Origin of the sequence: Methylobacterium iners, from assembly GCF_022179305.1 — a bacterium.
In the GTDB taxonomy this organism is placed as follows: domain Bacteria; phylum Pseudomonadota; class Alphaproteobacteria; order Rhizobiales; family Beijerinckiaceae; genus Methylobacterium; species Methylobacterium iners.
The window spans coordinates 1-49033 of sequence record NZ_BPQP01000057.1 but is presented as its reverse complement, the minus strand read 5'-3'; the positions used below and the strand labels follow the sequence as shown (position 1 = coordinate 49033).

The 49033-nt window shown below is 63.6% G+C and carries 59 protein-coding genes and 1 pseudogene; 28 read left to right on the top strand and 32 right to left on the bottom strand.

Annotated features, from left to right (window positions below):
- Positions 1 to 447: 447 nt before the first annotated feature.
- Positions 448 to 930 carry an Hsp20 family protein gene (locus MFF55_RS17555; RefSeq protein ID WP_238245395.1) on the top strand — a complete coding sequence of 161 codons (483 nt, stop codon included), beginning with the start codon at positions 448 to 450 and terminating at the stop codon, positions 928 to 930.
- 1283 nt (positions 931 to 2213) lie between these two features.
- Here MFF55_RS17555 and MFF55_RS17545 read toward each other — a convergent pair.
- Positions 2214 to 3353 carry an HPP family protein gene (locus tag MFF55_RS17545; RefSeq protein WP_238245394.1) on the bottom strand — a complete coding sequence of 380 codons (1140 nt, stop codon included), beginning with the start codon at positions 3351 to 3353 and terminating at the stop codon, positions 2214 to 2216.
- A 128-nt stretch (positions 3354 to 3481) separates the two neighbouring features.
- On the opposite strand from MFF55_RS17545, the gene MFF55_RS17540 reads away from it, so the two are divergent.
- The 4 genes from MFF55_RS17540 to MFF55_RS17525 all read left to right on the top strand — a co-directional run bounded on the left by MFF55_RS17540 (position 3482) and on the right by MFF55_RS17525 (position 5768).
- Positions 3482 to 3850, top strand: a complete 369-nt coding sequence (locus MFF55_RS17540; protein ID WP_238245393.1) for a hypothetical protein — start codon at positions 3482 to 3484, stop codon at positions 3848 to 3850.
- A gap of 210 nt (positions 3851 to 4060) precedes the next feature.
- Complete coding sequence (locus tag MFF55_RS17535; RefSeq protein ID WP_238245392.1) at positions 4061 to 4318, top strand: hypothetical protein; 258 nt, start codon at positions 4061 to 4063, stop codon at positions 4316 to 4318.
- Between the two features lie 176 nt (positions 4319 to 4494).
- Positions 4495 to 5505 (top strand): phosphatase PAP2 family protein, encoded by a 1011-nt coding sequence (locus MFF55_RS17530; RefSeq protein ID WP_238245391.1) that lies wholly within the window; start codon positions 4495 to 4497, stop codon positions 5503 to 5505.
- A 119-nt stretch (positions 5506 to 5624) separates the two neighbouring features.
- Positions 5625 to 5768: a hypothetical protein gene (locus MFF55_RS17525; protein ID WP_238245390.1), complete on the top strand. Its 144-nt coding sequence runs from the start codon at positions 5625 to 5627 to the stop codon at positions 5766 to 5768.
- 26 nt (positions 5769 to 5794) lie between these two features.
- On the opposite strand, the gene MFF55_RS17520 is transcribed toward MFF55_RS17525, so the two are convergent.
- From MFF55_RS17520 to MFF55_RS17510, 3 genes are all read right to left on the bottom strand, one after another.
- Positions 5795 to 6061, bottom strand: a complete 267-nt coding sequence (locus tag MFF55_RS17520; RefSeq protein WP_238245389.1) for a hypothetical protein — start codon at positions 6059 to 6061, stop codon at positions 5795 to 5797.
- A 132-nt stretch (positions 6062 to 6193) separates the two neighbouring features.
- Positions 6194 to 6862, bottom strand: coding sequence for a recombinase family protein (locus MFF55_RS17515; RefSeq protein WP_238245388.1), 669 nt, complete (start codon positions 6860 to 6862; stop codon positions 6194 to 6196).
- 286 nt (positions 6863 to 7148) lie between these two features.
- Positions 7149 to 7361 (bottom strand): hypothetical protein, encoded by a 213-nt coding sequence (locus MFF55_RS17510; RefSeq protein ID WP_238208464.1) that lies wholly within the window; start codon positions 7359 to 7361, stop codon positions 7149 to 7151.
- Positions 7362 to 7462: 101 nt separating this feature from the next.
- On the opposite strand from MFF55_RS17510, the gene MFF55_RS17505 reads away from it, so the two are divergent.
- Positions 7463 to 8038 (top strand): YdeI/OmpD-associated family protein, encoded by a 576-nt coding sequence (locus tag MFF55_RS17505; RefSeq protein ID WP_238245387.1) that lies wholly within the window; start codon positions 7463 to 7465, stop codon positions 8036 to 8038.
- 122 nt (positions 8039 to 8160) lie between these two features.
- Here the strand turns inward: MFF55_RS17505 and MFF55_RS17500 are convergent, their stop codons facing one another.
- The gene (locus tag MFF55_RS17500; protein ID WP_238245386.1) at positions 8161 to 8496 is read right to left on the bottom strand and encodes a hypothetical protein; all 336 of its coding nucleotides are present in this window, start codon (positions 8494 to 8496) and stop codon (positions 8161 to 8163) included.
- A 337-nt stretch (positions 8497 to 8833) separates the two neighbouring features.
- Here MFF55_RS17500 and MFF55_RS17495 point away from each other — a divergent pair, with 337 nt between their 5' ends.
- Positions 8834 to 9433 carry a phasin family protein gene (locus MFF55_RS17495; RefSeq protein ID WP_238245385.1) on the top strand — a complete coding sequence of 200 codons (600 nt, stop codon included), beginning with the start codon at positions 8834 to 8836 and terminating at the stop codon, positions 9431 to 9433.
- A gap of 124 nt (positions 9434 to 9557) precedes the next feature.
- Complete coding sequence (locus MFF55_RS17490) at positions 9558 to 9803, top strand: hypothetical protein (protein WP_238245384.1); 246 nt, start codon at positions 9558 to 9560, stop codon at positions 9801 to 9803.
- A 103-nt stretch (positions 9804 to 9906) separates the two neighbouring features.
- On the opposite strand, the gene MFF55_RS17485 is transcribed toward MFF55_RS17490, so the two are convergent.
- Together MFF55_RS17485 and MFF55_RS27010 are read right to left on the bottom strand one after the other, a co-directional pair.
- Positions 9907 to 10239 (bottom strand): hypothetical protein, encoded by a 333-nt coding sequence (locus MFF55_RS17485; RefSeq protein ID WP_238245383.1) that lies wholly within the window; start codon positions 10237 to 10239, stop codon positions 9907 to 9909.
- A 671-nt stretch (positions 10240 to 10910) separates the two neighbouring features.
- A complete protein-coding gene (locus MFF55_RS27010) occupies positions 10911 to 11111 on the bottom strand; it encodes an Rmf/CrpP family protein (protein ID WP_306421455.1) in 201 nt (66 codons plus the stop codon).
- A gap of 521 nt (positions 11112 to 11632) precedes the next feature.
- On the opposite strand from MFF55_RS27010, the gene MFF55_RS17480 reads away from it, so the two are divergent.
- Both MFF55_RS17480 and MFF55_RS17475 read left to right on the top strand, forming a co-directional pair.
- A complete protein-coding gene (locus MFF55_RS17480; protein ID WP_238245382.1) occupies positions 11633 to 11935 on the top strand; it encodes a hypothetical protein in 303 nt (100 codons plus the stop codon).
- A gap of 98 nt (positions 11936 to 12033) precedes the next feature.
- The gene (locus MFF55_RS17475; protein WP_238245381.1) at positions 12034 to 12390 is read left to right on the top strand and encodes a hypothetical protein; all 357 of its coding nucleotides are present in this window, start codon (positions 12034 to 12036) and stop codon (positions 12388 to 12390) included.
- Between the two features lie 215 nt (positions 12391 to 12605).
- On the opposite strand, the gene MFF55_RS17470 is transcribed toward MFF55_RS17475, so the two are convergent.
- The gene (locus MFF55_RS17470) at positions 12606 to 12887 is read right to left on the bottom strand and encodes a hypothetical protein (RefSeq protein WP_238245398.1); all 282 of its coding nucleotides are present in this window, start codon (positions 12885 to 12887) and stop codon (positions 12606 to 12608) included.
- A 194-nt stretch (positions 12888 to 13081) separates the two neighbouring features.
- Positions 13082 to 14200, bottom strand: coding sequence for a site-2 protease family protein (locus tag MFF55_RS17465; RefSeq protein WP_238245380.1), 1119 nt, complete (start codon positions 14198 to 14200; stop codon positions 13082 to 13084).
- 248 nt (positions 14201 to 14448) lie between these two features.
- On the opposite strand from MFF55_RS17465, the gene MFF55_RS17460 reads away from it, so the two are divergent.
- Together MFF55_RS17460 and MFF55_RS17455 are read left to right on the top strand one after the other, a co-directional pair.
- Complete coding sequence (locus tag MFF55_RS17460) at positions 14449 to 14727, top strand: hypothetical protein (protein ID WP_238245379.1); 279 nt, start codon at positions 14449 to 14451, stop codon at positions 14725 to 14727.
- 9 nt (positions 14728 to 14736) lie between these two features.
- Positions 14737 to 15231, top strand: a complete 495-nt coding sequence (locus tag MFF55_RS17455) for an HD domain-containing protein (protein ID WP_238245378.1) — start codon at positions 14737 to 14739, stop codon at positions 15229 to 15231.
- Positions 15232 to 15418: 187 nt separating this feature from the next.
- On the opposite strand, the gene MFF55_RS17450 is transcribed toward MFF55_RS17455, so the two are convergent.
- Both MFF55_RS17450 and MFF55_RS17445 read right to left on the bottom strand, forming a co-directional pair.
- Complete coding sequence (locus MFF55_RS17450) at positions 15419 to 16072, bottom strand: SOS response-associated peptidase (RefSeq protein ID WP_238245377.1); 654 nt, start codon at positions 16070 to 16072, stop codon at positions 15419 to 15421.
- Between the two features lie 100 nt (positions 16073 to 16172).
- Positions 16173 to 17174: a zinc-dependent alcohol dehydrogenase family protein gene (locus MFF55_RS17445; protein WP_238245376.1), complete on the bottom strand. Its 1002-nt coding sequence runs from the start codon at positions 17172 to 17174 to the stop codon at positions 16173 to 16175.
- Positions 17175 to 17329: 155 nt separating this feature from the next.
- Here MFF55_RS17445 and MFF55_RS17440 point away from each other — a divergent pair, with 155 nt between their 5' ends.
- Positions 17330 to 17632, top strand: a complete 303-nt coding sequence (locus tag MFF55_RS17440) for a winged helix-turn-helix transcriptional regulator (protein ID WP_306421454.1) — start codon at positions 17330 to 17332, stop codon at positions 17630 to 17632.
- A gap of 48 nt (positions 17633 to 17680) precedes the next feature.
- Here the strand turns inward: MFF55_RS17440 and MFF55_RS17435 are convergent, their stop codons facing one another.
- Together MFF55_RS17435 and MFF55_RS26855 are read right to left on the bottom strand one after the other, a co-directional pair.
- Positions 17681 to 17947 (bottom strand): hypothetical protein, encoded by a 267-nt coding sequence (locus MFF55_RS17435; protein WP_238245374.1) that lies wholly within the window; start codon positions 17945 to 17947, stop codon positions 17681 to 17683.
- Positions 17947 to 18078: a hypothetical protein gene (locus MFF55_RS26855; protein WP_283206763.1), complete on the bottom strand. Its 132-nt coding sequence runs from the start codon at positions 18076 to 18078 to the stop codon at positions 17947 to 17949. Before MFF55_RS26855 ends, MFF55_RS17435 begins: the two co-directional genes overlap by 1 nt.
- Before the next feature lie 839 nt (positions 18079 to 18917).
- On the opposite strand from MFF55_RS26855, the gene MFF55_RS17430 reads away from it, so the two are divergent.
- Positions 18918 to 19118, top strand: a complete 201-nt coding sequence (locus MFF55_RS17430; RefSeq protein ID WP_238245373.1) for a hypothetical protein — start codon at positions 18918 to 18920, stop codon at positions 19116 to 19118.
- A gap of 160 nt (positions 19119 to 19278) precedes the next feature.
- Here MFF55_RS17430 and MFF55_RS17425 read toward each other — a convergent pair whose 3' ends face one another.
- Together MFF55_RS17425 and MFF55_RS17420 are read right to left on the bottom strand one after the other, a co-directional pair.
- The gene (locus tag MFF55_RS17425) at positions 19279 to 19716 is read right to left on the bottom strand and encodes a PilZ domain-containing protein (RefSeq protein ID WP_238245372.1); all 438 of its coding nucleotides are present in this window, start codon (positions 19714 to 19716) and stop codon (positions 19279 to 19281) included.
- Positions 19717 to 20246: 530 nt separating this feature from the next.
- Positions 20247 to 20600 carry a hypothetical protein gene (locus MFF55_RS17420; protein WP_238245371.1) on the bottom strand — a complete coding sequence of 118 codons (354 nt, stop codon included), beginning with the start codon at positions 20598 to 20600 and terminating at the stop codon, positions 20247 to 20249.
- Between the two features lie 703 nt (positions 20601 to 21303).
- On the opposite strand from MFF55_RS17420, the gene MFF55_RS17415 reads away from it, so the two are divergent.
- Complete coding sequence (locus MFF55_RS17415; RefSeq protein WP_238245370.1) at positions 21304 to 21567, top strand: hypothetical protein; 264 nt, start codon at positions 21304 to 21306, stop codon at positions 21565 to 21567.
- A 169-nt stretch (positions 21568 to 21736) separates the two neighbouring features.
- Positions 21737 to 21967, top strand: coding sequence for a hypothetical protein (locus MFF55_RS17410; protein WP_238245369.1), 231 nt, complete (start codon positions 21737 to 21739; stop codon positions 21965 to 21967).
- Between the two features lie 1178 nt (positions 21968 to 23145).
- Here the strand turns inward: MFF55_RS17410 and MFF55_RS17405 are convergent.
- From MFF55_RS17405 to MFF55_RS17390, 4 genes are all read right to left on the bottom strand, one after another.
- Complete coding sequence (locus MFF55_RS17405) at positions 23146 to 23859, bottom strand: TadE/TadG family type IV pilus assembly protein (RefSeq protein WP_238245368.1); 714 nt, start codon at positions 23857 to 23859, stop codon at positions 23146 to 23148.
- Positions 23860 to 23861: 2 nt separating this feature from the next.
- Positions 23862 to 24467, bottom strand: a complete 606-nt coding sequence (locus tag MFF55_RS17400) for a TadE/TadG family type IV pilus assembly protein (RefSeq protein ID WP_238245367.1) — start codon at positions 24465 to 24467, stop codon at positions 23862 to 23864.
- Between the two features lie 25 nt (positions 24468 to 24492).
- The gene (locus tag MFF55_RS17395) at positions 24493 to 25560 is read right to left on the bottom strand and encodes a TadE/TadG family type IV pilus assembly protein (RefSeq protein WP_238245366.1); all 1068 of its coding nucleotides are present in this window, start codon (positions 25558 to 25560) and stop codon (positions 24493 to 24495) included.
- Between the two features lie 326 nt (positions 25561 to 25886).
- Positions 25887 to 27248, bottom strand: a complete 1362-nt coding sequence (locus MFF55_RS17390) for a pilus assembly protein TadG-related protein (protein ID WP_238245365.1) — start codon at positions 27246 to 27248, stop codon at positions 25887 to 25889.
- A gap of 121 nt (positions 27249 to 27369) precedes the next feature.
- Between MFF55_RS17390 and MFF55_RS17385 the strand changes: the two genes are divergently transcribed.
- Positions 27370 to 27666, top strand: coding sequence for a hypothetical protein (locus tag MFF55_RS17385; RefSeq protein ID WP_238245364.1), 297 nt, complete (start codon positions 27370 to 27372; stop codon positions 27664 to 27666).
- 105 nt (positions 27667 to 27771) lie between these two features.
- Here MFF55_RS17385 and MFF55_RS17380 read toward each other — a convergent pair whose 3' ends face one another.
- Positions 27772 to 28029 (bottom strand): DUF6894 family protein, encoded by a 258-nt coding sequence (locus MFF55_RS17380; protein WP_238245363.1) that lies wholly within the window; start codon positions 28027 to 28029, stop codon positions 27772 to 27774.
- 30 nt (positions 28030 to 28059) lie between these two features.
- On the bottom strand, positions 28060 to 28245 hold the full coding sequence (locus MFF55_RS17375; RefSeq protein WP_238245362.1) for a hypothetical protein: 186 nt from the start codon (positions 28243 to 28245) through the stop codon (positions 28060 to 28062).
- A gap of 294 nt (positions 28246 to 28539) precedes the next feature.
- Here MFF55_RS17375 and MFF55_RS17370 point away from each other — a divergent pair, with 294 nt between their 5' ends.
- Positions 28540 to 28935, top strand: coding sequence for a helix-turn-helix domain-containing protein (locus MFF55_RS17370; RefSeq protein ID WP_238245361.1), 396 nt, complete (start codon positions 28540 to 28542; stop codon positions 28933 to 28935).
- A gap of 51 nt (positions 28936 to 28986) precedes the next feature.
- Here MFF55_RS17370 and MFF55_RS17365 read toward each other — a convergent pair whose 3' ends face one another.
- The gene (locus tag MFF55_RS17365) at positions 28987 to 29238 is read right to left on the bottom strand and encodes a pilus assembly protein PilZ (RefSeq protein WP_238245360.1); all 252 of its coding nucleotides are present in this window, start codon (positions 29236 to 29238) and stop codon (positions 28987 to 28989) included.
- A gap of 390 nt (positions 29239 to 29628) precedes the next feature.
- Here MFF55_RS17365 and MFF55_RS17360 point away from each other — a divergent pair, with 390 nt between their 5' ends.
- The gene (locus MFF55_RS17360) at positions 29629 to 31308 is read left to right on the top strand and encodes a methyl-accepting chemotaxis protein (protein WP_238245397.1); all 1680 of its coding nucleotides are present in this window, start codon (positions 29629 to 29631) and stop codon (positions 31306 to 31308) included.
- Between the two features lie 108 nt (positions 31309 to 31416).
- On the opposite strand, the pseudogene MFF55_RS17355 reads toward MFF55_RS17360, so the two are convergent.
- Positions 31417 to 31611: pseudogene (locus tag MFF55_RS17355) on the bottom strand (YdeI/OmpD-associated family protein); the annotation flags it as partial.
- A gap of 84 nt (positions 31612 to 31695) precedes the next feature.
- The gene (locus MFF55_RS17350; RefSeq protein ID WP_238245359.1) at positions 31696 to 32334 is read right to left on the bottom strand and encodes a recombinase family protein; all 639 of its coding nucleotides are present in this window, start codon (positions 32332 to 32334) and stop codon (positions 31696 to 31698) included.
- Between the two features lie 198 nt (positions 32335 to 32532).
- Here MFF55_RS17350 and MFF55_RS17345 point away from each other — a divergent pair, with 198 nt between their 5' ends.
- Positions 32533 to 33525, top strand: coding sequence for a hypothetical protein (locus tag MFF55_RS17345; protein WP_238245358.1), 993 nt, complete (start codon positions 32533 to 32535; stop codon positions 33523 to 33525).
- Between the two features lie 39 nt (positions 33526 to 33564).
- Here the strand turns inward: MFF55_RS17345 and MFF55_RS17340 are convergent, their stop codons facing one another.
- The 4 genes from MFF55_RS17340 to MFF55_RS17325 all read right to left on the bottom strand — a co-directional run bounded on the left by MFF55_RS17340 (position 33565) and on the right by MFF55_RS17325 (position 36019).
- The gene (locus MFF55_RS17340; protein ID WP_238245357.1) at positions 33565 to 34203 is read right to left on the bottom strand and encodes a hypothetical protein; all 639 of its coding nucleotides are present in this window, start codon (positions 34201 to 34203) and stop codon (positions 33565 to 33567) included.
- Between the two features lie 191 nt (positions 34204 to 34394).
- The gene (locus tag MFF55_RS17335) at positions 34395 to 34874 is read right to left on the bottom strand and encodes a DUF6508 domain-containing protein (RefSeq protein ID WP_238245356.1); all 480 of its coding nucleotides are present in this window, start codon (positions 34872 to 34874) and stop codon (positions 34395 to 34397) included.
- Between the two features lie 109 nt (positions 34875 to 34983).
- On the bottom strand, positions 34984 to 35403 hold the full coding sequence (locus MFF55_RS17330; protein ID WP_238245355.1) for a hypothetical protein: 420 nt from the start codon (positions 35401 to 35403) through the stop codon (positions 34984 to 34986).
- 217 nt (positions 35404 to 35620) lie between these two features.
- Positions 35621 to 36019 (bottom strand): hypothetical protein, encoded by a 399-nt coding sequence (locus tag MFF55_RS17325; protein WP_238245354.1) that lies wholly within the window; start codon positions 36017 to 36019, stop codon positions 35621 to 35623.
- Between the two features lie 139 nt (positions 36020 to 36158).
- On the opposite strand from MFF55_RS17325, the gene MFF55_RS17320 reads away from it, so the two are divergent.
- Complete coding sequence (locus MFF55_RS17320) at positions 36159 to 36422, top strand: helix-turn-helix domain-containing protein (protein ID WP_238245353.1); 264 nt, start codon at positions 36159 to 36161, stop codon at positions 36420 to 36422.
- Positions 36423 to 36463: 41 nt separating this feature from the next.
- Here MFF55_RS17320 and MFF55_RS17315 read toward each other — a convergent pair whose 3' ends face one another.
- The 3 genes from MFF55_RS17315 to MFF55_RS17305 all read right to left on the bottom strand — a co-directional run bounded on the left by MFF55_RS17315 (position 36464) and on the right by MFF55_RS17305 (position 38025).
- A complete protein-coding gene (locus MFF55_RS17315) occupies positions 36464 to 36853 on the bottom strand; it encodes an XkdD/Y8K6 family phage-associated protein (RefSeq protein ID WP_238245352.1) in 390 nt (129 codons plus the stop codon).
- A gap of 1 nt (position 36854) precedes the next feature.
- Entirely contained in the window at positions 36855 to 37193 is a 339-nt protein-coding gene (locus tag MFF55_RS17310; protein ID WP_238245351.1) for a DUF3768 domain-containing protein, read from the bottom strand.
- A 136-nt stretch (positions 37194 to 37329) separates the two neighbouring features.
- Positions 37330 to 38025, bottom strand: a complete 696-nt coding sequence (locus tag MFF55_RS17305; RefSeq protein WP_238245350.1) for an SH3 domain-containing protein — start codon at positions 38023 to 38025, stop codon at positions 37330 to 37332.
- A gap of 520 nt (positions 38026 to 38545) precedes the next feature.
- Here MFF55_RS17305 and MFF55_RS17300 point away from each other — a divergent pair.
- The 7 genes from MFF55_RS17300 (at position 38546) to MFF55_RS17270 (ending at position 47114) form a co-directional block, all read left to right on the top strand.
- Positions 38546 to 39052: a hypothetical protein gene (locus MFF55_RS17300; protein WP_238245349.1), complete on the top strand. Its 507-nt coding sequence runs from the start codon at positions 38546 to 38548 to the stop codon at positions 39050 to 39052.
- 421 nt (positions 39053 to 39473) lie between these two features.
- On the top strand, positions 39474 to 39695 hold the full coding sequence (locus MFF55_RS17295) for a hypothetical protein (RefSeq protein ID WP_238245348.1): 222 nt from the start codon (positions 39474 to 39476) through the stop codon (positions 39693 to 39695).
- A gap of 158 nt (positions 39696 to 39853) precedes the next feature.
- Positions 39854 to 41647, top strand: coding sequence for a thiamine pyrophosphate-requiring protein (locus tag MFF55_RS17290; protein WP_238245347.1), 1794 nt, complete (start codon positions 39854 to 39856; stop codon positions 41645 to 41647).
- 274 nt (positions 41648 to 41921) lie between these two features.
- Positions 41922 to 42923 carry an SDR family oxidoreductase gene (locus MFF55_RS17285; RefSeq protein WP_283206762.1) on the top strand — a complete coding sequence of 334 codons (1002 nt, stop codon included), beginning with the start codon at positions 41922 to 41924 and terminating at the stop codon, positions 42921 to 42923.
- 101 nt (positions 42924 to 43024) lie between these two features.
- Positions 43025 to 44362: a c-type cytochrome gene (locus MFF55_RS17280; protein ID WP_238245346.1), complete on the top strand. Its 1338-nt coding sequence runs from the start codon at positions 43025 to 43027 to the stop codon at positions 44360 to 44362.
- A gap of 11 nt (positions 44363 to 44373) precedes the next feature.
- Complete coding sequence (locus MFF55_RS17275) at positions 44374 to 44871, top strand: (2Fe-2S)-binding protein (RefSeq protein ID WP_238245345.1); 498 nt, start codon at positions 44374 to 44376, stop codon at positions 44869 to 44871.
- Positions 44868 to 47114 carry a xanthine dehydrogenase family protein molybdopterin-binding subunit gene (locus MFF55_RS17270; RefSeq protein WP_238245344.1) on the top strand — a complete coding sequence of 749 codons (2247 nt, stop codon included), beginning with the start codon at positions 44868 to 44870 and terminating at the stop codon, positions 47112 to 47114. The genes MFF55_RS17275 and MFF55_RS17270 overlap by 4 nt, the downstream gene beginning before the upstream one ends.
- Before the next feature lie 28 nt (positions 47115 to 47142).
- Here the strand turns inward: MFF55_RS17270 and MFF55_RS17265 are convergent, their stop codons facing one another.
- Entirely contained in the window at positions 47143 to 48327 is a 1185-nt protein-coding gene (locus tag MFF55_RS17265; RefSeq protein ID WP_238245343.1) for an OprO/OprP family phosphate-selective porin, read from the bottom strand.
- Positions 48328 to 49033 lie beyond the last annotated feature (706 nt).

The window sequence follows — 49033 nt, the reverse complement described above, 5'->3', positions numbered from 1 at the left end:
CGCCGGGCCTTTTTGCGTTCCAAGGCGGCGAAGCCGCCCATTGGCGTGGGCCACCTTGAGCTGCGTTCGGGGTGCCTGACGCCACTTAGCTCTGCTTCGCCTAAGCAATCGAAAGCTCTGGCAGGTGTGCCGTGCAGCTGCGCGAGGGTGAATCGAACGGGCAACCGCGATCGTGTAGGGGTCCAGCTCAAGGTCCTTATGGATGTCAGCGCCGGAAGCGCCACGGAGGGCTGAAGAGTTCGCTCTCCCAGACTGACATCCCATTGATCAGCAGGGTCAGCACTCTTCAGGCTGCCGCGTGTTCTCGCGGAAATCGGCACCCTTGCAGGAACCAAGGCCCGCTGTCGACGTTACGCGCGGGCGAGGCCCAATTGGGCTCGCATCATGGGCCCCGGACGTGGTGTCCGGCAGCTCTCGTCGTCACGTTGCTCCTAGGAGGATGTGGTCATGAGAACTTTCGATTTTGCCCCTCTTTATCGCTCCACGGTGGGCTTCGACCGCTTGGCCTCGCTTCTGGATCAGGCCGCGCAAATAGATTCTTCCGCCACCTGGCCGCCCTACAACATCGAGAAGGCGGCCACGGACGAGTACCGCATCACCATGGCGGTCGCAGGCTTCACGCCGGACGAGATTGAACTCACCCAGCACGACACCACGCTTCTGGTCACGGGTCAGAAGAAGGGTGGGGACGGCGAGCGTGAGTACCTCCATCGCGGCATTGCCACGCGCACCTTCCGCCAGACCTTCAACCTGGCCGACCATGTGAAGGTCACCGGCGCTGCCCTCGAGCACGGCCTGTTGACTGTCGATCTCAAGCGCGAAGTGCCGGAGGCGTTGAAGCCTCGTCGGATTGTCATCGGTGGCACTCAGGCCGCGGTCGGCCAGGACAACGCGCCGGTTCAGATCGAGGGTCAGGCCAAGGCCGCGTGAGCGATACGTGACCGGTCGCTGACAGTGATCCTCGCGCGCCTCAGCGCCCGCGAGGATCCAAGCTTTCCCGCATCCTGTTTCGTACTTCCAGGGAGAGTGACCCGTGTCGATGATGGAGACACCGTTTTCACGTTCCGGCCCCATGAACCCAGCCGCCGCTCAGTCAGACTCGTTCGAGGCGTGGCAGGCACTTGTCGCTCCCGGCGACGTGTTTCGCCACCCAGGGGAGGTGCTGACGCATCCTCAGCTATCCCGACAGGACAAGCGCGCGATCCTGGCGTCCTGGGCATCGGATGCCTGCGCCCTTGAGAACGCACCCGGCCTTCGTTGCCTCACGGGCAGTAGGGCCGAGCCGGTCTCTGTTGATGCCGTCCTGACCGCCCTCACCGAACTCGACGGGGGCTTCTCCTTAAAAGCAAGTTCATGCTCGCCTCCGCGAGCCTCGCCTCGGCGGCGGACACGTCGGCTCCTGAACTTGCGAGGATATCTGCGCGCCGGACGGCGGAACGATGATGACGATCCACCGCCGTGCCCGGCAGCGAGGATGCCGCGGCCGCGGACGCCGCCGAACACCGAAGCAACGGCCCTCTGCATTCCGGCTTAAGGACGCGTAGCGCCGCGGTTAGGAGGAGCACTGGCTGACACGCGCTGGGGAAACTCCGCCGAGGGTTTTCCCCGCCGCCGTTCGGCTTTGGCAGCGTAAGCGTTGACGCTGATCAGTCGCGGATGAAACATGGCTGCACCTCCTGGCTAGTTGGAACGTGCAGGTCCAAGTTGAAGGCCGATGAACCGTTTCGAGTGACGATCTGACGTTTACCCTAGTCACTCGGGCGCGGGTGTCCTGTCCCGCCCCGTTTGGGGCGCGGAGGGTTTCTCGTCCTGCGGCCGCCATAACACCTGCCCTTCGAGTTCGGCCAGGGCGGGGCTGGCCCTGAGGCTACGGCTTGCGAAGACGATGGACTTGCCACGTCACCATCATGCTCGCCAGCATAAGAGCGACATGCAGCATGTGAAGGAGAAGTGGCGTGTCTTGCATCGGCTCCATCCCGCAGGCGTCGCGGTTCGAGGCAGGCAAGAGGCCCTGCAACAAGCAGGCCAAAGGCTCACATAACGTGCTGCGTCGATCTCTCGTCTACGTGCCGTGCCTCGCATGACCGGCGCGGCTGGCGTGGGAACGAGGTGGATGCCGAGCCTTGCCGTCGGGTTGGCCCGTGGTGGTCACGCAAACTCCGCGCTCTTGCCGACGGATCAGGAGCGAGTCGACCGGAACGCCATGAGCTCGATCACGATGCCTGCGAAGTAGACGGCTCCAGGGACTTGGCCTGCACAAGGCGCATCAGGACCGCAAGAAGGTCGGTCTGAGTGATGATCCCAAGAACCCTTCGGTCCTCGCTCGTGACCACCACGGCGTGGGTGCGGCCGTCAGTCAGCGGCGCAACCAAGGTAAGAACCCGTTCATCCTGCCCGACCGTATGAGCCTTGGACATCACCTGCGCGATAGTCAGGTCGTCGCGAAGGGTCAGCTCGCGCAGACCCAGCGTGCCTGCAAGCCGGCCCTCCTCATCCAAGACGGGTAACGTCCGGATGTTGTGCTTGAGCAGCAGCTCGCGTGCCCGAGCCACCGGCTCATGTAGCCTGATGACGACGACGTCCTGCGACATGACCGAGCCGCATGTCAGCTCCCCGTGCGTCCGCACGAACGCTTGATGTTCCACCTCGCGCAGCAGCCGATCAAGGTCGGCTCGATCGATGTCCAGGGTTTCGTTTAGGGACTGTAGGGCCGCATCGACGTCGCCGACGCTGAAGCCGACCCGGATGGGAGCGGGCACGTCGGCGGTCCCGTGGACGTTGGCCGGCGGCGCTGGAGGAACATGCGGATACTTGCGCCCCGACACCCGATGGAAAGCGATGCCGAGGCCGACGAGAATGATGGAGTTTAGGCAGACCGGGACGAACGGAAAAAGAAAGCCGGATGCCGTGACGGCTGGTCCGCCGATGAGCGCGGTCAGCGCCGCTGCGCCACCGGGCGGGTGCAAGCACCGGGTGAACGACATAACGGCGATGGCCAGCGAGACGCCGACCCCGATGGCGATGACCGGGTCTGAAATAAAATGGGCAGCCGTCATACCCACGAGCGCCGAGATGGTGTTGCCGCCAATGATCGGCCAGGGCTGGGCAAGCGGACTGGCAGGCACGGCAAACAGCAGCACCGCCGTCGCCCCCATCGGCGCGACGATTAGCGGGATGTGTGGGCCCTCGCCCACAATCCAGCCGCTGACGAGCCCCGTCAGCGCGATGCCGATGAGCGCACCCAGACACGCGATCAGCCGCTCGCGAAGCGTTGCGCCGGCCAGGATCGGCCTGAAAGCTCGCGTTCCAAACGTAATGCCGTTGTGGCGTTTCGGGTCGACGATGTTGGACATCTCACCCGTCCTTCACGTGCTCAGCACACCCGATCGGCAGGCCGCAGCTGAATTTCTAGGCTAGCTCTCTTGGTATACCAGGTTCACATTTACAGCCTGCGTCCGGTTTTGCAACGAGGGTAGGCAGAATGCCGTTCTGCGAGGCACAGCCAGCCCAGACGCTTGACCAGGGAATCATGGGGAACGTTGGCGCCCTCGCTCTGCTCACGCTTGCGGCAGCGCTTAGCTGCCTCAGCCTCGTGGACCTGCGTGCGCGTCAGGCGACCCTGACTGCCTGGGGAAAGGTCACCGCCACGGTTGGCGTGACGGCCTTCCTGTCAGCCGTGGGACTCGTGCTGCAACGCAACGGGATCGTTGCCGGCTCCCTGCTTCTCCTGCTCAGCTGGCTGGTCTACGACACCGCAGAACGCCTCCGCCTCGCCAGGCGTTCGATCACACTCTGCGCCTGGCTGGGCCTCGCCGCCTTGTTTGTCTTCATCGGAATCGTCCTGCGCTGACCGCCATGCCCAGCTCTCGCCGGCGGCGAGGCCCAGCCACTTCGATCCGGTCTCGCGAGGCGCCCGTGAACGGCGCAGTGCAGGGCTCGTCAGTGGGCAACGGCTCCAGTTTATCGCGTAGGTGACCCCTCGGCAGCCTTCGACCCACCGACCTCCCCTGTCTTAATCCTGGCGGCCATTCAGGCACATCGGGCGGCTTGGCGGGCTTTCATGGCGGCTCCAGGCCGGGACGTGATCGGCCTCGACGCTTGGTGGGCTATCAGTGTTGTTGCGGATGCTGCGGCCGACCTCGTGCTGGCGACACCCTGTGGTGATCGCGGCGATGCGGACGCGCTGGTGGCGCATGTCCGCTGGTACGTGGCGGAGCTAGCGAAGGCAGATGATGATCTAACGGACGGCCTCGACTACGTCGCACGCCGCCTTCAGGCCCGGCAGGAGGACCTATCGCTGCTCGCCGCTCTTGCCTGACAAAGGCAGCGAGAGATCAGCCGCGAAGGCAAGAGGTGTCTCGCAAAGCCGGATCTCCACTCAACGCGTCTTAGGAAAAATCGCCCGCTCATCCGCGAACCAACTTGGCTACGGTGGGTATTTTCCGTGCGGCCAGGATTGCAGGGGTCGCTCTTGAGCGGAGAACGACCTCTGAGATGACGGCAGGAACGTTAGACCCAGCCCACCAGCCTGCCCTCAGGAGGCCATCCGCACCGAAAACCTGGACCGCAAAGCTCCTCTGGTACTCCTCCGCTGTTGCTGCGCCTGGTGTCTGGGTCTGGGTTGCCATCAGCGCCATCGTCGTCATCGACGCCGTTTGGGTTGCGATGCTGCGCATCTCTGTTGAACCGAAGGGCTTTGGCCTATGCGCGGCAGCCGTAGGTCTACTGCTTCTGGCCGCCGTCGCTTTGGGCCGGCTCAAGTCCTTGCCGAAGCTGAGAGCCATGGCTCTTTCTAGCGCTTGTCTGGTCGCCCTAACGGTGCCGATTGCCGTCCTGCACTACCTCGCGGCGAGCCTCTCCCTCCCACTGGTCGATCCGACGCTGGCCCAGGTTGAGGCGGCGCTCGGTTTTGACTGGCAGGGCTACCTGGGCTTCCTCGCGGCTCATCCCACGCTGTCGTGGTGGCTGGCCCTTGCGTACCATTCCAGCGGCCCTCAGGTGGCGCTCGTGGTCATCGTGCTCAGCGCGACAGGCAGGCTTGGACGCCTCTGGCGGTTTGTGCGGTTGTTCGCGGCAACACTCATCATCACTATCGCCGCCTCAGTCCTGCTGCCGGCTGAAGGGCCCTACGCGTACTACGAGCCAGCCGTACGGCCCGCCGGCAAGCTGGAGACGGTCGGGGCGCTATGGCACCTTGAGGCTCTCCAACGGCTGCGGAGTGGCACGCTAGAAGCCCTCTCTGTCACCGACCTCCGCGCCCTCGTGACGTTTCCGTCGTTCCATATGTGCCTTGCGATCCTCACGGCCTGGGCGCTCTACCCGCTTCCGTTCATCGGACCAGCCACCTTCCTGCTCAACGTCGTGGTGGCGGTTGCCACGATAGGTGCGGGCGGCCACTACCTGCCTGACCTGATCGCAGGAGCAGCCCTGGCCTTCGGTTCGCTGATGGTCTCACGCCGTTGGTTCGGAGGACCATACCGCGCCGCCAGTCGGGCGCGCCGTTAACCTCTCGTTAGCCATGTCGCTGGTCGGCCTCAGCCCAGACCCATGGATGTGCGCTGCCGCAACTCGCTTCAAGGGGCTCAAGCCTAGACCGCCGTCTTCGAGGACGAAGGGTAAGGGCGATGGCGTCGAAGCTGATCCTGGCTGTAACTTTGCTGGTCTTCCTGACCACGGGCCGGGCTCCTGGGATGCGCGAGCTGCGCAACCCCGATGCGGAGGCAGGCCATAGCCGTATCGTCTACGTGACCAAACGGACGCTGGCGTGAACGCCTCCGTTTCTTCCTGCGAAGTATCAGGCCGATGCGGTGGCAGCGACCGGCACGAGGCGCGGCCCAGAGAACCTAGATCCACCAGACGCGTGCCGCTGGAGGCGTCCGAGGTCCACTAGCTGGCTCAACGCGGGATCGGCAAAGTCGAGCAACCTGGCTTCGCGCCAGCGGAGCTTGAACGCAGGCTCGGCCTTCGAGAACAGGCGACGACGAGGCCGCTTCTCTTCGACCAGCAGAATGAGTTTGCCGCCGAAGGTCCGCTTGAACCAGAACCGTCCCGTGAGTTCCATTGCTTGGTCCTGAGGCAATGCCGAGCCGAACGGCTCCGCTTGCCACATCAACCCACCTTCAATGGCTAAGGTTCACTCACTGGACGGCATGTTCAGAGGCTTTAAGCCCATGGTTAGCAAGCGGTTAAGACCTCACGCTACCCGCGCTAATACCCGCTTCACCGCCGTTGCTGTCCAGGCACCCTTCCGTGGCGTCTGGTAGCCCGTCGCGTTCAGCTGCTTCGCCAAAGCGTTGAGGCTATCCACGCCCTCTGCCTGAAGCTCCTCCAGCACCGGCAACACCGCAAAGGCCGCATGGTCTGCCTTGCGCCGCCTCGTAGCCGTCGCCAAGGCAGTTTCGGGCGGCGATGGCGGCCGGTAGCCCCGATCCCCACCCAGCTTCTTCCCACGCCTTTTGGCTGCCGCGAGGGCCGCCTTGGTGCGCTCCGAGATCATCTTGGCCTCATGTTCCGCCACGGCCGACAGGATGTGGACCGTGAGCCGGTTCGCCTTGGGGAAGTCGGCGGCCTCGAACTCGACACCGCTTTCCATGAGGTTCGAGATGAAGGCCACGTTGCGAACCAGCCTATCCAGTTTGGCGACGAGGAGCGTGGCGCCTGTCCGCCGGCACCGCTCAATAGCGGCTTGCAGCTTCGGCCGGTCGTCCCGCTTGCCGCTCTCGACCTCGACGTAGGGTGGTTGGAGGAGGAGGTCTCCGGCGCGGAGGTGCGCCTTGATGGCAGCCTCCTGTGCCTCCAGGCCCAGCCCCGAGCGGCCTTGTTTGTCGGTCGATACACGGCAGTAGGCAATGAAGGTGGTCACGGTAGTGGGCCTCATTGGCGCTCAACCTGGGCTGCGTCCCTCCAAACGCCTTGTCGCCACAGATCAACGTCCGTCGATGGGCGGTGACATGACAATGAGGCTGTCGCCGGCTCGGTGGCTAGGTCCTCTGCGCCCGAAGCAGCTCTCCGAGGCCAGAGTGGCCGGATCTGCCTGAGGGCCGGCAGTCAGAGTCTGCTAGCTTAGTGCCCGCCGACTCAGAGGTGAGGTGCCTCGATGCGCCCAAGCAGCACGCCGTGGCGGGGCATCAGTACGAAGTCATAGGCGCTCAGGAGGCGGGCTGACCATGCTGATCCAGCACCTTGAAGGTCACGCTGTCAGCCTTGAAGCCAGCCTGCACCAATTCGGCGACACGCGCCTTGCCAGCTTCGGTCGCCTCCTCAATCGTCCCGTACTGGACCGGGAGGTCCTCCGGCGGCGTTCCCTGCTCGGAGGTACCAGCTTGAGGTTCGACGTGGGCGATCTCGACGATGTAATACATCCCACCACGGTGGCACGGATGCCCGCCAAGTCCAACCGCCGACGTATCTGGGCGCGCTACGATCCATGGCTGTATGGACCTTGGATCAGGTCTCCCGAGACATGAGCAATACAGAGCGGCGACCGTTGGCTTTCCGGGATGCCCACGAGCTTGGTAAGTGGCTGGCCCAACATCACCGGAGCAGCACGGAGCTTTGGGTTCAGATCTTTAAGGCGGGGTCCGGCAAGTCATCCGTCACCTGGACCGACTGCGTCGTCGAAGCGATCCGCTTCGGCTGGATCGACGGGCAGAAGCTGCCATTCGATGAAATGTCTTTTCTGCAGCGCCTCACGCCTCGAAAGCCAAGGTCGAATTGGTCAGTCAAGAACCGCGAGCATGCAATGAGGCTGATCGCGGATGGCCGGATGACGCTTGCCGGGCTGGAGCATGTCGAAGCGGCGAAGGCGGATGGTCGATGGGAGAGCGCTTATGCAGGTTCAGCGACGATGACGATCCCTCAGGACTTCCTTGATGCACTGGAGGCGATGCCGGCCGCGAAGGCGTTCTTCCAGACGCTGGACCGCACGAACCTCTATCCAATCTATTATCGGCTTCAGACGGCGAAACGCCCTGAGACTCGCGCCAAGAGGTTGGCTCTGATCCTTGAGCAACTGGACCGCGGCGAGCGCTTTCATTGATGCGCGTGTACCATGCGGCCTCTAGCGAGTTTGCGCTTGAACCGATCAGCCAAGCAAAGGCGTAAACTTCATCACGGCCAGGGGGCCGCAGAGAAGAATCTGTAGCGGCTGAGGACTAATTGTCAGCGTCGCTTACTCGCCGAGGGCGGAAGCTTGGCGAACATCTCCTCGCACATGCTGCCAAGGCTGCTGCGCATCAGCCCTCTCGCCCACTCGCGACGCCCGTCATCGATCAGCTTGATTGCCACTTCCTGCGGTGTCTCCTTTGCACACGAGCGCATAGCCTTCATCTGCGGGTACTCGGTGTCCTGGCCGCAGGATCTCTTGGCTTGCAGGAAAAGCCCGTACTTCTGAAAGCGCGTTGGGCAGTCCTCCGCACCTGACACCGCGGTGCTGGCCAGCATGCCGGCCAGAAGCGCGAGGGTGAGGCGAATGGGTGATAGGGATTGTGGGAGCATTCTGGCCCTAAGGTCATCATGGATGTCGGCGCCGGAAACGCTGTGAGAGCTGAACGGTTCGACCTCATCAGCGAGGGCCCGACCTCCTCATGTCAGGCAGCGACATCAAGCTTGCGCCGCACGTGCCTCACCAACCGCTTGAGCGTGACGGATGATAAATCCCCACATAACTGAATCGTACTAAAGTTTGCGGCCAGGGGTTGAATGACAACACTTTCTGTACGACTTAGGTGCAGTGCAACAATTTCTAAAAATTGCCTTGCCACCGAAGTTGACGGGCATCCTGTGCCTGCTCGCTTTGGGAATTATACTAAATAAATATTGGAAGGAAACGCACATGGCCAACGAGCAGAACCTCAACAACGCCAAGCAGAACAACCAGGACGCCCGCGCCTCCGAGGCAGCCAAGGCCAACCTCGACAAGGCTGCCGACAAGACCAGCGAGCAGGGCAAGCAATTCGCCAACGCGGCTCGTGAGGGCGTCAACAAGGTGGTCGACCTGAGCGAGAAGGCCACTGAGACCACCAAGCAGGCAATGCAGAACAGCCTCGAGACAGCCTCTCAGCAGGCCCGCGAGGCGGCGGATCGCTTCTCCAAGACGCTCGGCTTCTCCGGCCAGGACAGCGAGCGTCTGGCTCAACAATCCAAGCAGAACATCGAGGCGGTCACCCGCTGCGGCACGGTGCTGAACCAAGCCTTCCAGGATGCCTCGCGCAACCTGTTCGACCTGAGCCAGAAGCAGTTCCAGCGCAATCTCGACGGCATGAACAAGCTGGCTCGCGCCAAGTCGGTTCAGGAGTTCACAGCCCTTCAGAGCGAGCTGATGCGCGAGAGCCTGCAGCACATGGTTCAGGACAGCAAGGCGATCACCGAGACCTCGGCCCGTGCGGTCGATGAGGCCACCAAGACCTTCGCCAGCGTCGCTCAGGCTCGCTGAGCACAACTGCGGCCTTCAATCGGCGGCAGACCTGAAGTTGATACTAATCCGGGGCGGTTCTTTGGGCTGCCCCTCTTCATGTCCCGGTCGCTTTGGCTTCATCCCTCGCGGCACGGAGCTTTTCATGGACGACCCCTTCGCCGTGGCGATGCTGGCCTACGAGAGCCAGACGGTGGTGGCACTTCGCTTGGTGAAGCTGGCCTGGGGCGGACCTGCGGCACAGGCCGAGGCCTCCCAGATGATCAGCGAGAAGATTAGCGCCTCGATGGAGGCGGCGGGCAGCCTGATGCTCGGCGGCTCGCATGACGCCGTGATCGCGCGTTACCGCGAACTTGTCGCTGAGAACACAAAGCGGCTGATGAGCCCTTAGGATTGTGGGGAGCTCGTTTGCCAAATAGGCCAGCCATTCTGTGCTCCCTGCCTTCCCTGTGCCGCGCGTTCCCCACACGGAAAGGGATTAAGCTGGGCGAGGGTCAGCGTGAGGGAAGTCGACAAGACGGCGGCGTGTCGATGTGGCAGGACGGCGGCGCTTCCCGGTAGATCCGGACTAAGGGTGGCACCTCGCCATTCGCCATCGCATCCTGACGCTCCTCCTCGGCATAGGCCCAGCTTTTCTCGTCTGTATGTTCAGCCTCAAGAAACACGCCCGCTCGGCAGCCCCAGCCGTGCGCTCGCGCGATCTGCGCCTGCTCGTAGCTCACGGTGAAGTAGCCGTACTTGTGCAGCTCACCGTCACGGCCGAGGATCTGGCCGTCAGGTGTGAGGATGTCACCGGGCTTGCCGGTGGCTAGAGCCTGCGATGTCATGGTTCTGCTCCTCAACAGCGTTACGACCCGCCTGCCGGTCCATTGCGCGCCGCCAACCTACCGGAAGCGAGGTGCCCCGTAACCGCATACGATCGGTGACGCTGGCAAGGAACAAGTTGCCAGCGCTCCGGACTGAGGTTCGCTAGGGCTGCGCGGAAGCCGAGGTTGTGAGCCGCAAGCTCGGCCGCCTTCAACCATTCCGGGTCCAGCACCAGCGTCTCGGGTGTGATCGGTACGACAGGCGCATCAGGCATGCTGAACTCCTCAGCCTCGATCAGTCCGCACGGCGGCCCACTTGGCGGGCGAGCGCATCTTTCCAACCGAAGGAAGGCATGATCCCCCCTCATCTGCATCCGAGCGGCAACGCTTGTGAGTACCATCTGCCAGTGCTCCGATCTCAGAGGCGACGGCCTGTGCTCGAAACCGAGGTTGTGCGAGGCGTTCACGGCAGCGGCAGCCCATTCACTGGAGAGAGCCTCCCGGTCTTTGTCGCAAGGATCAGTCGGTGCGTCTGCGTCGCCCAGTGATCGCGGCCCGGTCGCCCAGTGACCGACCGTCAGAGCCACCAAGACGTTTCAGACCTTAAGAGCGCCGATTCTCTGAACCGAAGTAACGGGACGCTTTCGCCCCGTCTTCTCAGTCCATACTTGCGCGCCGTGCGCGGCACGTTGTCAGCGTTTGGTCACGTCGTCCACAGTGCCAAGGTCGACATCAGCCTCAGGCGTGCTCGCTCCGTCGAAGCCCTCAAGCCAACCCTCGCGGTCCGGTGAGCCCTCGGGATAAGGGCAGCTCTCCCTGGCCTTGCCGTAGAGGTGAGCGTTACGCCCTTTGATATAAGGGCTGTCGCTAGCGGTGGCGCCTTCGGTCGTCATCGACTTGAGCCTTTCAGATCAGGTTCTCGCCTGTCCCTATTGTTCCGGAGTGGCTTCGCCGCCCGACGTTGTGGGATCAGTGACAGGCGTTCGCTCCCGTCGTCGGCCATGGAAAACCAGCCGAGCCAATCCCCTGTTCCGGAGCTGACAGAGCAAGGGCTCAGACCCGATGCTTACTCGTTCATTCGAGGCTGTTCGACGCTGGCGTCGCCAATCACAGACGGTCACGCGGTGGCAGGCGAGGTTACCCGGTGATCATTGGCCGGGCTGAAGCTCGGCAAATTGTCGGCTCCGCAAATCGAGCACGCCGTAGGAGGAGTTGGCATTCGCTTCCGTGAGCGCAAGGATGGTGAGAAGCACGACTAGAGCGGTAACCGCTCCCACGCCCACTGAAACTGTCATGTGAGGCCTTGAACTGGGGCGCTCTGCTAACTCGCGAGTGGCTGAGGCCAGGCGTTAACGGCTGCTTAACCAGACGACTTCAACGTCCAGCAAAATCCTGTTGGCTTTGGAGAAGGTCCATGAAGCGCAAGCTTGTCAGCCTCGCACTCGCCGCCGCAATCGGCCTTTCGACCGTTCCCGGCGTGCAAGCTCGCGATGGCATCAGCCCCGGCGGCGCAGCCGCCCTCGGCGTCCTTGGCGGTCTCGCGATCGGTGGTGCCATCGCCTCGTCGCAGAACCAGTACGCGCCCGGCCAGCGGATCTACCGCGCACCCCGTCCCGTCTACGTCGAGGAATACGGCCCCGAATGCCACATGGAACGGCGCCGGTACGTGGATGCCTACGGCGATGTTATCATCCGCCGTGTCGAAGTCTGCGAGTAGGGCCGATGGCCCAATGCAAGGCTCGCCCAAGAGCCCGCGCGCTGCTCGTGCTGGTTCTGGCGGCGTGTGCCACGCCTAGCGCCATCTCGGCCCGGCCGATGAGCACGCCCCCTGAGCGCACTCGGGCGATCTTGGCCCCGCTTGAAATAGCAGCGACCGAATGCTTTGCCAGCGCGATCCTCGCAAATCCCCGCGCTCGGACGCACGCTGAGGCGGGCCGCTGGTATCAGGCGGCCGGGGTCATGGGCGTGATCTGTCAGCGTGAAGTCGATGCGATCGTCAGGACCAGTGACCGTCTCCTCGGCGTCCAGGGCGGCCAGCACTACTTCAAGAACGTCTACGTCAAACGTCTGGACCAGGATCTGGCGGCTCGCCTGCGCCCCTGGTTAGAGAGCAAATCGGTGGCAAGCGCAGGGTTGATTGTCGATCCATCGTCGACCGCGACGGTCGAATGATCTGGCGGCTTGCCAGTGGGTTGAGCTCGAAAACGCCTCTTTCGAGTACCGGTGCTACAGCCCGACAGCCGGTGCGATCAATGTTGCGCGCCGACGCCCAGAATGCCGCTTGAGATCACAGTCAGTTAGGACAAGGCTGCCTGACGTCCTAGGCGCCCAGATCACGTCACGCCGTGCGAAGCACCGGCTGAGCCGGTGCTTCGCTTCGCGATGTCTTAGTAGCTGTAGGTGCGGCGCGGGTAGGCCTGAGGCACACCGTAGGCCGCCCCACGCGGCTGAACCCGAGAGCCGTAGTCGACCTCACGCCTCGCGCGCCGATTGGCGAGGGCACGACCGGCCAGACAGCCAGCAACGGCGCCGACAACACCTCGCTCCGCCAGATAATGGCCGGCGACCCCTCCGATGATGGCGCCCTTGATGCAGCCTTTCGCCTCCGCTGCTCCGACGCTCGTGAGCGTCACAATGGCAAAGAGCGACGCGCGTCCGAAATGTTGCATGCTGGTTCTCCTGGCTGACGCCAGGCAAACCTCCCGCGTCGCAGAGGCGTTCCTGTCGGCGCCACGCAGTCGAACGCTTTGGGCATCAAGGAAGGCTTCGAAAAAGCCGGCTTCAAACCCATTGCCGAGAGCGGAGCCGGCATTCGGCTTCGGCCTCTCCTGAAACCGATGACGCAAAAATTCCATGCCCCGGCTTACGTCGAGGGCCGGATCTTCGGCACCAAAATTCCCCGCTTCGGCGGAAGAGCCGCCATCACCATCATCATTTCGCCGACGTTCTCAGGCGTGATCAGCCCGACCAAACGCCCTGCTGCGTCTGCAACGCCGACGGCCGGCAGCTTCTGCTCACGCATCAGCTTCAGCCCATCCTCGAGCGCCATTCGATCCCGGACGGTGGGAATGTCGGTACGCATCACCTCCACCACCGGCGTGTCGGGCCCACGCTCCCGAAGCGCTCGGATCATGTCGTCGCGAGTGAGAACACCGCGCAGGCGTCCTGAACCATCGACAATGGGGAACTCATGTTGCGTCGTGGCGATCAAACACCTGACCGCCTCCTCGACCCGGCTGTTGGTCCGCAGGGTCTCGAACCGTGTGACCATCGCGTCCGCGGTCAACAGACCACGCGAGACCTGGCGCAGCTGGGCATCGTGGGCTTCAGAGGCAGCGCCCAGGTAGACGAACAGCGCGATGAACAGCAGCAGGGGCTGGCCGCTCAGCAAGCCCCACAGGCCGAAGAGGAAAGCGAGACCCTGGCCGACGCGTGCCGCGATCTGAGTGCCGCGCGTATAGCCTAGGTGGGAGGCGAGGATGGCCCGCAGCACACGCCCGCCGTCCATGGGAAAGGCCGGAATGAGGTTGAAGGCTACGAGGAAGAGGTTCACCCACAACAGGCGCTCCACCAACCCGGCACTCGGGTTGGCCACTTCGGTTCCGCCTGGCGGCATCAGCTCGCCCGAGGCGAGAAAGAGCAAGCCCGCGATAGCGACGTTTACCGCCGGGCCGGCCAGCGCGATCACGAGCTCCTGACCCGGCTCCTCAGGCACACGCTCCAGGCGGGCGACGCCGCCGATGGGCAGGAGCGTGATGTCGGGAGTCTGAACCCCATAGCGTCTGGCGGCGAAGACGTGGCCGAACTCGTGCAGAAGAACGCAGAGGAAGAGAAGGACGATGTAGAGGACGCTTTGCACGGCGACGGCCTGTCCACCGCGGGCATAGGCCGTGGCACCGATGAAAGCCAGGAACAGCAGGAAGGTGACGTGAATCCGGATGACGGTGCCGAACACCGTGCCAATCGGAAGTGACCAACCCATCCGTCTCGATCCCCTGCGTGTTGCGTGAATCGGTCGCGAGCAGTCTGCGCACCGTGCTCGCGGAGCACTCGGACCAGCCATGAAACCAGCCGGATGGAGGCTGGGTTCGGCCCAGACGCGGTACGAAGCTGCCGCGCGACGATGTGCGCAGCGGAGGCGGAACTCGCGCGATCCAGGACCAGTGTGCCTGCCCATGCTATGTCATGAGCAAGGCTTCGTTGGCTTGCCGCCACCAAGGAGACGAGCACATGGCCGTTCAGCGTATCCGCTTGATGACGGCGCCTGGGAGCCCGCTTCCGACCCTGAAGCGCAAGCTCGGCGTGCTCAACGTCGGCATGTACTGCCATCCTTGCGGAGAGTTCTTCGCGTTCGGCGTCGAGGTGCCGGAGACCTCCGAGTTCGAGTTTGCCGCCGACGGTCCGCTGCTTGTTCATTGCCCCTTCTGCAAGGCAGAGGAAAAGCGGTCCGTGGGAGACATCGAGCGCGTCGTCCTGACCGAGGGCCGGAAGCGCCGGACAGGGCTCTGAGATCCAGGCATGACTTCGATCTTCGACGCCCACAGTTTGGCCATCCAGGCGCATGCCGGTCAGATCGACAAGGGCGGCCAGCCCTACCTTCGGCACTTGGAGCGGGTCGCCAACGCCGCTGTCGCGCGAGCCGGGCACGCGGCAACCGTCGACCGCATCGACATCGATTCGATGCGGATCATGCAAGCGGCGATCTTGCACGACATCCTGGAGGACACCGCAACCACGGTGGTCGACCTTCGTGCGGCCGGGTTCGGTGACGACGTGCTGACAATGGTGGTTCTTTTGACCAAGCCGCGCGAGCCGGTGTCCTATGCTACGCGCATCGACCAGATCATCGCGAGCGGCAACCTCGGGGCCATCCTGATCAAGATGTCGGACAACGAAGACAACCTTAGCCCGGATCGCACTCTGCCAGCGGGCGAGGCGATAGCGGCCCGCTACCGCGCTTCGTTTGCTCGGCTGAAGGAAGCCGCGGCGGCGCTCGGCTACACGGGGCCATGACGTGACGCACGAACCCTCTCCCGCCGAGCAGTTTGAGGCTTGGCTCAAGGCCAATCCGCCAGCCCCGCGAGAGAAACCGCGACTAGGCTGGGGCGATCACCTCTTCGTCGTCGCGGCCTACACCTTCACGGCGTCTTCTGGACCTATCTCGGCTGGGCGAGCGGCGCTTGGATAGGATGGTGGTAATCTACCCGTCCCGCCGCTCGCCGCGCGCAACCTCTCGCATCATCGCGTCGGGCAACGGTCGCTGCAGGGCAAGCGCTTCCTCGGTCGGCGCCTCCAGCCAGGTCCGCCACTCCTCGGGCGTGGTCAGCAGCACCGGCATGGCCTTCGGGTGCACCGGCCCGACTACTCCGTTCGCTTCGGTGGTCAGGAACGAATAGAGCCGGTGCTCGGCCTCGACACGGTCCGGGTTCTCGGCCTTGGTGCCCCGCACCCCCGTCCAGGGCCGCCAGATGCCGGCGAAGGCAAATAGTGGCCGCTCCGCGGTCAGAGCGAACCATACCGGCGTTTTTCGCGGCTTGGTGTCGGCGTATTCCGAGAAGGAGGAGACCGGCACCAAGCAGCGGTAGGCGGGCTTTAGCCATGGCCGCCAATGTGGGCTCGCGACGTTGCGCACGTTGGTGACCGGGTGCTCGCCAAACGCCTTCGGGCCGGGGATGCCCCATCGGAACATCTCCAAGACGCGGCTGCCCTCCTCGACCCGGACGACCGGCGCCATCTGGTCGGGGAAGATCCCTGGCAGCAGCGGCAGGTTGCCGGTGCGATCGTCGGCGGGAGCGATGCCGAAGGTCTCGCGGATCGCGGCCTGAGGTGTCTTCAGGCTGTAGAGGTTGCACATCTCACGTCCTCGGCGAGTTCCTGCCGTCGCCAATCGGGGTTGACCCAGTAGCGACGACGCCGCGTGAGGCAGCCGAGTTCTGTTCGGTGCTGCCGATGCATCAATCCCCGACGCGTATCGCTACCTTACCAGAGTGTTGGCCGGTTCGGATGCGGGCGTAGGCGGCGTCTGCCTCCTCGAAGCGGAAGGTTTCGTCGATGATGGGCCGCACGCCTGACGCGATCGAGGCTCTCAGGTCCGATACCGAGCCCACATACACCCCGCGCAGGCTGATCGCCTTCATCAGAATCGCGCCGGTGTTGACCGGCCCAGCAAACCCGGTGAGCACGCCGACAAGTGCGACTTCGCCTCCGGGGCGCACAGCCGTCAGGGCTTGGTCGAGCGTGGCGGGGCCACCGACCTCGACGACGACGTCCACGCCTTCGCCGCCTGCGATCTCGGCCGCACGCGTGCCCCACTCGGCGATAGCGCGGTAGTTGATGACCTCGTCGGCACCGAGCGCTCGCGCGCGAGCGAGTTTCTCGTCCGAGCTCGATGTAGCGATCACGCGGGCGCCGGCTGCCTTGGCGAATTGGAGCGCGAAGGTCGACACGCCACCCGTTCCCTCAACGAGGACCGTGTCGCCGGGCCTGACGCCGCGCCCACCGAACAGGCACCGCCACGCGGTCACGCCCGCACAGGGGTAGGCTGCCGCCTCCTCGAACGACCAGCCCTGGGGGATCGGCACAACGCCCGTTGCCGGCACCGCAATGCGTTCGGCGAGAACCCCGTCGACGAAGCCACCCCCGAGTGCCCCGGCCTGCTTGGCTGCGGTGAAATGGCCCTCCGTCCATGCCGGCATGAAGCCGATTGCGACGCGCTCCCCCACGCGTCGGTCTGTGACACCCGCCCCAATGGCGGAGATCACGCCCGCACCGTCGGACAACGGGATGAGATCGCCACGTTGCGCACCACCGTAGCGCTCCTCGCGCACGATGATGTCGCGATAGTTGAGCGTGGCGGCCCTGAGATCGACGAGGATCTCGCCGGGGCCCGCCTGGGGCTCAGGCGCATCGATGAGGCGCAGCGGGGCGTTGGCGCCGGCGAGACGGTAGGCACGCATGTGTTGATCCTCCTTGCCATGTGGGCTGGATCGCACTTAGCGTGTAGTTTCCGAGAAAGTGAGTACGTACAAAATGAACATGTACTATCATGAATGATACCGTAGCGAACGGTCGCCGCCGGGCCGGCCGAACGGGCTGTGCCGTCGAGGCAACGATGAGCGTCGTCGGCGGCATCTGGAAGCCGGTGCTGGTGTTCCATCTGCTGGAGGGGCGGCTGCGCTTCAACGCGCTCTGCCGGCTGACGCCGAACGCCACGCCGCGCATGATCACGCTGCAACTGCGCGAGTTGGAGGCGGACGGCATCATCTCCCGTATCGTCTACCCGGAGGTACCCCCGAGGGTGGAGTACGAGCTGACGGACCTCGGCCGAACGCTCGAGCCCGTGCTCATCAGCCTGCGTGACTGGGGTGAGGGTTTCCAGTCGGAAGGTCGGGCCACGGCGTTGGAAGGAGCATAGAATTCGGCAGTGCCGCTGGGCGGCGCCAGGATCGGTACCGCCTGTTGCTCACGTCCGCGACGGCAGCGAACCACGACCTGTGTCAGCCGGCAGGTCGAACTTGGCGTGGCATCCGATGCCGTAAACGTTCGGCGTCCGGCGGCCGGGCTCGCGCTGCCAGCGGCAGGTTTGGGTCAGCGCTAGGTACACGTTCATGATGTCGGCGTGCTCTCCGAAGCGGCGGCGCAGCCGGTCCATGTTGTACTCACCGCGCCGCTTGCAGACAGAGCAGGTGATGACGAGCTTACGCGAGCGCAGGTCGCACAGCCGCTCCATCAGCGAGCCTCGCCGTTGGAGGCGAGCGCCGCCCGGATGTAGCCGTGTGGGACCTGATCCTGCGCCTTGGCCAGCTTTCTCTCGATCACCAAGGTAGCATTGGTCAGCGCCGCGCTCGGTTTTGCCATCATGGTTCCCGTCCTAACTGGCTCCCCTCGTCCTAAGCGCTGCTTGGGCTCATCGCGTCAGAGGCAGTGACCCTACTGCTGTCGGTCCAGGCTTTTCGGCACCGCCTGTCCTCGCCTGACATCGGCGTCATGGGACCGCGGAATGGCTTGGAGGAGCTGAAACGAGAAAGCCCGGCACGCCAGCGAGGCGGCTGGGCTGATGCAAGCGCAAATGAAAGTCACGAGGCTACTGACGTGGGGACGCCGTATTATCAACCGAGCCGGTGACCTGCTCTTTTGTAGCCCTGCTGCTGGCAAGCAGAGACCGCTCGTTTTCGAGGTTGGCTATGTTTTGCGTCTTCCAATTGCGACGGGCCGCAATGGACGCCTCCAGGACCGCGAAGGGCTCTACGTACGAGGAGCCCTGCCGGTTTGAAGTGCGATACTTCGGAGACTGCCTCCTCGTCGTTTGAGGCATCTGCTCATCGATCTCAGCTAGGCTCCGACTAGGCAGGTCTCTTGGATGCAAGGCGCTGTACTCAGCGGGGGCATTGGTGAGCCGTGCGCACCCACTTACCAGCAAAAGTGCAATGCCGCCCGCCAACAATCCATTGATCAGCATGAAGGTCCAGGGGTTGGAATGGCGGAGCGCGTAACGAGTGGGATCCTGCCCAGCTTCAAACGCAACCGGGATCGCCTTCGTTCACTCGACGCGGCCCGTTAGTGCACGCACGGCATCGGCTCTCGTCAAAGTAGGTGTAAAGCTTCACCAGCCCGTGTCAGATCAGGCGGCGGGGCCGCTTGGCTGTTCGAGCAAGCCTGAACGACATGGTGGTCGCATGCCCTACTCGGTTGAGATCACGTTGGCCGATCCCCCCTCCTCCGATAAGGATGCCGGGATACCGATGTACCTGCTGCCGGATATGTTCGACACAGTCGCGGATGCGAAGGAGGCAGCGGCGGCGCATATCGCAAGCCTGGATCGCGATCCCGCGACGGTGCTCTTTGCCGTGACGGATCACAACGGCCTGACGATCATGACGAGCGCAGATGCGACGGAGTGATCAGGTGGTGCCGCGCGCCTACGTTGGTCGGCAATCCGAGAGGCGTCCAATCCCGGGTCGGTGAGCACTGGGTCCTGCCGCAATCGGTACTGCTTCGACGTTCTGCCTTCGGAGCGTCTGCCAAGGCGGAACGTCGAGTTTAGGCAGCCTCTGAACCTGCCTAGGCTATGCCGCCATGGTGCCAATCCCTGGCCTCGCGTCGCTCCATCAATCCCATGATGGCGTCGACCGATCGTCTTAGTCGGGCTGCAACGGGGCCTTCACCGTTGGCTGGAGGGCAAAGAGCTTCAAACACCAATTCCTCCTTGAAGGCGTGCTCGATGAGGATGTCTTCGATCTCGTGACGAACGGGATGGAGAAACTCGACCCCGATCCCACGAACGTCGCGGCGTGCTGTCCGGCAGGCTCGCGCCGTTGTCCCTGAGCCAATGACCAGATCAAAATTGTGGGGCAGGCTAGCCTTCTCATCGGTGCGCAAGAAGGCGCCGAGGGTAGAGATATCCGTTACTGTGCATCGGACTGGGTTACTGCGTCGTGGCACGTAGATCCGAGCCGACAACTCACACGGTTGCCTTTGCACTCTACGGTTTTCGAGCATTGTGCTTCTCCGGATGGTAGCTCAGTTGCCATCTCTCGGGCACGGATTAATTCACATTCGCGCTCTTAATTTTGTATGAATTTAAGGATGATCCTAAATCTCCTATGTGCATCATATTTGATCAACACATGGTCGCATGCCGAATAACTTATGTAATTGTCCGCCAGCGACGCTTGTTAGCGCGCATTGACTGTGCGTGATTTACTACTTCATCTCCGTCCTGCGCTGGCATGATGCCATACACGGTGCTGGTGCCGGCTGAGGATGGCCAGCCGATCTACTCGGCTGCGCTCCCCTTTGCGGGCCTCTAACTGGTCCGGTAAGCAATCTCGGGTGTCACAACTGCTAGGCCGTGAACAGCGGTTCGGACACCAGCGGCGGCTGAAACGAGAAAGCCCGCCGCGGCACGAGCCGGGCGGGCTGAGGGTGGAGCGCGCAGATCAGGGGCTCGACGTGGTCGGCTCGAGCCGTGATGCGAGGAGTTCGCTCACGAGCATGCGTGGCGCGCTTCGATCTTGGCTCTCAAGTGGTTAACGGACCTCAGAGGATTGAGGTGCCCGTGGACGGCTCAGCAACTCCGTGTCGCCCGGACGCGCATAAGCGGCTGTGGCCAGGTTGATCTCGGCGACCGTCCGCTGATCTGCTATGCCGCAGCCCTGGCACACGGCAACACGCCAGGATTGCCACAGCCCGCTTGTCCGCTCCTCCGTCGAGGCTACCATCGCTCGCTCGACCGAGACGATCCGCGTTGTGTCGAGATCGGTCTGCCCCTTCGGCTTTGGCAAGGCGCCAAGCTTGTCAAGCGCCAAACCGGCTGCCGATTGGGCGATAGCGGCAAAACCAACACAAGTAAAAACCAATCCAACACAAGCGACTTTGTACATGGCAACCATCCTGTTGCCCGTACAATCCAGCCCACAAGCGTAAGTTCAACCTGTTGAGGTTTGTGGCAGCGCAGGACGCTCGCCGCGGCATGAATCGGGCGAGCTGAACGATGGGTGGCCCTGCTGCCGTAGCTCGGGCGAGCAGACAGCAGGGCCTATTTGGGGCGCAACAGGAAGGAAGCTTCCGGACCAAGTGATGATGCCCAGCGAGCGACGCAAAGAAAAGCGCTGCCCGGCAGGTCTCGGCGGGACCGACGGTCATGGTCAGCCTCCGGCTTACCTAATGTGTTTGAGACAAGCTCAGAGCGCATCGATAACGTTGCCGGCCATTGGTCGGACGCTCGCACCCGTTGGACGTGCTCCGACTGTCTACTTGCAGACTGATAGCCCGGCGTCGGAACGGTCCTGTGCTCCCAGGCCTTTCAGCGAGATTGCGGTCAGCGGTGCAGCGCGATGTCGTCAGAACGCGCTACCCCGTCACCAGAACAATCTGGTGGCGTTCCTTCGCGTAAACGCACTCTCGTCACCCTCATCGGATTGATCCTCGCTGGAGGACTCGCGCTTGCCTGGACGGTGTTCCTGGGGTGGGCGGCCTTGCGCCTCCTTATCTACATGTTCGGCGCCGATTAGCGTCGCCAGCCCGTAATCAGATCGGGCGGCGGGGCTGCTTGCCCGCGCAGCCTACGCTGTCCACCTCCCGAGCATGGCAGGCCCACAGACCATCGGCGAACTCTACAAGGCGAGGCTCATCCTTGAGGCGGAAGTGGCTGCTGCCGTCGACGCCTACATGGAGGATTCGAAGGCAACGACGTTCGTCTTCGCGGGTGGATACAGCATCAACCTCATGTGGGCGGTACGCGCGCAGCCGTCGGCAAAGAAGCTGATCAACGATCCTGAAGCCAGTGAAGGGCTCAAGCGGGCTGTCGTACGCAAGGCGATCCTGCTCGCCCGGCCGGTGAGGGGATGAGTGTTCCTGCAGCCGGTGCGTTGGCAGAATGTGTCCAGGGTTCAAGCGTGAGTGCCGCAGCGCTGACGTAAAAGTTCCATGTTGTCGCGGATGACCTGTCTTGGCATCGTCAAACGCGCAACGTCCCTACGTTAAGAGGGTGAAAACGCCATCAGGGTGATCAGACAGGATGATCACATCCGCGCTGCTGTTTGCCGCTGGGATCGCACTGGGCTGGCGCTTTGGCCTCTGGATGATCCTATTCACGTCGGGGTGCCTCACAGCTGCATACGTGGCGCTCCACCTCATTCCTTCGGCGTTCGGCTGGCTGGAGTTCCTGATCCTGCTGGCGCACTTGGCGGCGCTGCAAGGTGGTTTTCTCCTAGGGCAGTACCTCAGCCAGGCAGGCGAGAAGCACTAGCGGCGCCCTCGAGGGTCAGAACCAGATCACCTTGCCAGTGGCCAGGTAGATGCCGATCCAGATCAGAATGGGCAGGAGGCACACAGCAATAACCAGGGCCAGGCGCGGGCGTCGGCGCGGGTGGGACCCTGGTGTGTGGTTGAGAGACATGGAAGTGCCGATACCTGACGTGTCGATGGGGATCGTTGAGCCCCCCGCACAAGCTGGGCCGTATGATCGTCCCGCTTCTACACGCCAGATCGGGATAAAGTTTCACCCGAATCCAGGTTTATACCCTGGACGGGGTGAGCGGCGCCTCGCCCCAGGACTGGTCCTTGGGCGCCCCTAACTGCAGTCGGATCGCGCAGGAACGGCGGATGCCGGCAGTCCGTTCCTCACCGCGGGTCGAAAAGCGCTCGGAGCCTCTCGGTTGATTACCCAGGCCATCGCGCGGGCGTTGAAGGATCGGCTGAGGACGACGAGTCAGGAGCGGGCGGTTAGTTGGATACTACCGATCTGATGACGGCAGGATCGCGCGCGCACGTTCGAAAGATCTCGTTTCTATCGCCGCGACGTCTGCATTCTCACGGTCCTCAGCAGCGCTGGATGGGGCGCCATCGGCACAGCTCCGGCAGTCGGCGCTCCATAGGTGGGCGCTCTGCCGGGCGCTGCACGCTCTGGGTAGATCATGGCGTCAGGTGACTTGCGCTTGAGCGTTGGCTTCGGCTTCGACCTCCACAACAGCTTGCCGATGGCGGAAGCCACAAGGCAGAGCAGGCTGATCGCCAAGCCTTCCCATGAGGGTGCGGGCGCCGTCATCAAGGCGACGAGCCCGGCAGACGCAAAGACGGCGATGTACGGATTGATGCCCATCCGAGGCTCATGATGCCGTGCTGCTTCCGGGCGGCTTAACCGGGCTCCTCAAATTGACCCGATTGCCGGTTTGCTCGTCAGCTCAGGCGCTGTACGCGCGGACCTCGGGAACGAGCCTATCATACCGTAGTCGCTTGTCGGCGCTGCCTACACTGTCCACCTTCAGGACATGGTTGGCCCACTAACCAACGGCGAATTCAAATTTCTCCAATCTTTATGAGCAAAGACTGTCGGTGCGCTACTCACCCAATTCGTTAATGCGTATGCTTGAACCAAATAAAGCTGAACGTGAATGCGCAGTGCTTCGGTGCTAAAGCAAATAAAAACTAACATTTGCTCCCGCCGGGAAGAACAATTTCCTCGTCTGTCCTTACCGGCCATGGTACGACCACTCTCATTTCGAAGGATCCATAACTCCCTCCCATAAGATTTACGAGAGTGCTTCCAAGTAGCGGTGTGTGAGTAGTCGACATTTCCACAAGCATATAGCGCGCCCCCTGCGTTTGAAAGCCCGCCGGTATTGCAAGATCTGAGGGCATGCCCACAGCTCTGGGAGAAAAATTGCTTGTCGAATAACTTGAGCATACCTTTGGTTTTGTTAGGCCAAATCTCACAAGATCAACACCCAAAGCGCTGACGCGGACCTTGGCAGAAGATCCGTCAAATGGCCGCATGATGAGCTTTGCAGACGCGAAGATATCATTCATGGTCGATGCGCGCATAGGGCTTTCGGTGTCGCCCTGAGATGTCAAATCGGAAATTGCACGGGACGCGGCCTCAAGCTTGCGCCAGTTATCGAACCCTCGCGAGAACTCAACCATTCCAAAATAAAGAACCAGCATCACTGGCAGTAGAAGAGCAAACTCAACAGCCGCCGTTCCGGAACGAGCAACTTTGAAGGTTCGCACTAAGGACGCATCTTGCGTTACAAGGCAAACAAATAAGCGGTACCCTGCTCCTGTCACTCCCAAAGCATACCCGTGGCTCGTGAGCCGTCCTGATGGAAATCCTTTCAGCAGCATTGATTTATGCCCGTCCATGCCTAGCACCCCGAACTGGACGAATAGGGTTCGGTACGCGCGACCGCTGTAGACTGCAACAGACGTGAACCATCAGAAAATGGGCTGGTGCCAAAATTCAGAAAGGGAAAGAACATCGGAAACTTCACTGCCGCTGTTACTACGACAATCTGACCTGGCTCAGGGCAGGTATACCTTGTTCCGAAACTTGAATTCCAATTTTTAGTCTGCGTGTCTACGGGATTTGGAATATTTCCAGCTCCAAAGGATGTGGCAACGGAGACATCCAATTTGATGTCAGTACATGAGAAGACTGTAGCTATTTTAGAAGTGCTTGGACCGCACAATTGGTTTTTGAGACTCTCCAAAGCCGTTGCTGAATTGGACTGCGCAGCCGACGATTGGAAGCTCCCCGTATAAAGCGACCGTGTCGCGCGCTGCAGGTTTTCGTCCAAGTTCTGGGCTGCCCACATCATCAAACCGGTCTGCACTATACCAGCGAATAGTGTAAAAAACGGCACGCTGATGATTGCAAACTCTACAGCAGTCGCGCCATTTTCATCAAAGAGAACGCGCTTCGCTTTCGAAGCCACCTTTTTCAGAGAGAAAAGCAAACGCTTGGTGATCATGCCACTCGTCAAACTATGATTGCGGTCACTGGACAATTTTTAGCTTTTTATCGGAAACTTTTACCTGCTTGGGACAGGAGACAACAACACGAATATCATCATAATCCCGATCGCCACCGGGTCGATCTTCCCACCCATAGTACATAAACTTGCCTTCTTCGCAGCTCCTCTGCGAAGTCTGCGGATTGTGAGTGACGTGGTTGTTTGGCAAAATACCACCCAGCGATTGGGATACACACGCTGACAGCGAGTCGCACACAATCGTTTCAAGCATTGGGTATCTTTGTGTGTCCACCGGTATGCTCGGACTATTCTTGAAAACTTGCGAGCCGTTCAGGTTCATGGTCTGAACAAGACCGCCGGTATCAATAACGGTATCTGTATAGTATATAAATACCTCCTCATTGTCTTTGTCCCATTTGCTGGGTGATGTTCTTGCGTTGCGAACGTTCCTGAGCATGTAGCTTGGTGCCTCGTTTGCCTCGCAAGGTGGGGGCTTATTGGCGCTGTAGTCCGTCGGAGGTTGCGCATTGTCCGCGATCGCGGTAATGCCCCGTCGGCCTCTATCAGCGCTTTGTTGGCGTTGTTGATCGGACGAGTAGCAGTAGAAATATATACGGTTGTAGTCGGCTGCCTCTGGCGATAGCTGAGTTAAAGTAGGTGGAGCGGTTGCGTATTGAGGAGCGACACGGTTAACAACCGTTGAGACGCTAACTTCCATTTGTCTTGAAGTTCCGGGCAGCAGATGAACCAGGAACGTCTTCAGCGTGGTAGAAATCGTCAGCTTGTAATTTGAGCTGTCGATCCAAGCTCCGGAGATGCGGTAACCCCCCGTGCTGCTCTGGTCGCCCAAGCGGGCTCGCAGTTGAGCTTCAGCAAGTCTAAAGCCCTCTGTACGAGCAAGGGGCGTATCAGCTCCCGCTACGAGAAGTGCGGTCGCGTCGCTCACGCTCTGCTCGACAGCGCGAATGCGCACCGCATTTCCATAATCAAGCGCAGCGCCGCCGATGCCGAAGAGTATGGGGGCGGTGAGCGCGAAGAGAATAATGACGTTGCCGCTCTTGTCCGCGCCGAGTGCGCCTCGGCGGACCAAGCCTTTCGCTCGTGACTCAGGCTTTCTCATACTGCGGTACTCGCGCCAGCAAACCGCTTTGGAAAAAGCAGTTGGAACTAGGGTAAGCGGTAGTGATATAGGCACCATCAGTTAATGCCCTGCTTCTTGCGTCCTGTGCGATAACTCTGGCTCCATCCCGCAAGCGGCCGAATGCACTGGTGCTTTGCGGAATGCTTACCGAAGTCTTTCGCTGGTTTCATTGCACCGTCGAACATGAGCAGGTCGTTGCATCTCAGGACGTGATTGCACCAGGATGGGCCACACACGATCCACCTCGGCTGGGCCGATCTCCAGGCAGTGACCGCCTAATGCGAGAGGACCGTGTCGGCCGAGCTCGGGCCGACGCCGTCGGGCACGGGCACGTCGCTGCTGCCGTAGCGCGCGTTCAGGATGAGGTTCGGACCCTCGTAGAGGTTCACGAGCCGGGCGACGACGACCGTGTACGCGGACTGATCCGCGACCGGCTTCTTCGAGTCGACGATCAGGCGGCCCGCCGGAAGGTAGATCGTGCCCAGCAGCGTGCGCGCGTTGTCGCTGATGATCCGGTACTGGCGAACAGGCGTGTTGGTTTCCGGCGCGGGCGGCTGCGGCGGCTTCGGGCCTGTGGAGTCGTCCGGTTCGGGGGGCGCGGCTGGGCTGGAGACCAAGCGCTCCTCGAAGAACAGCAGGCTCGCCATCTCGCCGTCCTTGGGCGCCGTGAGGCTGACGGTGCTGTCCTTGTCGAACAGGAGCCCGCCCCTGTCCCCGGTGAAGTAGAAGCCGACGTTCTCGCCCGCCATGGACCCCCTCCTCTTCACGACGAGGGGACCGTTCTTCACCACATAGACGCCGGGTCGAAGCGTGACGGTGGCGCCGTCCGTGATCTCAAGGCCGTTGCAATACGTGCCCGGATTCAGGGTGTAAGTGCCCCTCACGATCTTCACCGGCTTGGTGGCATCAGCAGCGTTCGCGTTGATGGCGGCGTCGAGGACGACGCAGGGCCCGACGGAGGGCGCGGGCCGGTCGGCGAGCGGGTCCTTGAGCGTGGGGCAGCCGGTGGCGGGCGGCGGCGTGAAGTTCGCGCTCGTCCCCCTGTAGCCTCCGGCCGAGCACGTCGTCAGGGCAGTCACGACGGCACCTTCGCCGCCGCTGATGCTCTCCTGGCTCGTCGAGTTCGAGTAGATCGAGCAGTCCGGGGCCGCGATGCGGGCATATTGCTCGGCGCTGAAGGCCTTCTTGGCGGCTGGCTCGAGCGCGAGGAGGCAGAGGCGTGTGGTGCCGGCGAGCTTGGCGGTGGAGTGCACGACGAGCTCCACCTGCGGTACGTTGAGGAGCTTGCCGAAGGCGAGCGGCACGCTCTCGCGGACCGTCACCTTGACCGAGGAATGGTTGCCCAGCACCTCGGCCTCGACCTGCGGCCGGCGGTCCGTGGAGGCCTGCGCCTGGCCCTGGGCCATGGCGATCGCCGCGCGGATGGCGGCCGCGTCGTCGGTGTTGGCGAGCTTGAACTGGTTGACGCCCGCGATGCTGCCGCCGTCGGCGGCGCGCTGCAGCTCGGTGCGGCGCTTGACCAGCGAACCATATTCGAGGGCCGCCGAGGTCAGGCCCATCAGCACCGGCAGACCAAGACCGAAGATCAGCAGCACGTTGCCGCCCCGGTCCCGACCCAGCTCGCGAATTCGTTGCATGTTCTTGGCTCCCACAAGCCTGAGCATGAGGCGCCGAGTGCTGAGGATTCCTGAATCGCCGCGTCGAAAGGCGGACCTATCGGAAAATTTGAGCGGGTTTGTTCGATCGACTTCTTACCTTATGTTAGGGAACGTCTTCGCCGCTCGCCAGCAAGAGCGCCACGAGCCGCACCGTGACGCTCCTATCGCCGGTACGATCGCCGTCGGTTACGACGGGGCCGAAAAGCGGTTCGGCGAGGCGCTACGGCCCATCGTCAAGAAGAAGTCGAAAGTTCGCGAGGGCATGTTTTGGGACGAGGAGGGATATCTCCGGACCATCGGGCGCCTTGAACCGCACCACGATGGTATCGCCGCCGTCGATCGGCTCGACGCCCGTGAAAGAGCGGACGGACAGCACGATGGGGCGCATGGTGTCTGAGACGGATTGCATCCGGAGGACGCTCGTCCGCGCCGTTTGCATCCGCAGCCAAACTCACAAGCGGCAAAGAGCGGTCCCTGGCCGCGATAAGCGGTTCTGGACCTGCTAACGCTCATTCTGAGCCGGGCGTGGCAATAACTTGAAGGCATCCGCGAAGGGGAACTCGCCCACCACCTCGCCCGCATCGTTCGTGACAACCAGAGTGGCAGACAGGAGCGTCACCTGATTGGTGGGGTCCTGCATCATCGCTTGAACGGTATCCCGGCCAACCTCCAACGCTTGGATCACATCACGAAGCTCCATACCGCCCTGATCAGGGATGATGTCGCCGTCGATGTGCGCGTTGAAGAAGTAGCAAGGCACAGGCCGACATCCTTACCGCGCAACGTGCCGTCAGGAGCGGTTGGCGTCGGTTGCGTCCTCGTGATCGACGTTCATCGCCGCCTCGTCAAACGTGAAGCCCTCCAGCCAATCCGCGCTCTCCTGCGAGCCTGCCGGATAGGGGTTCGCCTGCATCGGCTTGCCCGCGGTTTTGGCGATCGTACCCTCGTTCTTCACCGTGGCTGACACGAAGCCCATGCGGCAATCCTCCTGCTCAGCACCAAGCTCGTGCCAACAAGAGATCTAGGGCAAACAGACTGAAAAGCCCGGCGCTCATCGAGGCGGCCGGGCAAACACGGTCAGCATTGGCGAGGTGAAGGATGCAGTTGGCGACACCGGCGATGCGCCGGCTCAGGCACTGATGTCGGCAATGGAGCTCTCCCGCCGGTTTGAACGCCTGAGCCAAGCGGTGCGGCTCGCGACGTCCTCGACGATGACGGTGGGCCGTTTTGGCAGCTCCGGTGTTTCAGCCGGTCATCGCGAGGAGCTGCCATGCCAACGATATCTGCCACCGACGTCGATCGCACCGTGGGCCAGCGCATTCGGGCGCTCCGCGAGAGCAAAGGCATCAGCCAGACCACGCTCGCCACTGCCATCGGCGTCAGCTTCCAGCAGGTCCAAAAGTATGAGAAGGGCCGAAACCGCGTCAGCGCCAGTCGACTGCGGGGGCTCGCCCGCGCTCTCGGCATCCCCGTCTCAATGCTGTTCGATGACGATGATCCCGAGGGCGATACGAGCGAGGCTTTCGCCTTCCTCGGTACGACCGGCGCCGTGGAGCTGCTGCAGGCTTTCGCCACCATTGAGGACGCCGCGGTTCGGCGCGACGTCCTCGTCGTCGTGCGTAGCGCGGCGCGGATCTCTGCTAGCCCGCTTGAGGGCAGTAAGTGAGGCGGACTAGGTGCCACCGACGTCTGGATCAGGCCACGTGACGTGCGCTCCTCACACTGTAAAGACCACGCCGATTTTCCGGCCCTGCCGCCAGATCACGCGGCACGAGCGCCGAGCCTGCAGATCGTCGAGAAAAAGCTCGAACTCGTCTGGGACTGCATCCTCACCAATCGGCTCGATCCGCGCTCCAGCTTCAGAATCGTCCCAGATCAGGCATTCGATGTCGGGAGAGCAGTTGTCGATGCGGATGACGCCGATCTTGAAGGCGTTCTGCCGTGGAAACTTCCGCAAGTTCGCGTCCACGGTCCAGCCTCGGGCCATCACGGCCAAAGACACTGGCAAGCATAGGTTAATTGCGGCCAAAAATTGGGCTCGCGGCGCTTCCCGGATGCCAATGACAGCGGCTCGCACGCGAAATTGACTGGGGACGCGCGCTTCCGAACAGTTGGCGAATTCGCCCGGGAAACCGGCGTCAGGGCCAACAATATCAGCCCTACATCGTACAGCAGCGGGTCACCGCTATCGGCGAGGCTGTCGATCAATGCAGCGCGAGCTGGCGACTGGGCGGGCTAAGCGGTCATGCGTCGGGAACCTAACCGAAATCGGCTCCAGGCTAATTATGCTTTAACGCTTATAAAATATTACGGCTTGCTCAAAGATTATCGTTCTCGCGCGCTTGCGGCAGCCATTCAGATGCGATTTTCGATCAAAGCTGCTCTCATCGGATCGTTCATTCTGCTGGCGCTCGTCTCGGCTGGCCAAGGGATAGCCGGGCTAGTGTCGTTGGGCACCATCCGGGAGAAGGTGGCCGACATCACCACGTCTTGGATGCCGTCCGTCGATGTCGTGCGCCAGATGCAAACCACGATCACCGATGCACGCGTTCGCAGCTACCGGTACCTGAGTGCTGAGACGGAACGAGATCGTGCTGCCGCCCTCAAACAGCTGGCGGATGTGAGCGTTCATCTCCAACAGCTTCTCACACAATACCAGTCGCTGATTAGCTCGCCCGAGGAGCGGAGCCTCGCCGACAGCTTCCGTGCGAAATGGACAACCAACGGCGAAGTCTGGGGCAGGATCGTCGCACTCATTGAGCAGGCGCGGCACGACGATGGTCGTGAGATCTTTCAGGGCGACTCCAAGGCGAACTATGAGGCTGCCGCCGGAGTGCTTTCCGAGGCTGCCGAACTCAGCCGAAAAGGTGCTGTAGCAGCCGCCCTTGCCGCCAGTTTGGCCGATGCCAAAGCTCGTACCCTGACCTGGGTCACGCTTGCCGTCGCTGGGCTGGTGGCAGCTGCGGCGGTCGCGTTCAGCTACCTCCGGATCGCTCGTCCGCTGCAAGACATGACAGCCGCCATGGACAACTTGGCGGAAGGCAACGCCTCAACGGCTATCCCGAGCACGCAGAGACGTGACGAGTTGGGCGCCATGGCGGCGGCCGTGCAGGTGTTCAAGGACAGCATGATCCGCAGCCGCCTATTGGAAGAGCAAACAGTGCTTGCTCGTGCCGGGGCTGAGGCGCAGCGCAAATCAGCGATGCGCGAGATGGCCGACGGCTTCGAGCGCGCTGTCGGCAGCATCGTCGAGACGGTGACAGCGTCGGCCACCGACCTACAGGCCACAGCGCAAGGCATGGCCGGCACAGCGGACCAGACCGCGCGTCAGTCAACAACGGTTGCCGCCGCAGCTGAGATCGCTGCGGCCAACGTCAACACGGTGGCTACCGCCGCTGAGGAGCTGGGTTCGTCGGTCCAGGAGATTGGTAGGCAGGTGAATGGCTCAGCCAGCCTGGCGCAGAAGGCGGTCGCAGAAGCCGATCATACGGCGGCTCTCGTGCAGGAGCTCAGCGGCGCTGTGTCGAAAATCGGCGACGTGGTGTCGATGATCTCGATGATCGCGGGCCAGACCAACCTGCTTGCACTGAATGCGACGATTGAGGCCGCCCGGGCGGGCGAAGCCGGTCGTGGCTTCGCCGTTGTCGCCACCGAGGTCAAGGAGCTTGCGAGCCAGACGGCCAAGGCCACCGACGAGATCAGCAGCCAGATCGCCCGCATTCAAGGCTCGACCAGTCAGGCAGTCAACGCGATCGGCAGCATCACGGCGCGGATCCAGGAGATCAGTGGCGTGGCCACCACCATCGCGGCGGCTGTCGAGGAGCAGGGTGCGGCCATGCAGGAGATCGTGCGCAACGTCTCCCAAGCAGCAGTCGGCACGAGCCAGGTTACGACGAACATCGGTGGCGTGGCCAGTGCTGTCAAAGAGACAGGCGCAGCTGCCAGCCAGGTCTTGTCCTCGGCCTCCGAACTCTCTCGGCAGTCCGAACACCTGAGCGACGCGGTCACGAGCTTCCTTACCAACGTTCGCGCTGCGTGAGGGTAGAATGGGAGACATCCACATCCTGCCGCTGCGAGCCGGCAAGGACGATGCCTTGCGGTGAATGCAGCCTGCCCAGCAGCATGGCCGCTTCTTCCCTTCGAGGAGTTCGTCACAGGTCCGTGCGATGCGACGTCGGCGCGTCGCGGTCTGCTTTGCGTCTTTGATACAGCAGAGGAACTCGTTTTGGCCGAGCGGCGTCAGTGCCTCCCAAAGCTCGAGGAGCTTTGGGTCTGATTGAAGGGCCGCTTGAACGTCTTCCTCGACCTCATGGACAGTTCCATGCAGGAAAGCGGGGGCCACGAACCCTCCAAGCAGTGCCTGACAGGCGGATGTCACGACCTGCACTTCGCACGGCGATCTTGCTGGCCCGGCCGGTTAAGTTGTTCAAGCAAATACGTTGTGATGTCGGTTGACCACCTTGCGCACGTTTTCCGGCGTCCAGGTGCTGCCCTTCAGGCTCCTGATCCCATCGCCGTTTAGACGCTCTGCGATGGCCTGCCAGCGGCCGGCGCCCTCTGGGAAAACTGACAGCGCCTGCTCCAAACCCTGGTACGCTTCTCGGCGCAGCTCGCCCATTTGCTCCTTATCCGCCGTACGCCACCGCTTGAAGTGCTCCGCCGGATCGAAGCGGCGTCCGTCGATGGTGAGCGGGTCAGGTGACAACGCCACCAACTCGAGGCCAAATTCTTCAGCGTGGCGGCGGAGGTAGGGATTGCTACGCCAAAGGTTTTGCTCCTCGAACCGAACGTAGACGAGCTTCGCCTTTCGCCGAACACAGACGCGCCGAGTCGCGATGAGAGCCTCTCGAACCGCTTCGGTGGCCCGATCGGTGCGCACGTCCATGAAGGCAATTTCGCCGACAAGGCTGACCGCGTCCTCTTTGACCCATTGTCGGACCCGCTCGCGCTGGTAGCGGATAGTCCGGCTGGCCTGGGCTGCGCCTTCAACATCGCTCGGTAAGCGTCGGAAGTCAGCCCAGTTCACCGGCAGCGTCCAATAGAACCCAACGTAGGCTGTTCGCACGCGCCACGTCCCCTCGTCCTGACTGCGCCCGGACAATTCCGAGCCGCTAGTCCGCGACAGACTAGGGGGCGGTAGGGTCTCTCATCAACAGCGGGAGACCACAGCAGTCACATCAAAGCAACCAGCCACTGATCATCATGCTTCAAAGTCTCGTTACGAGACTTTCGCGCGCAAACGACCAGAGAGGGACCAACAACGATGAGCAAGAATCAGAAGTCTGATCACGACGAAAACGATGAGTGGATGACAGTCAAAAATCTTGAACATCCTTACAGCCACAAAGGCGACTTTCCACCGGACGTGAGCAAGCTGCAGCGGCGTGTAGCCCGGAACCCGATGGCGGCCTTGTTCGAATGTGCCGAGCAACTGCAGCAACTTCACGTCAGCTTTCGCGATGAACTATATAACGGATTGCAGTACGGCTACGCGATAGCACGTCATCTCAGCATGGACCCCAAAGCATTCAAGGAATTCTACAGCCTACCCTTCTTCAAGACCGGCAAGCGCCAGTTCAAAGCCTCGAAACAGCAGGAGAAAGTGCTGCGGCACGTGATGAATTACGTGTTCAACGCCACCAGCGTCACGGCGCGCAAGCGGACCGGAAAGTACGCAGCGGGTCTCAATGGTTACATGCGGATGGGTATGCCGGCTCACATCGTGGCGACACAGATTAAGGCGGATGGCGGCATTGAAAAGCTGTACGAAATCAGCGTCGAGACCGAGGCTGCCAAGCCGAAGCGGATCCGCAGTCCGTCGAAGGGGCCCGAGCCGGACTTTCTCGTCAATGGCAAGCCCGTGCATCTCGGAGGCAAGGCCTCGAAAACACCCGCCAAGGACTGGAGCCTAGACGGTCTGGAGGGCGATCCGAACGAGCAGCGCGAGGAGAGGGGTGACAGTGACATCGAAGTCGACCCTGATGACGATCTGCAGATGGGCGGCGCGAGCACTGCAGCGGGGGAAGCCCTGATGCTGAATCAAGGGCGCGATCCGAAGGGTCGACCAACGGTCTCGCTTGAAGTGTCGCCGAAGATGAAGGCGCGGCTGTTGGGGCTGAAACAAGGAGAGCGGATGGTGCTGCGGATCGAGGGCAAGGGCTTGGATGAGGCTAACGATCCAGAGGAATGGGTGCGGCTGCGAGTGAAGCACGCGTTTCAATGGCCGTCGGCACGTTCCAAGCAGATAATGCACTGACGGACGAGGGCGGGAGTGGCTGCAACACTCCCGCCCCTCTCAATCTTGCTCAAAAACACGTGACACCCATGGATCCGCAGCCCGCCGCGGTTTGCTGCACCGCTCACTGGCGGATTTGGGAAGCTGGAGAATGTCCTCAAAGCTAGCCCGACCACGCGGAACGGCCTTGAAGTTATAGCGGTGCACGTAGTCGAGGTTGCTTGTGATCGGGGTGGCGTGCAGCGAGATCAGGGGACCGCCGCGCGGGCAATAGCGCAGCCCCTCTCGTGCCAGATGGACGTCCAAGCCCTCGCGCAGGCGACTGCCCGGCGGCATGACCGCCACACCCTGCATGTGCAGTCCGCCATTAGGAATGAGCTCACGAACGTTCACTTTTGCTCGCTTCGCGACCGGCACATCGGGGGCGAAGATCCAGCAGGGCAGCAGTGCCCGGCGGCTTGCCGCATAGGGGCGCTTCCACACCCGGGTGAGGATCCATTCGTAGGCCCGCGTCGCTTCACTGTGCATCTGGGCGATGACCGCATCCCGGCGACCGCCGAGGTGGCGAAACTTGAGGACGAGGAGGTAGGGGGACCAGCCTTCGGCCACGTGGTCTATCGCGATCTGGCCATAGCCGCCAATCAGCTGGTGGATCAGATTACTGCGGCTTAAGGCTGCCTGGGGAATGTTGCCTTCCATAGGGGTCTCCCTGGAACAATGGGGAATGGGGGAAGCTCTCTAGCTGCCATGCTCATGTGAGCCGGCGTGCTTAATCGGCTCTATTTCGACACAGCAAAACATATGCACGTCCGTAGACATGCAGTCTTGCGCCAAGTACCGCGCCCTGTTTGTGGAGCCTTTCATGCAAACAGTGGTGTGCAAACACGAAATTAGTTTACTAAAACGCGAAATCGCTTGATGATATTGGAAAATACAACCGGATTTGACCAGCTTGTGAGTGTAAGCTGCTCTAGGCGCCTGAGAACACCAAGGATCATCCCGCTCTCGAAGGCTCCTGCAACCGAACCCTCGCAGAAGCGGTCCTGGCGGATCACGACCGTGAGCAGTTGGGCAAGTTCCTGCTCGGTAGCCGACGCGAGCACGGCCGGATCGTCCCGCAACGCCTTAGCTCGCTCGGTTTGTGCCCACCCAGCCCAATCGGACTCGGCCACTACCCAGCCATGGTCATAGCAATCGGCGACAAACCGCGCGGCCGTCTCGTCCATGGCGAACCATGCCGCCTCGATGCAACCGGGCTTGGACTCAGGCTGGTGCCACATGCCCACCGGGACCGCGGGATCGGCAAACGTCGGGATGTATCGAACGATGGCGGCAAGCCTTGCGCTTCGGCGCTCCGGCGTCTCCTCCATGACCCTCTCCACTGCTCGTGCGCTCAGATGCGCCAGGCCTCGATCAGCCCGTCACCAACCGAACTCTTGCGAGGTAATCACCGAGAGCTCCAGAGCGAGCTGGGTAGCGTCACCGCCAGCTCACATTGACCATGTACTGCTTACTATCGTCGGTGATTTCCGCCTTGTAGGCTATCTCTCCAGCCATCTTCTTCAGCGCACTGTTAGCAAGGAAGTTGCTGCCATCGGCGAATTCTTGCGAACTTCCACTGCTGCCAACTCTCTTGAAGAGAGGGGTTACAGTGGCTGCGCAGAGCGCAAGCTTCGGATTGGTCGATTGCGTGCGGATCGCACCGATCTCGAACTTGCTGTTCGCCAGATCGAACAGGGACGCGACGAAAACTTCGCATCTGATCTCATCCATCAGAACTTGGTTCACCGTTTTGAGAACCGACGGGTCAGAACAACTGACGTCGGAGCTTTGGCAGGCAACACAGTTCCACGACAGAAAGCCGATAGCCAAACATCTCGCGGTGTTGTTCGACGTCATAGTCTGATCCTTCGTAGGCCAATTGGGCCGGCTTGCGCCCGCGCTGGGTTGCGCCGGAGGAGACGGATGCCGATCGTGGGGCCGGCTGACGAAGGGAGGCAGTCGCGCGGCGACCAAGGCTCCCCTTGCTCTGTGCGGCAGGACCCCAGCGGGCGGTGTGGCGCGAGCGTTGTCACGTGCCGAGCGCCGGGCGCGTACGGGCCGGTCAATCCCGGCCTCAGCGCAGCCCCTTGAAGTGCTCGCCCGCCGCCCAGCGCTGCTCGATGTCGGCCACGATGAGCGGAATGGCCTCCTTGTTCTGCACGTCGCCCCAGGACAGCCGGAACTGCGCGACGGCAGGCGGTCCAAGGGCCGATAAGCGCTCCACGGCCGCCTTGATCTCAGGATCGTAGGCGGCCAGCGAGGTCCAGCGGTTGCGGAAGGCCTCCGTCTCGCCCGGCCGCTGCTGCGACTTTGTCAGCGCCAGCCCGATCAAGGCAGGTGGGAAGAAGAGGCAGGTGGCTGCCCAGCGCCGCTTGTTCAGGCCCTTGCGCTTGGCCAAGTCCCAGCCAGCTACGGCAGCGACCACCCAAAGCGCGAGGATCATCACGATCACGCCGTCACCCGTCTCATCCATGCTGATCTCCCTCTGGTGTGTTGGTCTCGACGCGTGCTGCCGTGCGGCTGCCGACAGCGGGTTGAGCGTCCGTGAGTTGCCGTAATGGGGGACTGTTGGTCCGTCGATTGTCAAGCCGCGGATCGGGCCCACTCGCGCGATGGACGTGCGCGCGATTATCGGCTGGAACCTGCGGCGGCTGCGGGTCGAGCAGGGCCTCTCGCAGGAGCGGCTGGCGCTCGCGGCTGCCATCGACCGGGCCTATGTCGGCCGGGTGGAGCGCGGCTCGGAGAACGTGACGATCACCACGCTTGAGGCGATGGCACGTGCGCTGTCGGTGCCGGTGGCCGCGCTGCTGGTCGAGCCCGACGCGGCGACACCCAAGCCTGCACCGCTGCGGGCCGGGCGACGTGCGAAGACGTGAGGCCACCTGGCCGTGCGGCAGGGTGGGGCTGGGGCGCGGCCTCATGGCCCGATCTCGAGGTGGGGTGCGACTCGGACGAGCAGATGCCATGCGCTGGTCACCGCCTCCTGCGTGCGCGTGTCCAGACCCGACCTCATGAGGTCTGGCGTCGTCATCACGTGCAGCAGCGTCGCGGCGAGATCGGGCGCAGCGGCGATCAGCCGGGCGTCGGCCAGCCGCTGGATGCCCGAGGCGATGTGCTGGCTCGACCCGCCGGGCTCGATGGGCACATCGCGGCGGATGAAGTAGGGCCAGCCGCCCGGCCGATCGTTGGCGGCCGGCGGCACACCGCGCATCAGCGCGACCGCCGACGCGCCGGGCTCGGCTTCGCCGCGCACCAGCCAGGGTCCGGGGGTGGGCACGTCGGCAGCAGACAGTCTGCGCCCGGCCATGTCAGTACTCGCCCGCCAGCATGACGGTGAGCACGCGCGCCGTGACGCCCGTGTCGGCCGGGTCGGGCGAAGCGCAGCTGAGCGAGGCGTCGAAGTAGTCGATCTTGAAGAACACCCGCTCGCCCGCGACCTCGAGCGCGCCGAAGTCGTGCTCGCCGTACGGGTCGTTGTCGGGCGTGAACCCCTCGTAGGCGGCGATGGCCTCGAGGATGATCTGCTGGCGGGCGCGGCCGAGCGCGATCAGGCCGGCGGAGAGCACGAGCGTGCCGCCGCACAGGGTCCGGCGCAGGATGTCGTTGAGCGCAGCGATGCGACCCACATCGACGATGTCGGTGGTCATGAAAAACCTCGGGGATCTGAAAGGAAGGGAGGGACGGCAGCGGCTATGCCGGCCTGCTGAGCGCCGTACGGCGGTGCCGGCACGCCCGAGCCGGTGACGTGACCTGGCCCGGGCGCGGCAGCGAACGCGCGGCGACTCAGGCCTCGCCGGGCGGCAGCAGCGCAAGCTCACCGGCCTTGCGCAGGATGGTTGGTTGCGTGGGGTAGTCTCGCCAGCGCAGCGAGAACACCCGGCCGTTGAGGCCGATCACCTCCGCCTCCCACCAGCCGCCGTCCGGGCTCTCCTGCGCGAGCACGATGCTGCCGAGCCCAATCTCGTCGCGGCCCTGCGGGATGGGCGCCCCGACGAAGCTGCGCTCACCCGAACGCGGCGTCGTGCTGCTCTTTGCAGATGGGATGTCACTTGGCTTCGGTGTCCCCGCCTGCGGGGTCTGCGCGGCGGGCTCGTCCCCGGCTGCTCCTGGCTCAGCAGCTTGCATGAGCTCACTGATCGCAGTGGCCGGCACCTCGGCGAGGCTGAGGCCGGCACTGCCACCGGCGACCTCGACGAGGCGGCGGTAGAGGTCCTTGCGCACGTAAGGCACGAAGGCCCGCCCGCTCGTGAACACCCGACCGGCGGCAAGCTCGCCGGCGAGAGCTTGATGCGCTGCATCGAGCGGCAAGGCCCGTAAGTTCATCAGGCTGGCTGCAGCCCTGGCGGCGGCGACGTCGTTCGCCCCGAACCAAGCGGCGCGGGGTCGGCCCCCGTCGTCGTGGCCGAACAGGATCAGGGCGGGGCTTTGTGGCGCCAGGGGTGTCTCAGTGACGAGGGCTGCGGAGGCGTGTGCGGTCATGAAGAGGTGCTCCTGAAACGAAGAAGGCCCCCGGAGCGGGGGCCTTTGGCGGAGGTGTTGGTGAGGAGGGCGGGCTTATCTGAGCGCCGTAGCGGCTCGGGCCGGTATGGTGGTGATCGCCAGGGCATGGTGCCTCTCCTCGCTGCGTGTGCTGAGCGGTGCCGGCTGACTTTGCCACATCACCAATCGACCGCATCAACATGGCCGAAACGACAACCCATGTCAAGACTAAATTCCTAGTAAATGGCAGCTGAGCGCCGCATGCCACGGCTGCTTTGCGCCAGAAGCGGAAGCTGGCTCGTCGCCCGATAGCTGACGTTTAGCTGTGCGGAGCCGGCCGTCCGGTGTCGACCCTCAGCAGGCCCTGGGCAGGTCCGCATTCAATCTGCTTAGTGGAACGAGAAAGTACGATCGAGTTGAGGCGATTTGCGATCATCCGCTTTACGGCGCGGTGGGCAGGAAGCGGACGTGGTGCTCTCCGGGTGCGAGGCTGCAAGTTGTGATGTCTTGGTACCGATCAATGTTCCTCGCGACGGCGCTAAGCCTGACCGTGATGGGCGTGGCCTCCGCGCAGGGGGCACGTTTTCGTATCGAGGACCCATTGCCAGACGTACTGAAGGGCCGTGTTGCGGCGCTGATGCGCTCCGAGAGGCCGAGAGACGCCGAAGCGGCACTCGCCGCAGTTAGGATCAAGGGTGATCGGTTCTGGCGCGAGGGCGGTCCCCTGCTGCTGCGCATCGAGACCGGGTGTCACGGCGACCTCTGCATGGTGATGATCGGCAAAGTGACGGATCAAGCCATCATCCCTCAACTGACGCTCAGAGCCGGACCTACGGTCACCGTCAGCGATGAGCTAGTGGAACTATGGGGTATCTGGTCCACGCGCTTTATTTTGGAGGGCCATGGGGGCGCGAAGATCGATGTCTGGGGCCGCCGGGGCGACCAGGGAGACAGTTGGATTGCTGATGCGTGCGGCGGCTGTGTTTCAGCCTCCGAAGCGAAACCCCCGCCACCTTCGGTCAAGTAGCTTCATCGACCCTGGGGACGTTCGTTTTCGGGAGCGGCGTTGACCATGCCATGTGGGCAAACTGGGTCGGAGGCGGAACGTCGGCTTCGGAGCGAAAGGCCAGGGTCCGGGTTCGACCCTTCTCGGACTTTCAGAACGTCTGCTTCTGGGCAGCCTGATAGCACGGGGGCGTATGACCGGAGTGGGTGGATTTCTGCCGGTCCGCTTCGGGACGGCTAACAGGCGGAGCGGACGATAGCTTCGCCGATGATCATTCCGGACCTTCCGGGCTGAGGCCTTGACCGCTCGCGTCGCAGCTAGGAGCAGACACCTTCAGGCAGCCAAACCATCAGCGCACTGTCGGGTACTAAGCGGGAGTTTCAGCGCCCGTGGCCAACCGGCTCGCGTGAAGAGGAAACATCCCCGTCACTGCGGAATTTTCATGCCTATGAGCACCGAAGTGCTGTCGACCCTTCCACATTCCTCCGTGCCCCTCCCCAAGAAGGTGACGCTCGCCCGTGAGTGGAGCGACACCCCGCTTGGACCTGTGCAGGCTTGGCCGACCGCATTGAGAACCCTGTGTGAGGTCATCGACGGCTCCGCCCAGCCGATGTTCATCGTCTGGGGGCTCGACCGCATCCTCATCTACAGTCTGAGCGTTTGAGGCTACCCGCACCTAGGCGCTCGACAGCTGGCCTCCGACGGAGGGTCTAAGGGCGGCCGAGGTCCATTCGTGGCGACGAAGATCCTGAGACGCCAAGCCGGAACCGATCCCTCTGGAAGCCTTTGCTTCCATTGAGATCCAGTCGCGCGGAGATCGCCATGGCTGAAACCGTCGCCGATTTCATCTGGTCTCGCCTTCGGGCCTGGGGCGTCCGGCGCGTCTTCGGATATCCCGGCGACGGGATCGGCGGGCTCATGGGTGCGCTTGCGCGGACGAAGGGCGCCATCGACTTCGTGCAGGTCCGGCACGAGGAGATGGCCGGGCTGATGGCGGTCGGACACGCTAAGTTTACGGGCGAGGTCGGCATCTGCCTTTCGACCCAGGGGCCTGGGGCGATCCACCTCCTCAACGGCCTCTACGACGCCAAACTCGACCACCAGCCCGTGCTGGCGCTGGTGGGCCAGCAGACCCGCTCGGCTCTGGGCTCGAACTATCAGCAGGACGTCGACCTGCAGAGCCTATTCAAGGACGTAGGGGCCTATGTCGAGACCGCCTTCGTGCCGGCCCAGGTCCCCCATCTGATCGACCGCGCCTACCGGATTGCCAAGGCGGAGCGTCGGGTCACGGTGGTGATCGTGCCCAATGACCTCCAGCAGCTGCCAATGGAGATGCCGCCGCGCGAGCACGGCATGACCCATTCGGGCATCGGCTTCGAGGTCTCGCCCGTGGTGCCCGATCGAGCCGCCCTGGAGCGGGCCGCGGCGGTGCTGAACGCGGGGGAGCGGGTCGCGTTGCTGGTCGGCGCAGGGGCCCTTGGCGCCACCGATGAGGTTGTAGCGGCGGCAGAGCGCCTCGGTGCGGGCATCGCCAAGGCGCTGCTGGGCAAGGCCGCGGTGCCGGACGACCTGCCCGTCTGCACCGGCTCGATCGGCCTGCTCGGGACCAAGGCGAGCTGGGACATGATGCAGGGCTGCGACACGCTCCTGATGGTCGGGTCGGGCTTTCCCTACACGGAGTTCCTGCCCAAGGTCGGTCAAGCCCGGGGCGTGCAGATCGACATCAAGGCCGAGATGCTCGGCCTGCGCTACCCGATGGAGGTCAACCTCGTCGGCGATGCAGCGGCAAGCCTACGCGCTCTGCTCCCGCTCCTTGAGGCGCGGAGCGACCACGCCTGGCGCGAGCGCATTGAGCGGAATGTGGCGCAATCCTGGGAGGAGGCCCACGCGCTCGCCATGACGCCAGCCGACCCGATCAATCCGCAGCGGGTCGCGCATGAGCTGTCGCAGCGATTGCCCGAGAGTGCGATCGTCGCGGCCGACAGCGGCACGACCTCCGTGTGGTACGCCCGAAACCTGAAGTTTCGGCGTGGCATGATGGGCTCGGTCTCGGGCACGCTTGCCACGATGGGATGTGCCGTGCCCTACGCGGTCGCGGCCAAGTTCGCGCATCCCGACCGCGTGGTGATCGCGCTCGCGGGTGATGGCGCCATGCAGATGAATGGCCTGACCGAGCTCATCACGATCGCCAAGTACTGGCGGCGCTGGTCCGATCCGCGGCTGATTGTGATGGCGCTTAACAACCGTGATCTCGCTTATGTGACGTGGGAGGAGCGGATCCAGGCAGGCGATCCGAAGTTCGAGGCGAGCCAGTCGCTGCCCGACGTCCCCTATGCCGACTTTGCCAAGCTGATTGGCCTCGACGGACTGCGCGTGGAGGATCCCGAGGCGGTCGGCCCGGCCTGGGAGCAGGCGCTGTCGGCCGACCGGCCCTTTGTGCTCGACATCCTCACCGACCCGAACGTTCCGCCGCTACCGCCTCACATCACCTTGAAACAGGCGCGTGGGTTCATGGGCGCGATGCTGAAGGGCGATCCGGATGTCGGCAGCGTTTTGACCAACACGGCGCGGGAACTGGTCAGCACACTCGTCCCCGGTCGCGACCCGCAACGCTGACGTGAAGGCAGTCAGCGTCCCGAGCTATGCGGCTCCGGTGTCTGCGGCAGCTTCTACCATCGGAACATGCCCTACCGACCCCAGTTAGCCGGGGAAGACGGTCGCCGCGACCGCGCCGATCCTATCGCAGGCGAGCTGCCTGCCAGGCTGGCCGGGGTTCGATTGCGATCAGGCACGAAGAACCCGCTGTCCCGAGTTCTCTCAGGTTCCCGACGGTGCACGGCGCCAGCACGCGGCGCGTCACAGGGTTTCGCCTACAGACAAGGAGCACGACATGAGCAACAACGAAGGCCCGCTGTCCCGCCGTCAACTTGTCGGCGCTGCCGGCGGAGGCCTCGCGATGGCTGCGGTGACACCAGCCAGCGCGCAGGGCCAGGCACCATCGGGTAATGCGCAGCCCCTGGTGGACCCGACGACCAACTATCCTAAGCCGCCCTTCGAGCGGCAATCCCAGCCCTGGCCAGGTCTCTCCCGAGACATGAAGCCCAAGCCGGATTATGGCGAGAAAAGCTACCGCGGTTCAGGCCGGCTTGCCGGCCGCAAGGCTCTGATCACAGGCGGCGATTCTGGCATGGGGCGGGCGGCAGCCATCGCCTTTGCGCGGGAGGGCGCGGACGTTGTCATCAACTACCTTCTGGCCGAGGAGCCCGATGCTCGCGAGGTGATCGCGCTGATTCAGCAGGCGGGACGCAAGGGCGTGGCGGTCCCGGGTGACCTCCAGGACGAAGCCTTCTGCCGACGCCTCGTTGATGAGGCCGTACAAGCCCTCGGCGGCCTCGACATCGTGGTGAGCAACGCCGCGCGCCAGCAAGCCCGGGCGTCGATCATGGATGTCTCGTCCGAGGATTTTGACGCCACGATGAAGACCAACGTCTACGCGCCGTTCTGGATCATCAAGGCGGCCCTGCCGCACCTGAAGCCTGGCGCTTGCATCATCGGCACCACCTCGGAACAGGCGACGGATCCCTCGGCCGACTTGTACGACTACGCCCAGACCAAGGCTGCGACGACGAACTACGTACGATCCCTGGCCAAGCAGCTCGCACCGAAGGGCATCCGCGTGAATGGCGTCGCGCCGGGTCCGATCTGGACACCATTGCAGGTGAGCGGCGGGGCGACGCAGGAGAAGCTTGAGAAATTCGGCGGCATGACCCCGCTCGGCCGGCCCGGGCAGCCCGTCGAACTCGCCTCCATCTACGTGCAACTCGCCGCCTCCGATGCGAGCTACGCAACCGGGCAGGTCTATGGTGCGGCTGGCGGAAGCGGCCAACCCTGAGCCGGAACCGAGGGCGATGATCGGCCTTGAGCTAGGGATTGTCGAGGGCCGGTCATGACACGCTGCACGCTCTCGCCGGCCTTCATCCCGAGCCGGCGGCCATGCTGAGATGGTGGCTCCTCGCCTTAGCAACCCTGGTGCTTGTGGCGATTGCCGGATTCGCTGCCCTTGCGTGGCAGCCCTCCCTTCCGCCTGCGGCGTTGCCCGTAACGGCCTTCGATCCGAGCCTTGTCGCACGCGGCCGCGACCTCGCCCTGATTGGCAACTGCAATACCTGCCACACACAGGAGGGCGGTAAAGCCTATGCGGGCGGGAAGCCCATTCCGACGCCCTTCGGCACGATCCACGCCACCAACGTCACACCCGACCCCGAGACGGGCATCGGCCAGTGGTCACTGACTGCCTTCGTGCGGTCCATGCGCGAGGGCGTCGACCGGGAGGGCAACCACCTCTACCCGGCCTTCCCCTACGATCATTACGCCAGGGTCACCGACGAGGATCTCGCGGCGCTCTACGCCTTCCTGATGACCCGGCGGGCGGTGCGCCACGAGGCACCCCCGCCCGATCTGCCCTTCCCGCTGAACCAGCGCCCGCTCCTCGCCGGCTGGAAGCTGCTCTTTCTCAAGGCGGGTTCGTACCGGCCCGATCCAGCGCGAAGTGTTGAGTGGAACCGAGGCGCCTACCTTGCTGAGGGCTTGGGTCATTGCGGAGCCTGCCACACCCCGCGCAACCGCCTGGGCGCAGAGATCGCGAGCGAGCACTACAACGGCGGCGAAGCCGAGAACTGGTGGGGTCCGCCGCTGAACGCCTCCTCCCCCGCAAGCGTGCCCTGGACCGAGGCGAGCCTGTTCAACTACCTGCGCGACTGGGACCCGAAGCACGGCGGCGCGGTCGGTCCGATGGCACCCGTGAGCCATAACCTCTCGCAGGTCGGCGAGAGCGAGGTGCGGGCGATGGCGACCTATCTCACCGCGCTTATGGGTCCGCCCTCGGGCGAGCGTCTCGGGCGCACCGAGGCCATCGCCGCGCGGCCCGACGCGGCGCCCGACCCGCGCCTCGCCGCGGGCGAGCGCATCTATGCGGGAGCCTGCGCCACCTGCCACGCGAGCGGCGGGCAGGTGCCCTACACGGTGAACTCGCTCGCCTACCACACCACCCTGTTCGGGCCCGATCCGCGCAACGTGATCCAGGCGGTGCTGAGGGGCATCCGCCCGCCGGAGGGCGCGGCCGGCGCCATCATGCCAGGCTATGCCGAGATGCTCACCGATGGGCAGGTCGCTGACCTCCTGGACTATCTGCGGGCCCGCTTCAGCGACGCGCCGCCCTGGACGGACCTGGAACGCAAAGTGCGGGAGGTCCGGGAGGACATCCCGCCGACCTCAGGGTCCCTGGGTGGAGCGCAGGTCGAGAGCACGCCCGATCTCAGGCGCGGCGGCTGAGAGGGAGCGCGATGATCCGGATCTCCGTCAACGGGTATGAGCACACGGTCGATGCTGACCCGGCGACGCCGCTCCTCTACGTGCTGCGCGATCACCTCGCGCTCAACGGGGCCAAGTTCGGCTGCGGGCTCGGCCAGTGCGGGGCCTGCACCGTCCTCGTCGACGGCAAGGCGGCGTTCTCCTGCCTCACACCCATTAGCGTTCTGCCGGGGCGCCGGATCACGACGCTGGAAGGTCTCGGCACGCCCGAGGAACCGGGACAGGTCCAAAAAGCCTTCATTGCTGAGCAGGCCGCGCAATGCGGCTACTGCATTCCGGGCATGATCATGCGGGCGCATGCGCTGCTCCAGGCGAGGCCCGACCCCTCCGAGGCCGAGATCCGCGCTGCCATGGACCCGCAGCTCTGCCGATGCGGCACCCATATGCGCATTCTCGCTGCTATCCGCCGCGCTGCGCGGGAGGGCGCAGTGCCGAGCTACGTCGGTACCATCGAAGGGACACGCCCGTGACCGCCTGCACGTCGCAGGACGTGTCCCGCCGCAACCTGCTCAAGGCCGGCGGCGCGCTCTTCCTCAGCTTCTCCCTGATGCGCCCCTACGACCTTCTCGCCCAGGGCGTCGAGAGCGCCGCCGGGCCGGTGAAGGTGCCCGGCTTGCCGGGTGACCTTGCCAAGGAGCCCATGCTCGATGCCTGGATCCGGATCGCGGCGGAGGGCGGCATCACCGTCTTCACGGGCAAGGCGGAACTGGGCCAGGGGATCAAGACCGCCCTGATCCAGGTCGCGGCCGAGCAGCTCGATGTCGACCCTAGTCTTATACGCCTCGTCACGGCCGACACCCACGGCACGCCCAACGAGGGCTTCACCGCCGGCAGCCATTCCATGCAGGAGAGCGGCACCGCGATCATGCATGCGGCGGCGCAGGTGCGCGAGATCCTGATCGGCCTCGCTGCCGCCCGCCTCGGGCTGCCTGCCGACGGGCTCAGAACGGGGGAGGGGGCGGTACTGGCGGGTGAAACTCGTCTGCCCTACGGCGCGCTCGTGTCCGGCCACGAGCTGCACGTGCAGGCGCAGCCCCATTCCAGGCTCAAGGACCCAAGCACGCACAGAGTCATCGGCAGGGATCTGCCGCGCGTCGACATCCCTGCTAAGCTGATGGGCGCCGCAGCCTACGTCCACGACCTGCGCTTGCCCGGCATGCTCCACGCCCGCATCGTGCGCCCGCCATCGGACGCCGCGCGCCTGATCGCGCTCGAGGCGGGTGCCGTCGAGCGCATGCCTGGGGCCGTTCGAGTCGTGCGCGACGGCCTCTTCCTCGCCGTCGTGGCGGAACGCGAGTTCCAAGCTGTGGTCGCGGGCCGGGCGCTCGCCGCTGGGGCGCGCTGGAACAACCCCACCACACTGCCGCCGCAACCGGAGATCTTCGCTCATCTCGAAGCGCTGCGCGCCGACGAGCACGTCATCCTCGACAGGCAGGAAAGCGCGGGTCCGGGGGTCCGGACACTGGAGGCGGCCTACCGCCGCCACTACCAGCTCCACGGTTCGATCGGTCCCTCCTGCGCCGTCGCCTGGCTGCAGGACGGGACGATGACGGTCTGGACCCATTCCCAGGGCGTTTATCCCCTGCGTGCGGCGCTCGCCGAGATGCTGGGCATGCCGCCCGAGCAGGTGCGCTGCATCCACACCGAGGGAGCGGGCTGCTACGGCCATAACGGGGCGGATGACGTGGCCGCCGACGCGGCACTCGTCGCCCGCGCGCTGCCCGGACGCCCAATCCGCGTGCAATGGATGCGCGAGGACGAGCATCTCTGGGAGCCCTACGGTCCCGCCATGCTGACCCGGATGCGCGCCGCGCTCGATGCCGAGGGCCGGATCGTCGACTGGGCCTACACGGTGCGCAGCAACACCCACCTGACCCGTCCACCCGGCGCCGGGCAGCTCCTGCCGGCCCGACACTTGGCCCAGCCCTTCCCTCCGCCAGAACCCAAGCCGATCCCGCAGCCGGAGGGTGGGGGCGATCGCAACGCCATCCCGCTCTACGCCCTGCCGCGGGCCCGGGTCGTGCATCACTTCGTGCCCGAGATGCCGCTGCGCGTCTCCGCCCTGCGCTCGCTCGGCGCCTATATGAACGTGTTCTCGATCGAGAGTTTTCTCGACGAGCTCGCGGCGGCGGCTAACACTGACCCTGTCGCGTTCCGCCTCAAGCACATGGAGGACAGGCGCGCCCGCGAGGTGATCATGACGGCGGCCGAACGCTTCGGTTGGCCCGGTGATCGGCAACGGGAGGGACGCGGCAGCGGTTTCGCCTTCGCGCGCTACAAGAACCTCGGCGCCTACGCGGCGATCGCCTGCGAGGTGGAGGTCGAGCGTGAGACGGGACGCGTGCGGCTGGTGCGGGCGGTCGCGGCAGTGGATGCCGGCCAGGTCGTCAGCCCCGACGGCATACGCAACCAGATCGAGGGCGGCATCCTGCAATCGGCGAGCTGGACGCTCTACGAGCAGGCCACCTTCGCGGAGAACCAGATTACGAGCCGCGACTGGAGCACCTACCCGATCCTGCGCTTCGCCTCGGTGCCGGAGCGCGTCGAGGTCCACCTCGTCGAGCGCCCTGGGGAGCCCTTCCTCGGCACGGGTGAGGCGGCGCAGGGACCGACCGCGGCGGCCCTCGCCAACGCCGTGGCCTACGCCGTCGGCATCCGCCTTCGCGAGGTGCCGTTCACCCAGACCAGGGTCAAGGCGGCACTGGGCGTGTAGACGGGCCGAAGCTCAGCGTAATGGCGGGCTACCAGTAGAGCTGCAGCCGGAACTCGGCGATATCGGCCTCAACGTCCCTGCGGCCCAGGGCAGGCGAGCCCTGGGCGTGGGCGCGGATGTAGTTGGCCATCAGGCGGATGTTCTTGTCAGGATACCAGTTCACGCCCGCCGTCCAGTTGCGCTCGACACCACCGTTGATCCCGCCATCCTTGAGATCGAGGAAGCTGAAGCGGCCGGCAAGCTCGAACACGCCGGTGCCACCACGGCTCACCCGCTGCTCCTCACCGACCTGAACGCCTTTGAAGATGGCGAGATCGGCGCCGTAGTTGGTCTTGAGCTGATACGGGCGCCCCTTACCGTTGAAGACCCAGGCACCCTCGACGTAGCCGCCCTCGAAGCTGGCGCCGGGCAGAAGGCCCTGGCGCCCTGCCTCGGCCCGGATGTACTCGCCTTGCAGGCGAAATGGGCCGTTCTGGTAGGCCGCCTCGATGCCGAACCGGGCGAGATCGCCCGCGTTGCGGATGCTGCCCGTGTTGATCAGGCTGGTCTGGAAGACGAACGCCTCTGGCTTCGAGGAGAAGGAGAGGCTGCGGTCGCTCTGGTCGTAGGAGCGAAAGCTGCCAGCCGTGCCGAGGTGGAGCACCTCGGTCTCACTCAGGATCGGCGCGTAGGTGGCGCGTACGGTTCCGGCGATGCCGCCGAGTTCGACGCCGGTGTTGATGTTGCCGCCGAAGACGCCGCCCGTCAGCGTCCAGCGCTCGCCGTAGGCTGCGACGGCGAGCCCTGTGTTGCGGGCTGGCACCAGGGCGTCGGGCAGCGCGCGCTCGACAAAGGTGGTGTTGTTGTCGCTGATCAGCTGCTGGAGGCTGAACGGCTCCTTGAAGTTGCCGAGCGTGACGACCAGCCCTTTGATGCCGCGGTAGCCGATGGCCGCGTCTTGGATCGGCGTCCTGTCGGTATTCAGGTCGTACTGGAAGGCGAGTTCGACCGCATCGTTGATCGTGAGGTAGGACTCGATCCAGGCGCGCCGGACCTCGATGTTGGAGCCGAAGGCATCGGCGATCCGCGGGTTGGTAGCGCCGAAGGCCGGATCGAGCTGCAGGCGGCCGCCGATGCGCAGCTTCACTGCCTCGTCGGCCGACTTGAAGGTGATGCCCCGCTCGTCGAGGGTGGCGCCTGTGACGCTGCCTTCCGCCTGGACGAAGCGCGGCACGGCGTGCAGGGCTCCCGTATCAGCTGCAAGGCTAGGGAATGCCAAGCTTGCCAGCGCACAGAGGCCGATTACAACCCTGGCGAGCGGCCGGGCGCATCTAACAGGAGGGCGTTTCATGGCCTGCTAACCATCGCCCATCGCACCAGCGAAGTCACAGGTCGCGGAGGTGCTCGGCGGGTATTCCTCTACCGCTGAGGCCAATGGGCGACACTCTAGTTAGCCCCAGGTCGTCATGTTCGGCCTGCGAACGACCGCTTTCGAGAACAGCGCGAACCGGGTTCTCCGGCAAGATTGGGTCGAAAGCTGAACTTCCGCTTCTGGGCGTTGGGCCCAGTTCCCCTTTCCACCGAGGCTGTGTGAAAACGTAAGCACGTTTCGAAATCGTAGAACATTCTTCTACGTTTCAGACATTCAGGCATCGCTGGGGGCGGTTCCGCCGAAATCAATCGTGCCTGCTTCGGGACTGCCCAGGTTGATCGAGAAAAGATCCTTCTACAACCTTTGCGTTTTCACACAGCCTCCACCCTTGGCAGACCCTCGGAAGGTCCGCTTCCAAGCTCGGTGAACCAGGAACCTACGACCAGAATGGGTGGAGGCCGGGCATGCCCACTCCGGTCGGGCTAAAAGGATAGCATCATGGTCCGGTCTAGCCGAGCGCTGGACGGCCCCCGAGTGACGGGTATTTGGGATCGGACACAGCTTTGCT

Excerpts from the sequence above, each read along its gene's own strand:
- MFF55_RS17280 (WP_238245346.1), top strand. The coding sequence starts at position 43,025 with ATGCTGAGATGGTGGCTCCTCGCCTTAGCAACCCTGGTGCTTGTGGCG.
- MFF55_RS17440 (WP_306421454.1), top strand. The coding sequence starts at position 17,330 with ATGAGCGTCGTCGGCGGCATCTGGAAGCCGGTGCTGGTGTTCCATCTG.
- MFF55_RS17295 (WP_238245348.1), top strand. The coding sequence starts at position 39,474 with ATGCCTATGAGCACCGAAGTGCTGTCGACCCTTCCACATTCCTCCGTG.
- MFF55_RS17490 (WP_238245384.1), top strand. The coding sequence starts at position 9,558 with ATGGACGACCCCTTCGCCGTGGCGATGCTGGCCTACGAGAGCCAGACG.
- MFF55_RS17555 (WP_238245395.1), top strand. The coding sequence starts at position 448 with ATGAGAACTTTCGATTTTGCCCCTCTTTATCGCTCCACGGTGGGCTTC.
- MFF55_RS17495 (WP_238245385.1), top strand. The coding sequence starts at position 8,834 with ATGGCCAACGAGCAGAACCTCAACAACGCCAAGCAGAACAACCAGGAC.
- MFF55_RS17315 (WP_238245352.1), bottom strand. The coding sequence starts at position 36,853 with ATGGCCGGGCGCAGACTGTCTGCTGCCGACGTGCCCACCCCCGGACCC.
- MFF55_RS17275 (WP_238245345.1), top strand. The coding sequence starts at position 44,374 with ATGATCCGGATCTCCGTCAACGGGTATGAGCACACGGTCGATGCTGAC.
- MFF55_RS17385 (WP_238245364.1), top strand. The coding sequence starts at position 27,370 with ATGTTAGGGAACGTCTTCGCCGCTCGCCAGCAAGAGCGCCACGAGCCG.
- MFF55_RS17330 (WP_238245355.1), bottom strand. The coding sequence starts at position 35,403 with ATGACGTCGAACAACACCGCGAGATGTTTGGCTATCGGCTTTCTGTCG.
- MFF55_RS17535 (WP_238245392.1), top strand. The coding sequence starts at position 4,061 with ATGGCGGCTCCAGGCCGGGACGTGATCGGCCTCGACGCTTGGTGGGCT.
- MFF55_RS17505 (WP_238245387.1), top strand. The coding sequence starts at position 7,463 with ATGAGCAATACAGAGCGGCGACCGTTGGCTTTCCGGGATGCCCACGAG.
- MFF55_RS17335 (WP_238245356.1), bottom strand. The coding sequence starts at position 34,874 with ATGGAGGAGACGCCGGAGCGCCGAAGCGCAAGGCTTGCCGCCATCGTT.
- MFF55_RS17370 (WP_238245361.1), top strand. The coding sequence starts at position 28,540 with ATGCCAACGATATCTGCCACCGACGTCGATCGCACCGTGGGCCAGCGC.
- MFF55_RS17525 (WP_238245390.1), top strand. The coding sequence starts at position 5,625 with ATGGCGTCGAAGCTGATCCTGGCTGTAACTTTGCTGGTCTTCCTGACC.
- MFF55_RS17420 (WP_238245371.1), bottom strand. The coding sequence starts at position 20,600 with ATGTACAAAGTCGCTTGTGTTGGATTGGTTTTTACTTGTGTTGGTTTT.
- MFF55_RS17375 (WP_238245362.1), bottom strand. The coding sequence starts at position 28,245 with ATGGGCTTCGTGTCAGCCACGGTGAAGAACGAGGGTACGATCGCCAAA.
- MFF55_RS17450 (WP_238245377.1), bottom strand. The coding sequence starts at position 16,072 with ATGTGCAACCTCTACAGCCTGAAGACACCTCAGGCCGCGATCCGCGAG.
- MFF55_RS17540 (WP_238245393.1), top strand. The coding sequence starts at position 3,482 with ATGCCGTTCTGCGAGGCACAGCCAGCCCAGACGCTTGACCAGGGAATC.
- MFF55_RS17485 (WP_238245383.1), bottom strand. The coding sequence starts at position 10,239 with ATGACATCGCAGGCTCTAGCCACCGGCAAGCCCGGTGACATCCTCACA.
- MFF55_RS17310 (WP_238245351.1), bottom strand. The coding sequence starts at position 37,193 with ATGACCACCGACATCGTCGATGTGGGTCGCATCGCTGCGCTCAACGAC.
- MFF55_RS17415 (WP_238245370.1), top strand. The coding sequence starts at position 21,304 with ATGGCAGGCCCACAGACCATCGGCGAACTCTACAAGGCGAGGCTCATC.
- MFF55_RS17320 (WP_238245353.1), top strand. The coding sequence starts at position 36,159 with ATGGACGTGCGCGCGATTATCGGCTGGAACCTGCGGCGGCTGCGGGTC.
- MFF55_RS17500 (WP_238245386.1), bottom strand. The coding sequence starts at position 8,496 with ATGCTCCCACAATCCCTATCACCCATTCGCCTCACCCTCGCGCTTCTG.
- MFF55_RS17455 (WP_238245378.1), top strand. The coding sequence starts at position 14,737 with ATGACTTCGATCTTCGACGCCCACAGTTTGGCCATCCAGGCGCATGCC.
- MFF55_RS17460 (WP_238245379.1), top strand. The coding sequence starts at position 14,449 with ATGGCCGTTCAGCGTATCCGCTTGATGACGGCGCCTGGGAGCCCGCTT.
- MFF55_RS26855 (WP_283206763.1), bottom strand. The coding sequence starts at position 18,078 with ATGATGGCAAAACCGAGCGCGGCGCTGACCAATGCTACCTTGGTGATC.
- MFF55_RS17325 (WP_238245354.1), bottom strand. The coding sequence starts at position 36,019 with ATGGATGAGACGGGTGACGGCGTGATCGTGATGATCCTCGCGCTTTGG.
- MFF55_RS17425 (WP_238245372.1), bottom strand. The coding sequence starts at position 19,716 with ATGCTCGAAAACCGTAGAGTGCAAAGGCAACCGTGTGAGTTGTCGGCT.
- MFF55_RS17435 (WP_238245374.1), bottom strand. The coding sequence starts at position 17,947 with ATGGAGCGGCTGTGCGACCTGCGCTCGCGTAAGCTCGTCATCACCTGC.
- MFF55_RS17285 (WP_283206762.1), top strand. The coding sequence starts at position 41,922 with ATGAGCAACAACGAAGGCCCGCTGTCCCGCCGTCAACTTGTCGGCGCT.
- MFF55_RS17410 (WP_238245369.1), top strand. The coding sequence starts at position 21,737 with ATGATCACATCCGCGCTGCTGTTTGCCGCTGGGATCGCACTGGGCTGG.
- MFF55_RS17465 (WP_238245380.1), bottom strand. The coding sequence starts at position 14,200 with ATGGGTTGGTCACTTCCGATTGGCACGGTGTTCGGCACCGTCATCCGG.
- MFF55_RS17340 (WP_238245357.1), bottom strand. The coding sequence starts at position 34,203 with ATGGAAGGCAACATTCCCCAGGCAGCCTTAAGCCGCAGTAATCTGATC.
- MFF55_RS17345 (WP_238245358.1), top strand. The coding sequence starts at position 32,533 with ATGAGCAAGAATCAGAAGTCTGATCACGACGAAAACGATGAGTGGATG.
- MFF55_RS17475 (WP_238245381.1), top strand. The coding sequence starts at position 12,034 with ATGAGCACGCCCCCTGAGCGCACTCGGGCGATCTTGGCCCCGCTTGAA.
- MFF55_RS17445 (WP_238245376.1), bottom strand. The coding sequence starts at position 17,174 with ATGCGTGCCTACCGTCTCGCCGGCGCCAACGCCCCGCTGCGCCTCATC.
- MFF55_RS17360 (WP_238245397.1), top strand. The coding sequence starts at position 29,629 with ATGCGATTTTCGATCAAAGCTGCTCTCATCGGATCGTTCATTCTGCTG.
- MFF55_RS17480 (WP_238245382.1), top strand. The coding sequence starts at position 11,633 with ATGAAGCGCAAGCTTGTCAGCCTCGCACTCGCCGCCGCAATCGGCCTT.
- MFF55_RS17520 (WP_238245389.1), bottom strand. The coding sequence starts at position 6,061 with ATGGAACTCACGGGACGGTTCTGGTTCAAGCGGACCTTCGGCGGCAAA.
- MFF55_RS27010 (WP_306421455.1), bottom strand. The coding sequence starts at position 11,111 with ATGACGACCGAAGGCGCCACCGCTAGCGACAGCCCTTATATCAAAGGG.
- MFF55_RS17390 (WP_238245365.1), bottom strand. The coding sequence starts at position 27,248 with ATGCAACGAATTCGCGAGCTGGGTCGGGACCGGGGCGGCAACGTGCTG.
- MFF55_RS17300 (WP_238245349.1), top strand. The coding sequence starts at position 38,546 with ATGTTCCTCGCGACGGCGCTAAGCCTGACCGTGATGGGCGTGGCCTCC.
- MFF55_RS17545 (WP_238245394.1), bottom strand. The coding sequence starts at position 3,353 with ATGTCCAACATCGTCGACCCGAAACGCCACAACGGCATTACGTTTGGA.
- MFF55_RS17405 (WP_238245368.1), bottom strand. The coding sequence starts at position 23,859 with ATGGACGGGCATAAATCAATGCTGCTGAAAGGATTTCCATCAGGACGG.
- MFF55_RS17470 (WP_238245398.1), bottom strand. The coding sequence starts at position 12,887 with ATGCAACATTTCGGACGCGCGTCGCTCTTTGCCATTGTGACGCTCACG.
- MFF55_RS17290 (WP_238245347.1), top strand. The coding sequence starts at position 39,854 with ATGGCTGAAACCGTCGCCGATTTCATCTGGTCTCGCCTTCGGGCCTGG.
- MFF55_RS17400 (WP_238245367.1), bottom strand. The coding sequence starts at position 24,467 with ATGATCACCAAGCGTTTGCTTTTCTCTCTGAAAAAGGTGGCTTCGAAA.
- MFF55_RS17530 (WP_238245391.1), top strand. The coding sequence starts at position 4,495 with ATGACGGCAGGAACGTTAGACCCAGCCCACCAGCCTGCCCTCAGGAGG.
- MFF55_RS17510 (WP_238208464.1), bottom strand. The coding sequence starts at position 7,361 with ATGTATTACATCGTCGAGATCGCCCACGTCGAACCTCAAGCTGGTACC.
- MFF55_RS17305 (WP_238245350.1), bottom strand. The coding sequence starts at position 38,025 with ATGACCGCACACGCCTCCGCAGCCCTCGTCACTGAGACACCCCTGGCG.